At 67.9% G+C, this 56,724-nt stretch carries 53 protein-coding genes and 1 riboswitch (1 of these 54 only partly in view); of the genes, 31 read left to right on the top strand and 22 right to left on the bottom strand.

Annotation, left to right across the window (positions count from 1 at the left end; all coding sequences use genetic code 11):
• The 5 genes from ACWDTP_RS02405 to ACWDTP_RS02385 all read right to left on the bottom strand — a co-directional run.
• Positions 1 to 584 carry the 5' portion of a glycine betaine ABC transporter substrate-binding protein gene (locus ACWDTP_RS02405; RefSeq protein ID WP_450016196.1) on the bottom strand. The gene continues 370 nt to the left of window position 1, outside the view, so only the first 584 of its 954 coding nucleotides appear in the window; its start codon is at positions 582 to 584; its stop codon lies off the left edge, out of view.
• Positions 584 to 1,342 carry an ABC transporter permease gene (locus ACWDTP_RS02400; RefSeq protein ID WP_450016291.1) on the bottom strand — a complete coding sequence of 253 codons (759 nt, stop codon included), beginning with the start codon at positions 1,340 to 1,342 and terminating at the stop codon, positions 584 to 586. The genes ACWDTP_RS02405 and ACWDTP_RS02400 overlap by 1 nt, the downstream gene beginning before the upstream one ends.
• A gap of 14 nt (positions 1,343 to 1,356) precedes the next feature.
• Positions 1,357 to 2,532, bottom strand: a complete 1,176-nt coding sequence (locus ACWDTP_RS02395) for an ABC transporter ATP-binding protein (protein ID WP_450016289.1) — start codon at positions 2,530 to 2,532, stop codon at positions 1,357 to 1,359.
• Between the two features lie 7 nt (positions 2,533 to 2,539).
• Positions 2,540 to 3,187: an ABC transporter permease gene (locus ACWDTP_RS02390; RefSeq protein ID WP_450016194.1), complete on the bottom strand. Its 648-nt coding sequence runs from the start codon at positions 3,185 to 3,187 to the stop codon at positions 2,540 to 2,542.
• Positions 3,188 to 3,268: 81 nt separating this feature from the next.
• A complete protein-coding gene (locus ACWDTP_RS02385) occupies positions 3,269 to 5,752 on the bottom strand; it encodes a glycogen/starch/alpha-glucan phosphorylase (protein ID WP_450016192.1) in 2,484 nt (827 codons plus the stop codon).
• A gap of 108 nt (positions 5,753 to 5,860) precedes the next feature.
• On the opposite strand from ACWDTP_RS02385, the gene ACWDTP_RS02380 reads away from it, so the two are divergent.
• From ACWDTP_RS02380 to ACWDTP_RS02310, 15 genes are all read left to right on the top strand, one after another.
• Positions 5,861 to 6,481 carry a PaaI family thioesterase gene (locus ACWDTP_RS02380; protein ID WP_450016190.1) on the top strand — a complete coding sequence of 207 codons (621 nt, stop codon included), beginning with the start codon at positions 5,861 to 5,863 and terminating at the stop codon, positions 6,479 to 6,481.
• On the top strand, positions 6,478 to 6,897 hold the full coding sequence (locus ACWDTP_RS02375; protein ID WP_450016188.1) for a TIGR02611 family protein: 420 nt from the start codon (positions 6,478 to 6,480) through the stop codon (positions 6,895 to 6,897). The genes ACWDTP_RS02380 and ACWDTP_RS02375 overlap by 4 nt, the downstream gene beginning before the upstream one ends.
• Before the next feature lie 59 nt (positions 6,898 to 6,956).
• Positions 6,957 to 9,020, top strand: a complete 2,064-nt coding sequence (thrS, locus tag ACWDTP_RS02370; RefSeq protein WP_450016186.1) for a threonine--tRNA ligase — start codon at positions 6,957 to 6,959, stop codon at positions 9,018 to 9,020.
• Positions 9,017 to 9,598 carry an HIT family protein gene (locus ACWDTP_RS02365; protein WP_450016184.1) on the top strand — a complete coding sequence of 194 codons (582 nt, stop codon included), beginning with the start codon at positions 9,017 to 9,019 and terminating at the stop codon, positions 9,596 to 9,598. The genes thrS and ACWDTP_RS02365 overlap by 4 nt, the downstream gene beginning before the upstream one ends.
• Complete coding sequence (gene pgsA / locus ACWDTP_RS02360; RefSeq protein WP_450016182.1) at positions 9,595 to 10,269, top strand: phosphatidylinositol phosphate synthase; 675 nt, start codon at positions 9,595 to 9,597, stop codon at positions 10,267 to 10,269. Before ACWDTP_RS02365 ends, pgsA begins: the two co-directional genes overlap by 4 nt.
• On the top strand, positions 10,266 to 11,180 hold the full coding sequence (locus ACWDTP_RS02355) for a phosphatidylinositol mannoside acyltransferase (RefSeq protein WP_450016180.1): 915 nt from the start codon (positions 10,266 to 10,268) through the stop codon (positions 11,178 to 11,180). The genes pgsA and ACWDTP_RS02355 overlap by 4 nt, the downstream gene beginning before the upstream one ends.
• Position 11,181: 1 nt before the next feature.
• Complete coding sequence (locus ACWDTP_RS02350; RefSeq protein WP_450016178.1) at positions 11,182 to 12,306, top strand: glycosyltransferase family 4 protein; 1,125 nt, start codon at positions 11,182 to 11,184, stop codon at positions 12,304 to 12,306.
• The gene (locus tag ACWDTP_RS02345) at positions 12,303 to 13,331 is read left to right on the top strand and encodes an NUDIX hydrolase (protein WP_450016176.1); all 1,029 of its coding nucleotides are present in this window, start codon (positions 12,303 to 12,305) and stop codon (positions 13,329 to 13,331) included. Before ACWDTP_RS02350 ends, ACWDTP_RS02345 begins: the two co-directional genes overlap by 4 nt.
• A gap of 58 nt (positions 13,332 to 13,389) precedes the next feature.
• Positions 13,390 to 14,307 carry a pyridoxal 5'-phosphate synthase lyase subunit PdxS gene (pdxS, locus tag ACWDTP_RS02340; protein ID WP_450016174.1) on the top strand — a complete coding sequence of 306 codons (918 nt, stop codon included), beginning with the start codon at positions 13,390 to 13,392 and terminating at the stop codon, positions 14,305 to 14,307.
• Between the two features lie 9 nt (positions 14,308 to 14,316).
• Entirely contained in the window at positions 14,317 to 15,165 is an 849-nt protein-coding gene (tesB, locus tag ACWDTP_RS02335; RefSeq protein WP_450016172.1) for an acyl-CoA thioesterase II, read from the top strand.
• Positions 15,162 to 15,743: a pyridoxal 5'-phosphate synthase glutaminase subunit PdxT gene (pdxT, locus tag ACWDTP_RS02330; RefSeq protein ID WP_450016170.1), complete on the top strand. Its 582-nt coding sequence runs from the start codon at positions 15,162 to 15,164 to the stop codon at positions 15,741 to 15,743. The genes tesB and pdxT overlap by 4 nt, the downstream gene beginning before the upstream one ends.
• Positions 15,744 to 15,808: 65 nt before the next feature.
• Positions 15,809 to 17,587, top strand: coding sequence for a glycosyltransferase family 39 protein (locus ACWDTP_RS02325; RefSeq protein WP_450016169.1), 1,779 nt, complete (start codon positions 15,809 to 15,811; stop codon positions 17,585 to 17,587).
• A gap of 36 nt (positions 17,588 to 17,623) precedes the next feature.
• Entirely contained in the window at positions 17,624 to 18,379 is a 756-nt protein-coding gene (locus ACWDTP_RS02320; protein WP_450016167.1) for a YebC/PmpR family DNA-binding transcriptional regulator, read from the top strand.
• A 16-nt stretch (positions 18,380 to 18,395) separates the two neighbouring features.
• Positions 18,396 to 18,815 (top strand): MarR family winged helix-turn-helix transcriptional regulator, encoded by a 420-nt coding sequence (locus tag ACWDTP_RS02315; protein WP_450016165.1) that lies wholly within the window; start codon positions 18,396 to 18,398, stop codon positions 18,813 to 18,815.
• A gap of 21 nt (positions 18,816 to 18,836) precedes the next feature.
• Positions 18,837 to 19,166, top strand: a complete 330-nt coding sequence (locus ACWDTP_RS02310; protein ID WP_450016163.1) for a rhodanese-like domain-containing protein — start codon at positions 18,837 to 18,839, stop codon at positions 19,164 to 19,166.
• On the opposite strand, the gene ACWDTP_RS02305 is transcribed toward ACWDTP_RS02310, so the two are convergent.
• Both ACWDTP_RS02305 and ACWDTP_RS02300 read right to left on the bottom strand, forming a co-directional pair.
• On the bottom strand, positions 19,156 to 19,812 hold the full coding sequence (locus ACWDTP_RS02305; protein ID WP_450016161.1) for an SDR family oxidoreductase: 657 nt from the start codon (positions 19,810 to 19,812) through the stop codon (positions 19,156 to 19,158). The genes ACWDTP_RS02310 and ACWDTP_RS02305 overlap by 11 nt on opposite strands.
• A gap of 10 nt (positions 19,813 to 19,822) precedes the next feature.
• Entirely contained in the window at positions 19,823 to 20,659 is an 837-nt protein-coding gene (locus tag ACWDTP_RS02300; RefSeq protein ID WP_450016159.1) for an alpha/beta fold hydrolase, read from the bottom strand.
• A 68-nt stretch (positions 20,660 to 20,727) separates the two neighbouring features.
• Between ACWDTP_RS02300 and ACWDTP_RS02295 the strand changes: the two genes are divergently transcribed.
• From ACWDTP_RS02295 to ACWDTP_RS02275, 5 genes are read left to right on the top strand one after another with little or no spacing between them, the layout of a single operon-like run.
• Complete coding sequence (locus ACWDTP_RS02295) at positions 20,728 to 21,324, top strand: TetR/AcrR family transcriptional regulator (protein WP_450016158.1); 597 nt, start codon at positions 20,728 to 20,730, stop codon at positions 21,322 to 21,324.
• A gap of 34 nt (positions 21,325 to 21,358) precedes the next feature.
• Positions 21,359 to 21,916, top strand: coding sequence for a crossover junction endodeoxyribonuclease RuvC (gene ruvC, locus ACWDTP_RS02290; RefSeq protein ID WP_450016156.1), 558 nt, complete (start codon positions 21,359 to 21,361; stop codon positions 21,914 to 21,916).
• Positions 21,913 to 22,500 (top strand): Holliday junction branch migration protein RuvA, encoded by a 588-nt coding sequence (ruvA, locus tag ACWDTP_RS02285; protein WP_450016154.1) that lies wholly within the window; start codon positions 21,913 to 21,915, stop codon positions 22,498 to 22,500. Before ruvC ends, ruvA begins: the two co-directional genes overlap by 4 nt.
• A gap of 2 nt (positions 22,501 to 22,502) precedes the next feature.
• Positions 22,503 to 23,567, top strand: coding sequence for a Holliday junction branch migration DNA helicase RuvB (ruvB, locus tag ACWDTP_RS02280; RefSeq protein ID WP_450016152.1), 1,065 nt, complete (start codon positions 22,503 to 22,505; stop codon positions 23,565 to 23,567).
• Between the two features lie 4 nt (positions 23,568 to 23,571).
• Positions 23,572 to 23,958: a DUF1304 domain-containing protein gene (locus tag ACWDTP_RS02275; protein WP_450016150.1), complete on the top strand. Its 387-nt coding sequence runs from the start codon at positions 23,572 to 23,574 to the stop codon at positions 23,956 to 23,958.
• Here ACWDTP_RS02275 and ACWDTP_RS02270 read toward each other — a convergent pair.
• From ACWDTP_RS02270 to ACWDTP_RS02250, 5 genes are all read right to left on the bottom strand, one after another.
• Positions 23,955 to 25,229 (bottom strand): DUF222 domain-containing protein, encoded by a 1,275-nt coding sequence (locus tag ACWDTP_RS02270; RefSeq protein ID WP_450016148.1) that lies wholly within the window; start codon positions 25,227 to 25,229, stop codon positions 23,955 to 23,957. The genes ACWDTP_RS02275 and ACWDTP_RS02270 overlap by 4 nt on opposite strands.
• 8 nt (positions 25,230 to 25,237) lie before the next feature.
• Positions 25,238 to 26,005, bottom strand: a complete 768-nt coding sequence (locus ACWDTP_RS02265; protein ID WP_450016287.1) for a bifunctional 5,10-methylenetetrahydrofolate dehydrogenase/5,10-methenyltetrahydrofolate cyclohydrolase — start codon at positions 26,003 to 26,005, stop codon at positions 25,238 to 25,240.
• Positions 26,006 to 26,129: 124 nt separating this feature from the next.
• Positions 26,130 to 26,207: riboswitch (ZMP/ZTP riboswitch) on the bottom strand.
• A 73-nt stretch (positions 26,208 to 26,280) separates the two neighbouring features.
• Positions 26,281 to 29,763, bottom strand: a complete 3,483-nt coding sequence (car, locus tag ACWDTP_RS02260; RefSeq protein WP_450016146.1) for a carboxylic acid reductase — start codon at positions 29,761 to 29,763, stop codon at positions 26,281 to 26,283.
• Positions 29,764 to 29,919: 156 nt separating this feature from the next.
• A complete protein-coding gene (gene car / locus ACWDTP_RS02255; RefSeq protein ID WP_450016144.1) occupies positions 29,920 to 33,408 on the bottom strand; it encodes a carboxylic acid reductase in 3,489 nt (1,162 codons plus the stop codon).
• 195 nt (positions 33,409 to 33,603) lie between these two features.
• Complete coding sequence (locus tag ACWDTP_RS02250; protein WP_450016143.1) at positions 33,604 to 33,879, bottom strand: hypothetical protein; 276 nt, start codon at positions 33,877 to 33,879, stop codon at positions 33,604 to 33,606.
• Positions 33,880 to 33,998: 119 nt separating this feature from the next.
• Here ACWDTP_RS02250 and ACWDTP_RS02245 point away from each other — a divergent pair, with 119 nt between their 5' ends.
• Entirely contained in the window at positions 33,999 to 34,616 is a 618-nt protein-coding gene (locus ACWDTP_RS02245; RefSeq protein ID WP_450016141.1) for a hypothetical protein, read from the top strand.
• Here the strand turns inward: ACWDTP_RS02245 and gabT are convergent.
• Positions 34,613 to 35,953, bottom strand: coding sequence for a 4-aminobutyrate--2-oxoglutarate transaminase (gabT, locus tag ACWDTP_RS02240; RefSeq protein ID WP_450016139.1), 1,341 nt, complete (start codon positions 35,951 to 35,953; stop codon positions 34,613 to 34,615). The two genes, ACWDTP_RS02245 and gabT, sit on opposite strands and share 4 nt — an antisense overlap.
• Before the next feature lie 215 nt (positions 35,954 to 36,168).
• On the opposite strand from gabT, the gene yajC reads away from it, so the two are divergent.
• The 6 genes from yajC to ACWDTP_RS02210 all read left to right on the top strand — a co-directional run bounded on the left by yajC (position 36,169) and on the right by ACWDTP_RS02210 (position 44,221).
• A complete protein-coding gene (gene yajC, locus ACWDTP_RS02235; RefSeq protein WP_450016137.1) occupies positions 36,169 to 36,546 on the top strand; it encodes a preprotein translocase subunit YajC in 378 nt (125 codons plus the stop codon).
• Positions 36,547 to 36,618: 72 nt separating this feature from the next.
• Positions 36,619 to 38,358, top strand: coding sequence for a protein translocase subunit SecD (gene secD, locus ACWDTP_RS02230; RefSeq protein WP_450016135.1), 1,740 nt, complete (start codon positions 36,619 to 36,621; stop codon positions 38,356 to 38,358).
• A gap of 4 nt (positions 38,359 to 38,362) precedes the next feature.
• Positions 38,363 to 39,637: a protein translocase subunit SecF gene (gene secF / locus ACWDTP_RS02225; RefSeq protein WP_450016133.1), complete on the top strand. Its 1,275-nt coding sequence runs from the start codon at positions 38,363 to 38,365 to the stop codon at positions 39,635 to 39,637.
• A gap of 5 nt (positions 39,638 to 39,642) precedes the next feature.
• The gene (locus tag ACWDTP_RS02220; protein ID WP_450016131.1) at positions 39,643 to 41,310 is read left to right on the top strand and encodes an ABC transporter substrate-binding protein; all 1,668 of its coding nucleotides are present in this window, start codon (positions 39,643 to 39,645) and stop codon (positions 41,308 to 41,310) included.
• A complete protein-coding gene (locus tag ACWDTP_RS02215; protein ID WP_450016129.1) occupies positions 41,307 to 41,834 on the top strand; it encodes an adenine phosphoribosyltransferase in 528 nt (175 codons plus the stop codon). The genes ACWDTP_RS02220 and ACWDTP_RS02215 overlap by 4 nt, the downstream gene beginning before the upstream one ends.
• Positions 41,835 to 41,878: 44 nt before the next feature.
• Positions 41,879 to 44,221: a RelA/SpoT family protein gene (locus tag ACWDTP_RS02210; RefSeq protein ID WP_450016286.1), complete on the top strand. Its 2,343-nt coding sequence runs from the start codon at positions 41,879 to 41,881 to the stop codon at positions 44,219 to 44,221.
• Here ACWDTP_RS02210 and ACWDTP_RS02205 read toward each other — a convergent pair.
• Positions 44,188 to 45,546, bottom strand: a complete 1,359-nt coding sequence (locus ACWDTP_RS02205; protein ID WP_450016127.1) for an MFS transporter — start codon at positions 45,544 to 45,546, stop codon at positions 44,188 to 44,190. The two genes, ACWDTP_RS02210 and ACWDTP_RS02205, sit on opposite strands and share 34 nt — an antisense overlap.
• Entirely contained in the window at positions 45,546 to 46,151 is a 606-nt protein-coding gene (locus tag ACWDTP_RS02200; protein ID WP_450016125.1) for a flavin reductase family protein, read from the bottom strand. Before ACWDTP_RS02200 ends, ACWDTP_RS02205 begins: the two co-directional genes overlap by 1 nt.
• Before the next feature lie 120 nt (positions 46,152 to 46,271).
• Between ACWDTP_RS02200 and ACWDTP_RS02195 the strand changes: the two genes are divergently transcribed.
• Both ACWDTP_RS02195 and ACWDTP_RS02190 read left to right on the top strand, forming a co-directional pair.
• Positions 46,272 to 46,883 (top strand): DUF1989 domain-containing protein, encoded by a 612-nt coding sequence (locus tag ACWDTP_RS02195; RefSeq protein ID WP_450016124.1) that lies wholly within the window; start codon positions 46,272 to 46,274, stop codon positions 46,881 to 46,883.
• The gene (locus ACWDTP_RS02190) at positions 46,880 to 47,992 is read left to right on the top strand and encodes an oxidoreductase (RefSeq protein WP_450016122.1); all 1,113 of its coding nucleotides are present in this window, start codon (positions 46,880 to 46,882) and stop codon (positions 47,990 to 47,992) included. Before ACWDTP_RS02195 ends, ACWDTP_RS02190 begins: the two co-directional genes overlap by 4 nt.
• A gap of 5 nt (positions 47,993 to 47,997) precedes the next feature.
• Here the strand turns inward: ACWDTP_RS02190 and ACWDTP_RS02185 are convergent, their stop codons facing one another.
• The 7 genes from ACWDTP_RS02185 to ACWDTP_RS02155 form a co-directional block, all read right to left on the bottom strand.
• A complete protein-coding gene (locus tag ACWDTP_RS02185; RefSeq protein ID WP_450016120.1) occupies positions 47,998 to 49,551 on the bottom strand; it encodes a PucR family transcriptional regulator in 1,554 nt (517 codons plus the stop codon).
• Between the two features lie 20 nt (positions 49,552 to 49,571).
• Positions 49,572 to 50,336, bottom strand: coding sequence for an ectoine/hydroxyectoine ABC transporter ATP-binding protein EhuA (gene ehuA, locus ACWDTP_RS02180; RefSeq protein WP_450016118.1), 765 nt, complete (start codon positions 50,334 to 50,336; stop codon positions 49,572 to 49,574).
• A 1-nt stretch (position 50,337) separates the two neighbouring features.
• Positions 50,338 to 50,997, bottom strand: coding sequence for an ectoine/hydroxyectoine ABC transporter permease subunit EhuD (ehuD, locus tag ACWDTP_RS02175; RefSeq protein ID WP_450016116.1), 660 nt, complete (start codon positions 50,995 to 50,997; stop codon positions 50,338 to 50,340).
• Positions 50,994 to 51,686 carry an ectoine/hydroxyectoine ABC transporter permease subunit EhuC gene (gene ehuC, locus ACWDTP_RS02170; protein ID WP_450016114.1) on the bottom strand — a complete coding sequence of 231 codons (693 nt, stop codon included), beginning with the start codon at positions 51,684 to 51,686 and terminating at the stop codon, positions 50,994 to 50,996. Before ehuC ends, ehuD begins: the two co-directional genes overlap by 4 nt.
• A 10-nt stretch (positions 51,687 to 51,696) precedes the next feature.
• Complete coding sequence (gene ehuB, locus ACWDTP_RS02165) at positions 51,697 to 52,590, bottom strand: ectoine/hydroxyectoine ABC transporter substrate-binding protein EhuB (protein ID WP_450016112.1); 894 nt, start codon at positions 52,588 to 52,590, stop codon at positions 51,697 to 51,699.
• A gap of 91 nt (positions 52,591 to 52,681) precedes the next feature.
• Positions 52,682 to 53,629 (bottom strand): peptidylprolyl isomerase, encoded by a 948-nt coding sequence (locus tag ACWDTP_RS02160; RefSeq protein WP_450016110.1) that lies wholly within the window; start codon positions 53,627 to 53,629, stop codon positions 52,682 to 52,684.
• Between the two features lie 9 nt (positions 53,630 to 53,638).
• Positions 53,639 to 54,508, bottom strand: a complete 870-nt coding sequence (locus ACWDTP_RS02155) for a peptidylprolyl isomerase (protein ID WP_450016108.1) — start codon at positions 54,506 to 54,508, stop codon at positions 53,639 to 53,641.
• A gap of 124 nt (positions 54,509 to 54,632) precedes the next feature.
• On the opposite strand from ACWDTP_RS02155, the gene ACWDTP_RS02150 reads away from it, so the two are divergent.
• Positions 54,633 to 55,286: an MBL fold metallo-hydrolase gene (locus ACWDTP_RS02150; protein WP_450016106.1), complete on the top strand. Its 654-nt coding sequence runs from the start codon at positions 54,633 to 54,635 to the stop codon at positions 55,284 to 55,286.
• A complete protein-coding gene (gene hisS, locus ACWDTP_RS02145) occupies positions 55,283 to 56,545 on the top strand; it encodes a histidine--tRNA ligase (RefSeq protein WP_450016104.1) in 1,263 nt (420 codons plus the stop codon). The genes ACWDTP_RS02150 and hisS overlap by 4 nt, the downstream gene beginning before the upstream one ends.
• Positions 56,546 to 56,724 lie beyond the last annotated feature (179 nt).

Raw genomic sequence — 56,724 nt, 5'->3', positions numbered from 1 at the left:
AGCATCGGCACGAATCCGTCGTTGCGGTTGGCGAATTCACTTTCCACGCAGAACGTCAGATCCGCCTGCGACAACCGGGACAGGTCGGACAGTTTGGTCACCCCGAGCTGCTCGGCCTCGGATTCGCGGATGGCGAACGCATAGGTGTTGTTCAGCGGAGCGGGCGGCAGCCAGGTCAGGTTGTTCACCTTGTCGGCGTCGTTGACGGCCTGCCACTGCGCGACCGGATCCTTGATGGGTTGTTCGTTACCCATGTAGTTGATCCACCCGGTGCCGGTGTACTCCGGTGAGATGTTGGCGCGGCCGTCCAGCATGGCCTGGCGTACGCCGAAACTGCCCGGCGTATTGGTCATATTGGTGACATCGGCGCCTGCCGCGTTGAGGATGATCGAGAGCATATTGCCCAGGATCAGCTGCTCGGTGAAGTCTTTGGCGGTCACCGTGACCGGCACACCCTTCAGCGAGTCGAAGTGCGCGATGGCGCCCGGCCTCGCCTCGAGCACCGCGCCGCTGGCCGACCGCAGGCCGCACCCGGCCGCCGCTGTGGCGATCAGCAGGACGGCGAGCAGTCGCAGGCAACGCATCAGAGTCCCTTTGGTGCGGCGATGATTTCGACGATGCGGGCCAGCCAGTCGATGAACAACGCCAGGGCGGCCACCAGGATGGCGCCGACCACCAGCGTCACCGGCTGCTGAAGTTTGATCCCCGTGGTGATGAGCTGTCCGAGACCGCCGCCGCCGGTGAACGACGCCAGGGCGGCGGTGCCCACGATGAGTACCAGTGCGGTGCGCACCCCCGCGACGATCACCCGCAACGCGAGCGGCAACTCCACCTTCATCAGGGTCGAGAAGGCCGACATGCCCATACCGCGGGCGGCCTCCACCAGGCGTCGGTCGACGCCGTCGAGGCCGATCACGGTGTTGGCGACGATCGGCAGCGCCCCGTACACGGTCAACGCGACGACCGCGCCGACACTGCCGATCCCGAACAGCACCGCGCCCAACGCGATCAACCCGATCGCCGGCGCGGCCTGCCCGAACCCGGCGACCGTGATGATCGGCTTCGAGTATCGCCGCATCGACCCACGGGTCAGGGCGATCCCCAGCGGGATGGCCACCACGCAGGTCAGTACCGTCGCGGCCACGCTGATCACCATGTGCTGACGCAGCAGTGTCAGCAGCTGCCCCACCCCGAGGGAGCGCTGCTCGGACTCCGAGACCTGCGCGACGTTGACGTACACCAACGAACCCACCACGGCCACAACGCAGGCCAGCGGCTGCAGAAGCCAGCGCCCGAGCCCCAACCGGGCCGACGGCTCGGCCGGTAAGGCCGTGGCGTCGATCTCGGGCGCGGCGGTCACGAGGCGGGCTCCGCCGAATGCGCCGCGCTGCGCAGGTCGGACATGGCGTCCATGATCGTTTCCACCCGGATCACACCCTGATAGGCGTTGCGCCGCCCGGTCACCACCACCACACCGTGCGAGGACGTCAACATGTCGTCCAGGGCATCGTTGAGTGTCGAAGCGAGGCTGACCTTTTCGAGTTCCTCGTCGCGGGTCACCCGCTGCAGGGAATTCGGGTCGGCCAGTTTCTCCAGCGACAGCCACCGCAGCGGACGGTCCTGGCCGTCGAGCACGATGACGTGTTCGCGTTCGATGGCCCGCGCCGCGGCCACCGCCGCGGCGGGATCGCCGCCGACGTGCGCGACGGCGGCCTCGTGCAGCTCGACGTCGCGCACCCGGGTCAGGGTGAGCTGTTTCAGTGCGGCACCGTGCCCAACGAAACCGCGGACGAAATCGTCGGCCGGGTTGGCCAGAATCTCCTCGGGCTTGTCGTACTGGACGATCCTCGAGCCCTCGGTCAGGATCGCGATCCGGTCGCCGAGTTTGACCGCCTCGTCGAAATCGTGGGTGACGAAGACGATCGTCTTGCGCAGCTCGTCCTGCAGGCGCAGTAGTTCGTCCTGCAACCGCTGACGGGTGATCGGATCCACCGCGCCGAACGGCTCGTCCATCAACAGGACCGGTGGGTCGGCGGCTAGTGCCCGCGCCACGCCGACCCGCTGCTGCTGACCGCCGGAGAGTTCGCGCGGGTAACGGTCGCGGTACTCGGCCGGATCGAGATTGACCAGATCGAGCAGCTCGTCGACGCGCGCGGCGATCCGCTCCTTGTCCCATTTCAGCAGCCGCGGGACGATCGCGATGTTGTCGCCAACGGTGAAATGCGGGAACAGGCCGGCACCCTGGATCACATAGCCGATGTGGCGCCGCAGTTGGTCGGCGTCGTGATGCGTGACGTCGTCGTCGCCGATCAGGATCCGACCCGTGGTCGGCTCGATCAGACGGTTGATCATCTTCATGGTCGTGGTCTTGCCGCACCCCGAAGGGCCGACCAGCATCACGATCTCACCGGCCGGGAACTCCATGGTGATGTTGTCCACGGCGGGAGTGGATTTCGCGTCGTATCGCTTGGTCACGCCGTCGAGCAGGATCCGGACACCGGCGTTCTCGGCGGTGGGATCGGCGGAGTCGATGGTCGTCTCAGACACGGATCCCCCTTGGAGTGGTCAGGCGCGTGATGAAATTGAGCACGGTGTCCAAAAGTATTGCCAGAATGAGGATGCCGACCGTTCCGGCCACGATGGAATTGGTCGCATTGGCGCCTCCGGTGCGCGAGATTCCCGAGAAGATGTAACCGCCAAGCCCGGGCCCGAGAGCGTATGCGGCGATGGCGGCGATGCCCATCAGCATCTGTGCCGACACCCGCACCCCGGTCATGATGACCGGCCAGGCCATCGGCAACTCGAGGCGGATCAAGGTGTCGACCCGGTTCATCCCCATGCCGCGGGCGGACTCGATGAGCGTGCGGTCCACCCCGGCCAGGCCGACGAGCACGTTGCGCAGGATCGGCAGGAAGCCGAAAAACACCAGCATGATGACCGACGGCAGCACGCCGATCCCGACGATGCCGACGAGCACGCCCAGCAGGGCGTACGACGGGATGGTCAGGCCCACCGACGTCAGGGTGTTACCGAGCTCGACACCCCACGGCGAGCGGTAGAGCAGGACGCCGACCAGCAGCGCTGCCACGGTGGCGAGCAGCAGGGTCTGCACCACCAGACTCATGTGCTGATAGGCGAGGAAAGACAAGACCGACCAGCGGTCCTGCACAAACTCGACAAAGCCCATGAACCGCCGGCGCCTCCATTCAGTTACCCGTGGACGGCGGTGTTCCGTCGTCGGGTAACTGGGAGCCTAGCGTGTCCAGCCCTACACGCTGACCGGAACCACACCCCAGATGTCGTCGCTGTACTCGGTGATGGCCCGGTCCGAGGAGAACTTTCCGCTGCGTGCGGCGTTGCGGATCGACATCCGGGTCCAGGCCGCGACGTCCCGCCACGCCGTGCTCACCTGGTCCTGGCAGGCGATGTAGGACGCGTAGTCGGCCAGGACCAGGAACGGGTCGTCGTGGCGAAGATTGTCGACCAGTGGCCGGAACTCCTCGGTGTCGCCGTGCGAGAAGGTTCCGTTCGCGATCAGGTCGAGTACCGCGGCCAGCTCATGGGTGTTCTCGATGTAGTCCGACGGCCGGTAGCCGTCCCGCTTGACCGCCTCGACCTCGTCGACGGTCAGACCGAACAGGAAGAAGTTCTCCGCGCCTGCCTCCGCGCGGATCTCGACGTTCGCGCCGTCCAGGGTGCCGATGGTCAGCGCGCCGTTCATCATGAATTTCATGTTCCCGGTCCCCGACGCCTCTTTACCGGCGGTCGAGATCTGCTCGGACAGGTCGGCGGCCGGGTAGATCAGGTGGGCGTTCTGCACGTTGAAGTTCGGCACGAACGCCACCTTGAGGAACCGGCTGACCTCCGGGTCGTTGTTGACGGTCTCGCCGACGGCGTTGATCAACTTGATGATCCGTTTGGCCATGAAGTAGCCGGGCGGCGCCTTGCCACCGAAAATGAAAGCCCTCGAAGGGATCTCAAGGCCGGGCTGCTGCTTGATCCGGTGGTAGAGGGTGGCGATGTGCAGCACGTTGAGATGCTGACGCTTGTACTCGTGGATGCGCTTGACCTGGATGTCGAACATCCAATCGGGGTCGAGGTCCACGCCTGCCTCGGCGCGGATGTATTCGGCAAGACGGGTCTTGTTGGCCCGCTTCACGGCGCGCCAGCGCTGATGGAACGCGGGGTTCTCCACGAAGGATTCCAGACCGCGCAACCGGGTCGGGTCGGTCAACCAGCCCTCGCCGATCGTCTCGTCGAGCAGCCCGCGCAGGCCCGGGTTGGACAGCGCCAGGAACCGGCGCGGCGTCACACCGTTGGTCTTGTTGGAGAACCGCTCCGGCCACATCTCGTAGAAATCTTTGAGCACACTGGATTTCAGCAGGTCCGAGTGCAGCGCCGCGACTCCGTTGACGGCGTGGCTGCCGACGGTGGCCAGGTGGGCCATCCGCACGCTCTTACCGCCGTCCTCGCCGATCAGGGACATCCGCCGCAACCGGTCCTGGTCGCCGGGGAACTTCTCGGCGACCTCGTCGAGCAGGCGCCGGTTGATCTCGTAGATGATCTCGAGATGGCGGGGCAGGGACTCGCCGAACATCGCCAGCGGCCAGGTCTCCAACGCCTCGGGCAACAACGTGTGGTTGGTGTAGCCGAACGAGGCCACCGTGATGGCCCAGGCCTCGTCCCAGTCCAGCCCGCGCTCGTCGACCAGCAGCCGCATCAGCTCGGCCACCCCGATCGACGGGTGAGTGTCGTTGAGCTGCAGGGCGAACCGATCGGGAAGCTCGCGGACCGAGGCGTCGGCCAGATCGTCGAGAATGTGCAGGACGTGCTGCAGCGAGCAGGACACGAAGAAGTATTGCTGCAGCAGGCGCAGATGCTTTCCGGCCTCGACCTCGTCGTTGGGGTAGAGCACCTTGGTCACCGTCTCGGAGTTCACCTCGTCCTCGACGGCCCGGTAGTAGTCGCCGGTGTTGAAGGCGTCCAAGGCGAAGGATTCGACGGCGCGGGCGCTCCACAACGTCAGGACGTTGCAGGTCTTCACTCCGTACCCCTGGATCGGCGTGTCGTAGGCGACGCCCTTGAGCACCCGGCCCGGAACCCACCGGACCCGGTGATGGCCGGCGTCGTCGACGTAGTGTTCGCTGTACCCGCCCCACCAGACGTGATAGCTCACATCCGGTTTGGCGATTTCCCAAGGGTTTCCGTTGCCCAGCCAGTTGTCGGTCTTCTCGACCTGCCAACCGTCGTGGATCTCCTGGTCGAAGATGCCGAACTCGTAGCGGATGCCGTAACCGATCGCCGGGCGTTCCAGGGTGGCCAGCGAGTCCAGGTAGCACGCGGCGAGCCGGCCCAGCCCACCGTTGCCCAGTCCCGGCTCTTCCTCGCAGGCCAGCACCTCGTCGAGATCCTGGCCCAGTTCGGCCAGGGCGGCCCGCGCCGCCGCTTCGATCTGCAGGTTGAGCAGATTGCTGCCGAGTTGCGGGCCCATCAGGAACTCCGCCGACAGGTAGCAGGTCAGCTTGCGGCCGAGGTCCAGCGACGTCTGAGTCGAGAGCACCCGGTTGTCCTGCATGCGGTCGCGCACGGCCAGGGACAGGGCCCGGTAGTAGTGCTCGGGCCGCAGCGCGGCGGCCGGGCGGCCGATCGAATACCGCAGGTGGTCGACGATGCCCCGGCGCAGCGCATCGGGGGACAGGCCGGTGCGGCTGTGCTCGTGGGTGGGCGGTGCGGCGGGAGCGGCGTCGGTCATAGCCGTGAAGCCTTGCAGGTGACGGTGCACGCCGGGAGGGCGCCCGGCATCAGGCAGGTGAACGGCGGGCATTCGCGCGCCGGCGACCACAGGCAATACGGTGGCCGGGTGGCCCCTGACAGCATCCATCCCGGCGGCGGGTTCAATCCGCCGGTGCCCACCGAGCGTGGCGGACCCGATTACGGCCGTTTCATCGATGCCGTGCGCACCCTGCAGGACCATGCCAGGGCCGCCGACGCACCCGACGCGGTGATCGGCGAGGCCGCCGATCTGATCGACAAGGTGTCGGCGCTGCTGGCGCCGTACGAGGCCGACGAGTGGAACTCCCCGTCCGGCCGGCGGCTGGACCTGCCCAACCGGGGCAATGTCAGCGCGGTGCCGACCGATTTGCACGTCACCGACGACCACCGGGTCGTCGGGACCGCCCGGTTCCGGCGGTTCCATCTCGGCCGCAATGGCGCGGTGCACGGCGGGGCGCTGGCGCTGCTGTTCGATTCGGTGCTGGGTTTCACGGCCGCTCGACTCACCGGCGGCCCGTACCAGCGCACCGGCTATCTGCACGTCGACTACCGCAAGATCGCACCGATCGAGAAGGAACTGCAGGTGGATGCGGGTATTGACCGGGTCGAGGGACGCAAGATCGTGGTGACCGGCCGACTGTCCGACGGTGCCGAGGTGCTCACCGAGGCCGAGGCGCTGTTCGTGCGGCTGAAGCCGGGGCAACCATGAATCCGTCCGAGCTCAAGGAGCGCTGGGCCGGCCGGCGCGACCGGCTGCGGAACCGTCCGATGGCCGACTTCGTCTACCGCGTCGTGGTCGGGGTGGTCGGGTTCGCGGTGCTGGCCGTCGGGATCGTGGCCATCCCGTATCCGGGCCCGGGCTGGGCCATCGTGTTCCTCGGGCTGGCGATCCTGGCTACCGAATTCGGGTTCGCCCGCCGGGTGCTGGGCTATGTCCGGGTCCGGTACGACAAGGTGATGGCCTGGTTCGGCCGCCAGCACATCGCGGTCAAGGCGCTCAGCGCGGCGTTCACCGGACTGGTCGTGGTGGCGACCTTGTGGCTGCTGGGGGCGGTCGGCTGGGGTGCGGGCCTGGTCGGCCTGGAGCAGTCCTGGTTGAAGAGCCCCATCGGGCTCGGCTCCTGACCACGCCCCCCGATAACATGGTCGCGATCACCACCCTCGTTACCGTAGGAGATTCCCCGATGACCGCCGTCGCCAGTTCCGCCCCCGCAGCCCCGATCCGGGTGGCTGCCGGGACCACCGCGGGCGCAGCGGTCCGGGAAGCCGACCTGCCGGGCCGCGGTGCCGCCGACGCCATTGTGGTGGTCCGCGACGCCGAGGGCCGGCTGCGCGACCTGTCCTGGAAGCCCGACGCCGACGTCGAGGTGACGCCGGTGGCCGCCGACACCGAGGATGGCCGCAGCGTCATCCGGCACTCCTGCGCGCATGTGCTCGCCCAGGCCGTGCAGGATCTGTTCCCCCAGGCCAAGCTGGGCATCGGCCCGCCGATCACCGACGGCTTCTACTACGACTTCGACGTCGCCGAGCCGTTCACCCCCGAGGATCTTGCCGCGCTGGAGAAGCGGATGCGCCAGATCGTCAAAGACGGGCAGCTCTTCGACCGTCGGGTTTACGAGTCCAAAGACCAAGCGCGCGAAGAACTTGCCGACGAGCCCTACAAGCTCGAGCTGGTGTCCGGAGATCTCACCAAATCCGACGATCCGGAGGTCATGGAGGTCGGTGGCGACGAGCTGACCGCCTACGACAACCTCAATCCCCGCACCAAGGAACGGGTTTGGGGAGATCTGTGCCGCGGCCCGCACATCCCCACGACCAGGTTCATTCCGGCGTTCAAGCTGACCCGCAGCAGCGCCGCGTACTGGCGCGGCAACCAGGACAATGCCAGCCTGCAACGCATCTACGGCACCGCATGGGAGTCGCAGGAGGCCCTCGACCGGCACCTGGAACTTCTCGAGGAGGCCCAGCGCCGCGATCACCGCAAGCTCGGCGCCGAACTCGACCTGTTCAGCTTCCCCGATGAGCTCGGGTCCGGGTTACCGGTCTTTCATCCCAAGGGCGGTGTGGTGCGCCGCGAACTGGAGGACTACTCGCGGCGTAAGCATCTGGAGGCGGGGTACGAGTTCGTCAACACCCCGCACATCACCAAGGAACATCTCTACATCACGTCGGGGCACCTGGAGTGGTACGCCGACGGGATGTTCCCGCCGATGCACATCGACGCCGAACTCGATGAGAACGGCGAGGTGCGCAAACCGGGGCAGGACTACTACCTCAAACCGATGAACTGCCCGATGCACCATCTGATCTACCGGGCACGGGGCCGGTCCTACCGCGAACTGCCGTTGCGGCTCTTCGAGTTCGGGTCGGTGTACCGGTACGAGAAGTCCGGCGTGGTGCACGGCCTCACCAGGGTCCGCGGGATGACCCAGGACGATGCGCACATCTATGCCACCCGGGAGCAGATGCGCGACGAGCTGACCTCGCTGCTGCGTTTCGTTCTGGATCTGCTCGGCGACTACGGCCTCGACGAGTACTACCTCGAGTTGTCCACCAAGGACCCGGAGAAGTACGTCGGCTCCGACGAGATCTGGGACGAGGCCACCGAGACGTTGCGTGAGGTGGCCGAGGCGTCGGGCCTGGATCTGGTGCCCGATCCGGGCGGCGCGGCGTTCTACGGTCCCAAGATCTCGGTCCAGGTCAAGGACGCGCTGGGGCGCAGCTGGCAGATGTCGACCATCCAGCTGGACTTCAACATGCCCGACCGGTTCGAGCTGGAGTACACCGCCCAGGACGGATCGCGTCGACGGCCCGTTCTGATCCACCGCGCGCTGTTCGGCTCGATCGAACGGTTCTTCGGGGTGCTCACCGAGCATTACGCCGGGGCGTTCCCGGCGTGGCTGGCCCCCGTGCAGGTGGTGGGCATCCCGGTCGCCGACACCCACGTCCCGTACCTGGAAGAGGTTGCCGCGCAGCTGAGGTCGCGCGGGGTGCGCGTCGAGGTCGACACCTCCGACGACCGGATGGCCAAGAAGATCGTCAACCACACGAATCAGAAGGTGCCGTTCATGCTGCTGGCCGGCGACCGTGACGTGGAAGGTGGGGCGGTCTCCTTCCGCTTCGGGGACCGGACGCAGATCAACGGGGTGGCCCGCGACGACGCGCTCGATGCGATCGTCAAGTGGATCGCCGACCGGGAGAACAGCGCGCCGACCGCCGAGTTGGTACAGGTAGGCGCCGGGAAGTGACCGATCCTGACGGCGAGCGGACCATCGTCGACCACGGAGTAGGCGAACCCGATCATCTGCAGCGGCTGTGGACACCGCACCGGATGAGCTACATCGCCGACGCCCCGAACCTGAAGGGCGGGTCCGCGGGTTCTTCCGAGCCGTTCACCGATATTCCGGAGATGTCCGACGAGGACGGGTTGATGGTGGCGCGCGGCGGGCAGGTCTATGCCGTGCTCAACCTCTACCCGTACAACCCCGGTCACCTCATGGTGGTGCCCTATCGCCGGGTGTCGGAGCTGGAGGATCTCACCGCGGCGGAGAGCGCCGAGCTGATGGCGTTCACCCAGAAGGCGATTCGCGTCATCAAGGCCGTCTCCCAGCCGCACGGTTTCAATGTCGGCCTCAACCTCGGTACCTCGGCGGGCGGCTCGCTGGCCGAGCATCTGCACATGCATGTCGTGCCGCGCTGGGGCGGCGACGCCAACTTCATCACCATCATCGGCGGGTCCAAGGTGATCCCGCAGCTGCTGCGGGAGACCCGGCAGCTGCTCGCCACCGAGTGGGCCCGGCAGAGTGGGCCCGACGAGGCGCGATGAGCAACCTCTTCCTCATGAGCCGCGCGGCCTACGCGAAACTGTCGCGGCCGATCGCCAAGGCGGCACTGCGCGCCGGGCTCACCCCCGACATCGTGACCATCGTGGGCACTGCGGGCACCGTGGTGTCCGCCCTCACGCTGTTCCCGGTCGGGCAGCTGTGGTGGGGTGCGTTCGCCGTGTTCGTCTTCGTGCTCGCCGACATGCTCGACGGTGCGATGGCCCGCGAACGGGGCGGTGGCACCCGGTTCGGTGCGGTGCTCGACGCCGCATGCGACCGGATCGCCGACGGCGCGGTGTTCGCGGGGCTGATGTGGTGGGCCGCCTTCGGCCTGGACAGCCCGTCGCTGGTGGTGGCCACGTTGATCTGTCTGGTCACCTCGCAGGTGATCTCCTACATCAAGGCGCGTGCCGAGGCCAGCGGGCTGCGCGGCGACGGCGGCCTCATCGAGCGCCCCGAGCGCCTGGTCATCGTGCTCGTCGGGGCCGGGCTGTCCGGCGTGCCGTTCCTGCACATGCCCTGGCTGGTGCACGTCGCCATGTGGCTGCTCGCGGTGGCCAGCGTCGTGACGGTGGCCCAGCGGTTGCATGCGGTGCGGGTGTCGCCGGGGGCGATGGACCGGCTTTCGCCCGCACCACCCGACGGCGAGGAAACGGAGTCGAGCGAGCCGTGACCATACTCGATCGCATCCCGTCCAGCGCATCGGACATGGGCTACGCGACCGGTTGGCGGTTGGTGCGTGCCATGCCGGAGTCGCTGGCCCGCAACGTATTCGAGGCCGGTGCCCGGTACGCGTCCAGGAACGGGGGACCCGATCAACTGCGCAGGAACCTGGCCAGGGTGACCGGCGTGGCCCCCGCGCAGGTCCCCGACGACCTGATGCGGGCCGCGCTGTCCTCCTACGCCCGGTACTGGCGCGAGGCGTTCCGGCTACCGTCGATGGACCTGCGGTCCGTCGCACAACGCCTCGACGAGGTGTTCATCGGCGCCGACAAGCTGCGGGCGGCCCACGACGCCGGCCGGGGTGGTGTGCTGGCGCTGCCGCACAGCGGAAACTGGGATATGGCCGGTGTGTGGCTCGCGCAGCACTACGGAACGTTCGCCACCGTCGCCGAACGCCTCAAACCCGAATCGCTGTACCGCCGGTTCATCGACTACCGGGAAAGCCTCGGCTTCGAGGTGTTCCCGCTCTCCGGCGGTGAACGGCCGCCGTTCGAACTGCTCGCCGAGCGACTGCGCGCCAACATGTTCGTGTGCCTGATGGCCGAACGCGACCTGACCCGCAGCGGGGTCCAGGTCGACTTCTTCGGTGAGCCCACCCGGATGCCCGCCGGGTCGGCCAAACTGGCCATCGAGACCGGCGCGCCGCTGCATCCGGCGCATGTCCACTACGACGGCGACGATTGTGTGGTCGAGGTGTTCGATGCGCTCGACACCTCCTCGGGTGACGTCGGGGTCGTCACGCAGGCACTGGCCGACCGGTTCGCCGAGAACATCGCCGCCCACCCGGAGGACTGGCACATGCTGCAGCCCCAGTGGATCGCCGACCTGTCCGACGAGCGCCGCGCCCGACTGGCGACCTGATATGCGTATCGGGATGGTCTGCCCCTACTCGTTCGACGTGCCCGGCGGCGTGCAGGCCCACGTGCTGCAGCTGGCCGAAGTGATGCGGTCCGGCGGGCATGACGTCAGCGTGTTGGCGCCGTCCTCCCCGCACGTCACCCTGCCCGACTATGTGGTGTCCGGCGGCAAGGCCGTCCCGATTCCCTACAACGGATCGGTGGCTAGGCTGCGGTTCGGGCCGGCGACTCACCGCATGGTCAAACGCTGGCTCATCGACGGTGACTTCGACGTGCTGCACCTGCATGAGCCCAACGCGCCGAGCCTGTCCATGCTGGCGCTGCAGGCCGCCGAGGGCCCGATCGTGGCGACGTTTCACACCTCGACGACGAAATCGTTGACGCTCAGTGTGTTTCAAGGAATTCTGCGGCCCTACCATGAGAAGATCGTCGGCCGGATCGCCGTCTCCGATCTGGCCCGGCGGTGGCAGATGGAGGCGCTCGGCTCGGACGCGGTGGAGATTCCCAACGGCGTCGACGTCGGGCAGTTCGCCCAGGCACCGCTGCTGGACGGCTACCCGAGGCCGGGCCGCTCGGTGCTGTTCCTCGGCCGCTTCGACGAACCCCGCAAGGGGATGTCGGTGCTGCTCGGGGCGCTGCCGAAGCTGGTGGAGCGGTTCGCCGACATCGAGATCATGATCGTGGGCCGCGGCGACGAGGACGAGCTGAGGGAGCGGGCGGGCAGGCTCGCCGGACATCTGCGGTTTCTGGGCCAGGCCGACGACGCCACCAAGGCCTCGGCCATGCGCAGCGCCGACGTCTACTGCGCCCCCAACCTCGGTGGCGAAAGCTTCGGCATCGTGCTGGTGGAGGCGATGGCGGCGGGCACCCCGGTGGTGGCCGGCGATCTGGACGCGTTCCGGCGCGTGCTGGACGACGGCACGGCGGGACGGCTGGTCCCGGTGGGGGATTCCGCGGCGCTGGCCGATGGCCTGATCGAGGTGCTCGCCGACGACGCGCTGCGCCGGCGCTACATCGCGGTCGCCGACGAGGCGGTGTGGCGTTACGACTGGTCGGTGGTTGCCGGCCAGATCATGCGGGTCTACGAGACCGTGACCGGCGCCGGAACCAAGGTGCGGGTGGCGTCATGACGATCTGGATCGTGGTCATCGGCCTCACCGTGCTGCTACTGGTGCTGTTGGGGGTCGGGGCGTGGGCCTACCAGACCGCACACCGCCTGGACCGTCTGCACGTCCGCTACGACCTGTCCTGGCAGGCCCTCGACGCGGCGCTGGCCCGGCGTGCGGTCGTGGCGCGGGCCGTTGCCGTCGACGTCTACGCCGGTGGCCCCCAGGGCAGACGCCTGGCCCGGCTGGCCGACATCGCGGAACGGGCCCCCCGGTCGGCACGCGAAGGCGCCGAGAACGACCTGTCGGCGGCGTTGGCCGCGGTCGACCCGTCGGCGCTGCCGCCCGCCCTGGTGGCCGAACTGGCCGACGCCGAAGCCAGGGTGTTGCTGGCCCGCCGGTTCCACAACGACGCCGTCCGCGACACCCTGGCGTTGCGGGAACGGCCCACGGTTCGCGCCCTGCGGCTCGGCGGAACCGCCGCACTGCCAACCTATTTCGAGATCGCCGAGCGGGCGGAATCGCCCGCCGAGCGGGCTCCGGCGCGCCGCCGCACCTCGGCTCGGGTGGTGCTGCTCGACGAGACCGGCGCGGTGCTGCTGCTGCGGGGCAGCGACCCGGCGATCGGGGACGACGCCCCGCACTGGTGGTTCACCGTGGGGGGCGCGGTCCAGGAGGATGAGAGCCTGCCGGGTGCCGCGGCCCGGGAGCTGGCCGAGGAGACCGGCCTGACCGTGGAGCCGTCGGCGCTCATCGGCCCGGTCTGGCGGCGCGACGCCGTGATCGACTTCAACTCGTCGGTGATCCGCAGCGACGAATTCTTCTTCCTGCACCGGACCCGACGGTTCGAACCGTCGGCGGCGGGGCACACCGCACTGGAGCGGCACTACATTCACGGTCACCGCTGGTGCGATGCGACAATGATCGCCGAGTTGGTCGCCGGCGGGGAGACCGTGTATCCGCTGCAGTTGGGCGAACTGCTGGCGGCGGCCACGGCCCTGGCGAGCGCGCCCGAACCGGTGCACCGCGAGCCGCAAGCCATCCGCTGACTGCGGATCCAATGGATTTGTCGGCACCATTAGACTGAATCAGTAGGAATTGGAGGAGATGGCAGTGGGAATCGGCGGTCAAAACGGTTCGAGCAACCAAACCGGCACGGCGCGGGTCAAGCGCGGGATGGCCGAGATGCTCAAGGGCGGCGTGATCATGGACGTCGTCACCCCCGAGCAGGCGAAGATCGCCGAGGGTGCGGGTGCGGTGGCGGTGATGGCGTTGGAGCGGGTCCCTGCCGACATCCGGGCCCAGGGTGGGGTGTCGCGGATGAGCGATCCGGACATGATCGAGGGCATCGTCTCGGCGGTGACCATCCCGGTGATGGCCAAGGCGCGGATCGGGCATTTCGTGGAGGCCCAGATCCTGCAGTCGTTGGGGGTGGATTACGTCGACGAGTCCGAGGTGTTGACCCCGGCCGATTACGCCAATCACATCGACAAGTGGCGTTTCACGGTGCCGTTCGTGTGCGGGGCGACCAACCTGGGCGAGGCGCTGCGCCGGATCACCGAGGGGGCGGCGATGATCCGTTCCAAGGGTGAGGCCGGCACCGGAGATGTGTCGAATGCGACCACCCACATGCGCAAGATCGGCGGCGAGATCCGTCGGTTGACCTCGATGAGCGAAGACGAGCTCTACGTCGCGGCCAAGGAACTGCAGGCGCCGTTCGAGTTGGTGGCCGAGGTGGCCCGGGCCGGCAAGCTGCCGGTGACGATGTTCACCGCGGGTGGGATCGCCACCCCGGCCGATGCGGCGATGATGATGCAGCTGGGTGCCGAGGGCGTGTTTGTCGGGTCGGGGATCTTCAAGTCCGGCAACCCCGCGCAGCGGGCCGCGGCGATCGTGAAGGCCACCACCTTCCACGACGACCCCGATGTGTTGGCCAAGGTGTCGCGCGGGCTGGGTGAGGCCATGGTCGGCATCAACGTCGAGGAGATCGCCCAGCCGCACCGGCTCGCCGAACGCGGCTGGTAAATACCTCCTATGGCGATCGAAGAGATCCTCGACCTGGAGCAGCTCGAGGTCAATATCTATCGCGGTGGCGTGTTCAGCCCGGAGAGCGGCTTTCTGCAGCGCACCTTCGGCGGGCACGTGGCGGGCCAGTCGCTGGTCTCGGCGGTCCGCACGGTGGAGCCGGCCTTCCAGGTGCACTCGCTGCACGGCTATTTCCTGCGGCCGGGGGACGCCCGGTCGCCCTCGGTCTACATCGTGGAGCGCATCCGCGACGGCGGCTCGTTCTGCACCAGAAGAGTGAGCGCGGTTCAGCACGGCGAGACCATCTTCACGATGTCGGCCTCATTCCAGACCGACCAGACCGGCATCGACCATCAGGACGTCATGCCCGAGGCGCCGGCCCCCGACGACCTGCCCGGGTTCCGGTCGGGGGGAGCGTTCGACGACGCCGGCTTCGCCCAGTTCGCCGAATGGGACGTCCGGATAGTGCCGCGTGACCTGGTGGCGCGGCTGCCGGGCAAGGCGTCGCAGCAGCAGGTGTGGTTCCGGCACCGCGACCCGCTGCCCGACGACCACGTGCTGCACATCTGCGCACTGGCCTATATGAGCGATCTCACCCTGCTGGGCTCGGCCCAGGTCAACCACCTCGATGTGCGTAAACAGCTGATGGTCGCATCACTGGACCACGCCATGTGGTTCATGCGGCCGTTCCGGGCCGACGAGTGGCTGCTCTACGACCAGTCGTCGCCGTCGGCGTGCGGGGGCCGATCGCTGACCCAGGGCAAGATCTTCACCCGGACCGGCGAGCTGGTCGCGGCCGTGATGCAGGAGGGGCTGACCCGCTTCAAACGCGACTTCCCGTCCGCGGCGACGAAGTGAGCGTCCACGTCGGGGTGCTCGCCCTGCAGGGCGACACCCGCGAACACCTGGCCGCGTTGCGTGAGGCGGGGGCCGAGGCGTCCACCGTGCGCAGGCTGACCGAACTCGATGCGGTCGACGCGCTGGTGATCCCCGGCGGGGAGTCGACCGCGATGAGCCATCTGCTGCGTGAATTCGACCTGCTGGAGCCGTTGCGCGCCCGGATCGCCGACGGGCTGCCCTGTTACGGGTCGTGTGCCGGGATGATTCTGCTGGCCACCGAGATCGCCGACGCCGGCGTGACCGGACGCGAGGCACTGCCCCTCGGCGGAATCGATATGACGGTGCGGCGCAACGCCTTCGGCCGTCAGGTGGATTCGTTCGAGGGCGATATCGACTTCGAGGGGCTCGACGCACCGGTACATGCGGTGTTCATCCGGGCGCCGTGGGTGGAGCGGGTCGGCCCCGGCGTGCAGGTGCTGGCCCGTGCGGCCGACCACATCGTCGCGGTGCGCCACGGCACCATGCTCGCGACGTCGTTTCACCCGGAGATGACTGGCGACCGCCGCGTGCACAAGCTGTTCGTCGACTCGCTGTAGGGCATCACAGTAAAGCCACGGCAGCCGCATAGCTCGGACAAAGCCATGCCGTCCTTAATGGTGCTGTGACGACGACGCGCCTGAGGTTGCCAATTCTGCTGATCGTCACCGCGGTCGCCTATCTGTGGAACATCACCGTCAATGGGATGGGCAACCAGTTCTATGCCGCCGCGGCGCAGGCGGGTTCGACGAACTGGAAGGCCCTGCTGTTCGGCTCGTTGGACCCGGACAACTTCATCACGGTCGACAAACCGCCGGTGTCGCAGTGGGTGATGGGGCTGTCCGGTCACCTCTTCGGTTTCAGCAGCGCCAGCATGTTGATCCCCGAGGCATTGATGGCCGTCGCAGCCGTCGGCCTGCTCTACGCCGCGGTGGACCGGATCGCCGGGACCGGTGCCGCACTGCTGGCGGGCATGGTGCTGGCACTGACTCCGGTGGCGGCGTTGATGTTCCGGTTCAACAATCCCGATGCCGCGATGGTGCTGTCGATGACGGCCGCGGCGTACTGCGCGGTGCGCGCACTGCAGCGGGCCGGCGCCGTCTGGCTTGCCCTCGCCGGTGCCGCACTGGGTTTCGCCTTCCTGGCCAAGATGCTCGAAGGGCTGATGGCCGTGCCCGCGATCGGGCTGGTGTACCTGCTGGCGGCGGCAGGCCCGGTGCGGCGGCGGCTGGTGCACCTGCTGGGTGCGGTCGCGGCTTTCCTGGTGTCGGCGGGCTGGTTCGTGGTACTCACCCTGGTGTGGCCGACCTCGTCGCGGCCGTATCTCGCGGGGTCGACCGACAACAACTTCATGAATCTCGTGCTGGGCTACAACGGGTTCGGCCGGGTCCTCGGTCACAACCACACCGGGTTCGGTGACCCCGGCGGTCTGTCCCGATTGTTCGGCGGCGAGTTCGGCTTCGAGATCGGGTGGCTGCTGCCCGCGGCGTTGCTGGCGGTGCTGCTGGTGCTGGCGTCGCGGGGGCGGGCCCCGCGCACCGATCTGGTCCGGGCCGGCGCCATCCTGTTCGGGACCTGGCTCGTCGTCGATGCCCTGGTGCTGAGCTTCATGAAGTCGATGGTCCACCCGTACTACTGCCTGTCGCTGGCTCCGGCGGTCGCGGCGATATTCGGCATCGGGATCGCCGAGATGTGGCACCACCGGGGGCGGCGTCCTCATCGGATCGGTTTGGCGGCAATGCTTCTCGTCGCCGGCGGATGGGGGTGGTGGATGCTGGGACGCAACGCGTCGTGGCTGCCGGCGCTGCGGTGGGCGATCCTGATGGTGGTCATGGCGGCAACGGCGGTGCTGCTGTGGGCGCTCGGTTCGCCGGCGCGCCGACGGTTGGCAACGGCGGCCATGGCGGTAGCCCTGACTGCGGGACTGGCCGGATCGGCCGCCTACACCGTCGCCACCCTCGGCCAGGCCCACACCGGTGGCGGGCCAAGGGTCGGCCCGCCGTCGGCGGAACACCGGCACGGCTGGCCCGGGCAGGACGACGACAGCGCCCAGCTCGACGCGATGCTGAGGGCCACCCACACCGAATGGTCGGCGGCGATCAACCGGTCCTCGGCCGCGGCGGGCCTGGAACTGGCCTCGCACACTCCGGTCATGGCGATCGGCGGTTTCACGGGTAGCGATCCGGTGCCGACGCTGAGCCAGTTCGAGGCCGCGGTGGCCGGCCATGCGGTCACCTACTACATCGACCCGATCAGCAAGGGGCCACATTCACCGATGTTCGGCCGTAACACCCACACCGACATCACGGATTGGGTGCGCACCCGCTTCGCGGTGACCCGGGTTGGCTCGGACCGCGTCTACGACCTGCGTGTGCCTGCCCGGCTGACCAGCCACGTAGACTGAATAGCCGGAATTTCACCAGAAAGAGGGCGTACCTGCATGAGCGGCCATTCCAAGTGGGCCACCACCAAACATCAGAAGGCCGTCAAAGACGCGCGCCGCGGTAAAGAATTCGCGCGGTTGATCAAGAACATCGAGGTCGCGGCCCGGACGGGCGGCGGTGACCCCGCGGGCAACCCGACGCTGTACGACGCCATCCAGAAGGCCAAGAAGACCTCGGTGCCCAATGACAACATCGAGCGGGCCCGCAAGCGCGGCGCCGGCGAGGAGGCGGGCGGCGCCGACTGGCAGCCCATCACCTACGAGGGCTACGGACCCAACGGCATCGCCGTGCTGATCGAGTGCCTCACCGACAACAAGAACCGCGCCGCGGGCGAGGTCCGGGTGGCGATGACCCGCAACGGCGGCAATATGGCCGACCCGGGCTCGGTGTCCTACCTGTTCTCCCGCAAGGGCGTGGTGACGCTGGAGAAGAACGACCTCACCGAGGACGATGTCCTGCTGGCCGTGCTCGAGGCCGGAGCCGAGGAGGTCAACGACCTCGGGGACAGCTTCGAGATCATCTCCGAGCCCACCGACCTCGTCGCGGTGCGAACCGCACTGCAGGATGCGGGCATCGACTACGAATCCGCCGAGGCCAGCTTCCAGCCGTCGGTGACCGTCCCGGTCGACGTGGACGGGGCGCGCAAGCTGCTCAAGCTGGTCGACGCGCTCGAGGACAGCGACGACGTGCAGGACGTCTGGACCAACATCGACATTCCCGACGACGTCGCGGCCCAGCTCGACGAGGAGTAACCGCTAGCCTGCATCCATGCCAGATCCACCGCCGTTCAGCCCGACCGTCGGGCTCCTGACGGTGAGCCGGGTATGGGAGGCGGCCTTCGCCGCCGCGCTCAAACCGCTGGGGCTGACCCCCCGAAAGTACGGGCTGCTCGGGCATATCCGGGGCAATCCGGACCTCTCGTTCAGTGAGCTCGCCCGACGATCCCGCATCACGGTGCAGAGTGCGCACACCGCCGTCGCGGCGTTCGTCGAGGCCGGGCTGGTCGACGATGCCACCGCACACGCCGGCGCCGCGTCGGCCCTGCGGGTCACGGCGGCGGGGGAGTCGCTGCTGGCCCGGGCGGCCGGGGTGGTGGCCGGCCTCGACGAGCAGTTCGTCGCCCAGCAACCCGAGCTGACTGCGGCATTGCGCGCGTATATGGCGAGGTGGTTGTCCGAGACTCGCTAACCTTCAGTTATCCTGAAGGTTATGAGCCTGCGTCACTACTTGCGCCGACCGCCGGCCGTGACCGCCGCCGAGGCGGTCCGCCTGATCGGGGACGGTGCGGTCATCGTCGACGTCCGTCGCACGTTCGAATGGAACCGGGTGCATATTCCGGGTGCGGTGCACATGCCGCTCGAAGCGCTGCCGGGTCACTGCCTGGAGCTCCCCGAGGACCGTTTGCTGATCACCTTCTGCACCGGCGGCCTGCGATCGGCCGGAGCGGCGAATTTGTTGGTGGAGAACGGTTTCGAGGCGGTCAATATGAGCGGTGGCCTCATTCACTGGCGTGCCGCCGGCGGCCCGCTCACCCCTTGAGCAGCGCCTCGGCGATCGGGGTGTCGCCGGAGATCAGCTCGAAGGTGCGGCCCGCGGCATCGGGTGCGTCCAGCACCGCGAGCAGCACGCCCGCGACGTCGGCCCGGGAAACGCTGCCACGTCCGGTGGACTCCGCGACGGTGACCTTCCCGGTGCCGGCCTCATCGGTGAGGCGTCCCGGGCGCACGATCGTGGTGCGCAGCCCGCTGCGGGCCCGCACATCGGCGTCGGCATCGGATTTGGCCCGGATGTAGGCGCGGAACACGTCGTCGTAGCCGTCGTCGAGGGAGCGGTCGTCGGCGGAGATCGCCGACACCATCACATAGCGGTCCACGCCCGCGGCCTCGGCCGCGTCGGCGAGCAGAATCGCGGCGTCGCGGTCCACCGTGGCTTTACGCGCGATGCCGCTACCCGGCCCGGCGCCGGCGGCGAACACCACGGCGTCGGCACCACGCACGGCCTCGGCCACCTGTGTCACCGATGCCTGCTCCAGATCGAGCACGACGGCCTCGGCTCCGGCCGCCCGCAGGTCGGCCACCTGGGCCGGATTGCGGATCAGGCCGATCGCCGAATCGCCCCGATCGGCCAGCAGCTTCTCCAGGATGAGGGCGATCTTTCCGTGTCCACCGGCGATGACGATGCGCATTGACCCGACGTTACCCGCTTGTCAGGAACGTGCCGATCGCCCCGGCCGTCTGCTCGGGTTGGTCGAGCATGGTCAGCACGTAGGCGTCGTCGACGAATCGCAATTCGGCGTTGGGCATCAGATCGGCCAGCCTGCGGCCGTGCTCGGCGGGCATCACCGGGTTATCGCTCCACAACACCAGTGCCGGCCCGGTGAACTCGCGGAGTGCCTCGGTGGACCGGATCAGCTCGGCATCGTCGAATGTGGTCCTGCTGTAGGCGATCAGATTGCGACGGATGCGCTTGTCGGCCAGGGCGGAATCCGTCCAGTACTCGATGATCTGTTGGGGGACAGGATGTTTGGCCATCTGGCCGAACAGTAGCCACTGGCGGCGCAACCAGCCGATCCGCAGCTGTCGCAGGGCGAACGAAACGGTTCCGGTGCTGCGGGTGGCCAGCCAGGTGACCTTGCCGGGGAACCCGGGTGGAAAGTTCTCGAAGGCCTCCGACGGGCAGAGCACGAGGCGGGTGACCCGTTTGTCGCGTCCGGCGGCGGTGAGAAACAGCGGCCCGCCCCAGTCGGTGACCACGAGGGTGACGTCGACCAGATCCAGCGCGTCGAGAAAGTCGGCGACGACGCCCACCATGCCGAAGAGCGTCAGATCGGCGTCCTCACGCACGGGCAGGTGATGCCCCCCGATCGGCAGCACCGGCAGCAGGTAGCGGAATCCGTCGGGCAGCAAGGGCAGCGTCAGGTCCCACTGGGTGTCGTTCATCAGCACCCCGTGCAGGAGCACCACCGGCGGTCCGGCCGGATCGCCCTCCTCCCGGTATTCGATCGTTCCTGCGGCGACGTCGACGCGTTTCATCAAAGGCCTCCCGGGATTAGAACCATAATTCTAGAACTTATGCTCTAGTCTGGCCGTGGGAGGTTCGGATGGCAAGGTCCACGCGTGAGGCGATCCTGACCGCGGCGGCGGAACTGATGCGCCACAAGGGCTATGCGGCGGTCGGCATGAAGGACATCGTGGCCGCCTCCGGTGCGCCGATCGGTTCGCTCTATCACCACTTCCGCGGCGGTAAGCGTCAGATCGCCATGGAGGCGCTGGTCAGCGCGGGCGCCGCCTACGGTCTGCTGATCCCGACCATCATCGACGGCTACGACGACCTCGGGCAGGCGATCGAGGGCGCGTTCAGCCAGGCCGCCGACCATATGGCGGGCATGGGATTCGCCAACATGTGCCCGGTCGGCAGCGTGGCCGCCGAGACCGCCGACGTCGAGGAGGACCTGCGCCGGACCGCGGCGGGGGTCTTCACCGCCTGGTTCGACGGCGGCGTGGCCTACTTCGAATCGCGGGGTCTGGACCCCGACCTGGCCCGTGAGGTCACGGTCGCCCTGATCGGCGCCCTGGAGGGCGCGTTCACCCTGGCCCGTACCCTGCGCGATGTCGAACCGCTGCTGGTGGGCGGCCGGGCCCTGGGCAGGCAGTACCGGGGTGTGTCCTTGCGTCAACCCGTCGCCGCCGCACGCTAGGCTCTCGAACAGATGTTCTGACGAAGGGGTTCGCGTGCGGGTGATGGGAGTCGATCCCGGGTTGACGCGTTGCGGCCTGTCGGTGATCGAGAGCGGAAAGGGCCGACAGGTCACCGCGCTCGACGTGGACGTGGTCCGCACCGCCGCCGACCTGCCGCTGCAGAAACGCCTCCTGGTGATCAGCGACGCCGCTGAGTACTGGATGGACACCCACCGTCCCGATGTGATCGCGATCGAGCGGGTGTTCTCCAACCAGAACGCCAACACCGCGATGGGCACCGGGCAGGCCGGTGGCGTGATCGCGCTGGCCGCCGCCCGCCGCGACATCGACGTGTACTTCCACACCCCGAGTGAGGTCAAGGCCGCCGTCACCGGCAACGGTCGCGCCGACAAGGCTCAGGTCACCACGATGGTCACGAGAATCCTTGAGCTGCAGCAGAAGCCGACACCCGCCGACGCCGCGGACGCGCTGGCGCTTGCGATCTGTCACTGCTGGCGGGCGCCGATGATAGCCAGGATGGCCGCGGCCGAGGCGATGGCGGCCCAGCAGCGCCGTAAGTATCAGGCCCGGTTGAAGGCGGTGCGCGGATGATCGCGTCGGTTCGTGGTGAGGTCATCGACATCGCGCTCGACCATGCGGTCATCGAGGCCGCCGGGGTCGGCTACAAGGTGATGGCGACGCCCGCCACGCTGGCCACGCTGCGCCGCGGCGCCGAATCCAGGCTCATCACCGCGATGATCGTGCGCGAGGATTCGATGACCCTGTACGGGTTCCCCGACGGAGAGGCCCGGGATCTGTTCCTGACCCTGCTCGGGGTGTCCGGCGTGGGCCCCAAGATCGCGCTGGCGACGCTCGCCGTCCACGATGCCCAGGCGCTGCGTCAGGCACTGGCCGACGGCGACGTGACCGCACTGACCCGAGTGCCCGGCATCGGCAAGCGGGGCGCCGAACGGATGGTGCTGGAGCTTCGCGACAAGATCGGGCCGGTCACGCCCACCGCGGCCGGTGGATTCACCGGCCACTCGGTGCGCGCACCGGTGGTGGAAGCCCTTGTCGGCCTTGGTTTTGCGGCCAAACAGGCCGAGGAGGCCACCGACAAGGTGCTGGCCAACGATCCGGAGGCCACCACCTCGGCGGCGTTGCGGGCGGCGTTGTCGATGCTTGGTAAGAAGTAGGCATGGGCCGATTCGACGACGACGCCGCCGCCGATGAACCCGACGACCGGGAGGTGTCACCGGCGCTCACCGTCGGGGAAGGCGATATCGACGCCAGCCTGCGGCCCCGCTCGCTCGGCGAGTTCATCGGTCAGCCCCGGGTCCGCGAGCAGCTGCAACTGGTTCTCGAAGGTGCCAAGAACCGCGGCGGCACACCGGATCACATCCTGCTGTCCGGTCCGCCGGGGCTGGGTAAGACGTCGCTGGCGATGATCATCGCCGCCGAGCTGGGTACCTCGCTGCGGGTCACGTCCGGGCCCGCGCTGGAACGTGCCGGCGACCTGGCCGCGATGCTGTCCAACCTGGTCGAACACGATGTGCTGTTCATCGACGAGATCCACCGCATCGCCCGGCCCGCGGAGGAGATGCTCTACCTGGCGATGGAGGATTTCCGCGTCGACGTCGTCGTCGGGAAGGGGCCGGGCGCCACCTCGATCCCGCTGGAAGTCGCGCCGTTCACCCTCGTCGGCGCCACCACCCGGTCGGGTGCGCTCACCGGACCGCTGCGGGACCGGTTCGGTTTCACCGCCCATATGGATTTCTACGAGCCGACCGAGTTGGAGCGGGTGCTGTCCCGGTCGGCGGGCATCCTCGGTATCGAACTGGGCGCCGAGGCCGGCGCGGAGATCGCCCGGCGGTCCCGCGGCACACCGCGGATCGCCAACCGGCTGCTGCGCCGCGTGCGCGACTATGCCGAGGTGCGCGCCGACGGCGTCATCACCCGCGATATCGCCAAGGCCGCCCTTGAGGTGTACGACGTCGACGAGCTCGGCCTCGACCGGCTGGACCGCGCGGTGCTGTCCGCGCTGACCCGCAGCTTCGGCGGCGGGCCGGTCGGGGTGTCCACGCTTGCGGTCGCGGTGGGAGAGGAGGCGACCACGGTCGAGGAGGTCTGCGAGCCGTTCCTGGTCCGCGCCGGCATGGTCGCCCGCACGCCGAGGGGGCGGGTGGCCACTCCGCAGGCCTGGACTCATCTGGGCCTGCGACCGCCGGTTACCGGCCTCGGCCAGGCCGGGCTGTTTGAATAGCGGCATGCTCACCGCCGGTTTGGTCTTCGCTGCGCTGGCCGCAGCCCTGCACGTCTACATCTTCGTGATGGAATCGCTGACCTGGACGTCGCCGCGCACCCGCGCGACCTTCGGTACGACGGCCGAGGAGGCCGAGGCGACCAAGGAGCTGGCCTTCAACCAGGGTTTCTACAATCTGTTCCTTGCGATCGTCACGGCTATCGGCATCATCGCAGTAGCGTTGGGGCACAATGGCGTTGGTGCGGCACTGATCCTGGCTGGGGTCGGATCGATGCTTGCGGCCGCGGTGGTGCTGCTGGCCTCATCGCCCGATAAGGCGCGCGCGGCTGTCACCCAGGGCGCATTGCCGTTGGTCGCAGTGGTTTTGGTGGTGGCGGCGCTGCTCGGTTAAGCGGCCGGCTTGTTGACCACGATGTGAACCTCTCGGGTGAGAGTCCGTATCCCGCCCGGTAGCGGCGGCGCCGTGGAGCGGTAGGTGGCTCCGGTGGGGGTGATGTATTCGGTGGTGTGACGGCCGTTCTCGTCGACACCGGCCACCACCGTCCAGCCGGGGCTTTCCTTCACGTAATTGCAGCGTTCGCAGAGGCCCTGACCGTTGGCGGCGCTGGTGGGCCCGCCACGGTGGTGCGGCGTGATGTGGTCGAAGTGACGGATGGGGGCGTTGCAATAGGGGGTGCGGCAGGTCTGGTCCCTCGTGGCGATCAGCCGGGCGAGGCCTTTGGGGAAGCGCCGGGCCCGGGATTCCATCGCGACCAGTGCTCCGGTGTCGGGGCGAGCGTAGAGCCGCCGCAGAGAGGCCCAGGAGTCGTCATTCACGACGGCGCGCTCGATCATCCGACGTGCCATGGTGGCCGGGATGGGCCCGTAGCCCGACAGATGCGCCGGTTGCGCACTACCGCCCAGCAGCGTCTCGTCGGAAAGCACGAGGCTGACCGTGACGGGAATCGGGGTGGCGGTGTCGCGGCCGGTGACGCGGGCGACGAACGTGTCGGCCATGGCCTGACCGCGGTTGCGGCCGTCGGAGCACTCATCGGCCGCCTGACTCAGCGTGGCCTGCACTGTGGCGGCATCGGCCGCGGGCAGCACCGCGGTCACGATCGCCATGGCGTCCGGGGCGGGGCGGAACCTGACGTCGCGGTCTTCGGGTGCCCTGGTGGCGCGGTCGATCACGGCCTGCGGGTCCAGCCGGCAGACAATCTCCTTCGCGGACGCCCTCACCCGCGTATCGCCGAGACCGAGCAGTGCGGTGGTGTCGGCGCAGAGTTCGTCGTCGAGGCGGCGCCGGTCATCGGGTGACAGGCAGGCCGCTTCCCGCACGATCAGCTGTGCGCGCCATTCGGTAAGCGTCCCGGACCGCAACGCGGCCAGGGTGTGGGGCAGGTCATGGACCAGGATTCGGGCGTCGTTCAGATGCTGCGTGCCGCGGGTCGGCGAGTCCTGGCGGGCGAGACCGATTTCGGCGCCGAGGCCGCGTCCGCGGCGCCTGAGCGGGATCCCGGCGGCGGATTCGGCGGCGTGGCGCGCCGTGTCAAGAGCCACGGTGACAACGGCCTGCTCGGCCGCCGCGGCCGATTTGAGGCGCTCCAAGTCGGCGAGGCGATGACGCAGCGTGGCCTGATCGGCACCCGAGGTGAACTGCGTCAACCCGTCGTCATCGAACATGGATCGGACTATGCCACGGGGGTCTGACAACTTTGCTGCCCCGCGCGCCGGTTCCTGGCTGCGGTGACCGTTTGATGCAGCAGGACGGCGATGGTGGTTGGGCCGACTCCGCCGGGCACCGGCGTGATGAGCCCGGCCTTTTCGGAAGCGGCGGCATACTCGACGTCTCCGACGTTGCCGGGGTTGTAGCCGGCGTCGATCACCACCGCTGCCGGTTTGATCCAGTCGCCCTTGATGAGTTCGGGTTGGCCGACCGCGGCCACGACAATGTCCGCGTCCGCGACGATCCGGGGCAGGTTCGTGGTGCGGGAGTGACAGTAGGTCACGGTGGCGTCCCTCGCGAGCAGCAGCATCCCGACGGGCTTGCCCAGGATCGGGCTGCGGCCGACCACGACCGCATGCAGGCCGGTGGGAGCGACATCGTAGGCGTCGAGCAGGCGGATGATCCCGGCCGGCGTGCACGAATGGAACCCGGCTCCACCGAGAGCCATCGCCGCGAACGACGCTTTCGTCACGCCGTCGACGTCCTTGCTCGGCGCGATGGCTTCGAAGACCGCGCGCTCGTCGATCGATGCGGGCATCGGATGTTGGACCAGAATGCCGTCGACGTTCTGGTCATCAGAGAGAGCCGCTACCAGGGCGATGACATCGTCGGTGGTCGCCGTCGCGTCCAGGTGGTATCTGCGTGAATCCAGTCCGGTGCTGCGGCAGCGGTTGACCTTCATCCGGACATAGGTGTGCGAGGACGGGTCATCGCCGATCAGAACTGTTGCCAGACAGGCCTTTCAGCCGGCCTCCTGCTCGAACTCGGCCGCCCGCTCTTGGGTTTCGGCCAGAATGGTGCCGGCGACATGTACTCCGTCGATGATTGTTGCGGCCATAGAGCTGCTCCTCACGAGTGAGGAGCACCCAGGCGGTCGATGCGTCCAGATTCTGCTTCCCGGTGGTGTTCCACCTGCGCCAGTCGCCAAACTGCATTCTACGTCCGATTGGCCGCGGTCCGGATGGGACCGCGGCCGCTCAGGGGGATCTTCCCTTGTGGGGAAGTTGGTTACAGCAGGCCGAGCTGCTGCAGGTTGGTGATGTACTGGACGATGACCGGCGCCGTGACGTGTGGAATGTCCTTGTCGGGCCCGATCTTTGCTTCCTGTACCGCGTTTCGGAAGACGTCGGTGGGTGCCATCGCGCCGTTGAGGGCAACGCCGGGCTGCTGGTAGTTGTGCAGCAACGGCAGCAGCGAAGCCTGGCGCTGCTTGTCGGGCAGGGCCCGCAGCGTGGTCTCGAACCGTTGCAGCCAGGTGGCGTAATCGTCGATCCGGTGCACCGGGTAACCGGCCTCGATCAGCCAGTCGACGAACTCGTCGAGACCGATACCGTCGTCGTAGGGGTTCATCACGTGATAGGTCTCGAACCCCTGGCTCGAATCCTGAGTCACGCGCACGCCCAGCGTCGAGATGGCCTCGGCGATGAATTCCACGGGCAGGCCGTCGTAGTGGGCGCGTTGGCGGTTGCCGTCGGCGTCGAGTTGGTAGAACGAGCCGGGGGCGATGCCGGTCGCGACCAGGCTGAACATCATCCTGGTGAACATGTCGGGCAGGTTGAGCTGGCCGGTGTAGGTGGTGTCGGCCAGGATCATGTCGCAGCGGAACACCGCGACGGGCAGGCCGCACAGATCGTTGGCTTCGCGCAGCAGGACCTCGCCGGCCCATTTGCTGTTGCCGTAGCCGTTGGCGTAGGAGTCGTCGACCCGCCGGGTCGGGCTGATCACCCGGATGTCGGCATCTTCGACGAACTCGCCGGGCTCGATGCCCGCGCCCACACCGATCGTCGACACGTAGACGAACGGTTTGATGGTGGTGGTCAGCGCGATCCTGACGAGTTCGGCGGTGCCCAATGCGTTCGGTCCGAACAGCTGGCTGTAGGGCAGCACGTGGTTGACCAGTGCGGCCGGGTCGACGATCAGGTCGACGTCATCGGCTAGCCGCTGCCAGGTGGCGCGGTCCAGACCGAGATCGGCCTCGCCCTTGTCGCCGGCGAGCACCTCGAGGTGCTCGGCCGCCAGTTCCCGGTAGTGGGTAAGCAGTTTCGGGTCGCCGGTGTCGAAGGTCTTGTCCAGTCGGGCGCGGGCCTCCTGGTCGGACTTCGCCCGGACCAGGCAGATGACCTTGCCGTCGACCAGATCCATCCGCTCCAGCCATTCCAGGGCCAGGTAGCGGCCCAGGAAGCCGGTCGCGCCGGTCAGCAGCACGGTGCGGACCTCGGCGGGTGCCTTGGGCAGCGATGGTGCGGCGGCCAGGGTGTCGGCGTCGATGAACTTGTCCAGGGACAGATCGCTTGCGTGCACCTCGGTGGCGTCCCGGCCGTGCACCAACGCGTAGGTCGGCCGCTTGGAACCGTGCCGCTCGCCGTCGATGTAGGCGGCGATGGCGGCCAGGTCGGTGGCCGGGCTGACGATCACGCCGACCGGCACGTCGACATCGAAGATCTCGTGGAGCAGATTCGAGAAAGTCAAGGCCGACAGCGAATCGCCACCCAGATCGGTGAAGTGCGCGTCGGGCCGCAGGTCGCCCGCGGAGGCGCCGAGCAGGGCGCCGGCGGCGCGGCCAACGGTGTCGAGCACCGGTCCGGTTGCGCCGCTGCGGCGCAGCTCGCGCAGCTCGTTGGCCTGGACGTCGGCCAGCTCGGTGTAGAGCTGCTCCAGACGATCGCCGTAGTGCGCCTTCAGTTTCGGCCGAGCCAGCTTGCGGATACCGGTCAGCAGGCCGTTCTCCAAAGTGAAAGGCGTTGTCTCGACCAGAAAGTCGCGTGGGATCTCGTAGGACTGCAGACCGGCGGCGCGCGCCGCGTCCTGCAGGGAGTCGCCGATCGCCGCCTTCGATGCGGCCGGATCGGTCGGCACCACGACGGCGAGCAGGTAGGAGCGGGCACTGTTGCCGTAGATGTAGATCTGGCGCACCAGCGGGCTGTCGCCGAACACCGCCTCGAGCTTGGACACGGTGACGAACTCGCCCTGCGAAAGCTTGAGCACATTGTTGCGGCGGTCCAGGTATTCGACCTGATCCGGTCCGAGCTCGGCGACGATGTCACCGGTGCGGTAATACCCGTCCTCGTCGAACATCTCGGCGGTGATCTCGGGACGCTTGTAGTAGCCGGGGAACATCTGCTCGGATTTGATCAGCAGCTCACCGCGCGGATGGGGCTGATCGGTGCGGAAGTAGCCCAGGTCGGGCACGTCGACCAGCTTGTAGTCGATCACCGGCGGACGCTGGATGTGTCCGTCGACGAAGACCGAACCCGCCTCGGTCGAGCCGTAGCCCTCCAGTAGGTGCATGTCGATCAGACTCTCCACCCAGGTCTTCATCTCGGTGGAGATCGGCGCCGAACCGGTCAGCGCCGATACGAACCGTCCGCCCAGGACGTTGTCCCGCACGTCGGCGAGGACGGCGCCTTCGGATCCGGGGCCGCGCTGATCCAGCCGGCTCTGGTACTCCTGGAAAAGCATGTCCCAGATGCGCGGTACGAAGCTGAGCTGAGTCGGTCGGACCAGGGCCAGATCCTGCAGGAAGGTGGACAGGTCGCTGCGGGCGGCGAAGTAGGCCGTGCCGCCGGAACTGATGGTGCCGTAGAGGATTCCGCGACCCATGACGTGGCTCATCGGCATGAAGTTGAGGGTGATGGCCGGCAACACGCTCTGGTTCTCGTCCCAGCTGGCCTTCGAGGCGATGTTCCACATGTTGGCCACCTTGCGTTCCGGGTACATCGCGCCCTTCGGCGTCCCGGTGCTACCCGATGTGTAGACCAACAGGGTCAACGGATCGTCGTACCCGGACACGTACAGCGGCGCATCGGCCAGGGTCCGGCCACGGTCGAGCACGTCGGTCATGGATTCGACGACCACGCCGGTGCCGGAGAGGGCGGCCTTGGCGGCCTCGAACGCCTCGTGCTGGTCGTCGACCTCCGGCCGGTAGTCGAAGACGACGAGCCGTGCCGGCGTGGCCCCGGTGACGATGAGTTCGACTGCGTCGTCGAGGAAGTCGACGCTCGAGGCGATCAGCTTGGGTTGGGTCTCGGCGACGATCGGCTGCAGCTGCGCGACCGGAGCGCTGGTCTGCAGCGGTACCGACACCGCGCCGAGTTCGATCAGGGCGATATCGATCGTGGTGTAGTCCACGCTGGTGAATCCGAGGATGGCGACCCGGTCGCCGGGCTTCACCGGATGGTTGTGCCAGGCGTTGGTGACGGCCTGGACCCGGCCGCCGAGCTGACGGTAGGTGATGGTCTCGAAGCGCGGCAGCAGTTCGGCCGTCGTGCGGCCGTCCGCTCCGGTGACCAGTTCGACGGCGCGCTGTCCGAGCGCGGGCCGTTCGGCATAGCCGGTCATGACTTCTCTGACCACCGCGGGAAGGCGAAGGTCCGGATTGTCGGCTGCCGAGCTGACGGCATCGCTGGGACGGGCGTCGGCAAACTGCTGGTCGGTGGCGTACAAATGTGCGAGCCGACGTTGGAGCCGGTCCTCGCGGGTTTCGTTCGACAAAATTATCCCCTGAGCAAATCAAATCGTTAGTAGGCGGTTGCGACGCCTACCAATAACTACGTTAGTAAAACTAACTATATTCCGATATGCCAGCTCAGGGAGTGCGATATGCATCACCCCCGGACCGGTGCGGCCCGGGGGTGATGCGAGGCGGACTCAGAGCAGGCCGAGCTGCTGCAGATCGGTGATGTATTTGACGATGACCTCCCTGGTGACGTGCGGAATGTCCTTGTCGGGCCCGATCTTGGCTTCCTGTACCGCGTTTCGGAACACGTCGGTGGGTGCCATCGCGCCGTTGAGTGGAACGCCGGGCTGCTGGTAGTTGTGCAGCAACGGCAGCAGCGAGGCTTGGCGCTGCTTGTCCGGCAGGGCCCGCAGCGTGCTCTCGAAGCGCGCCACCCACTCGTGGTAGTCGGCGATGCGCTGGATCGGGTAGCCGGCCTCGACCAGCCAGTCGACGAACTCGTCCATGCCGATGCCGTCGTCGTACGGGTTCATCACGTGGTAGGTCTCGAAGCTCTCGACCGATTGCGCGCCCAGCGTCGAGATCGCCTCGGCGATGAACTCCACCGGCAGGCCGTCGTAGTGGGCCCGCTGCCGCTTCCCGTCGGCACCCAGCTCGTGGAAGGAACCCGGTGCGATACCGCTCGCCACGAGGCTGAACATCATGCGGGTGAACATGTCTGGCAGGTTGAGCTGACCGGTGTAGGTGGTGTCGGCCAGGATCATGTCGCAGCGGAACACCGCGACGGGCAGTCCGCACAGGTCGTTGGCCTCGCGTAGCAGCACCTCGCCGGCCCATTTGCTGTTGCCGTATCCGTTGGCGTACGAGTCGTCGATGCGGCGAACCGGGCTGATGGCTCGAATATCCCCGGACTCGACGAACGTTCCCGGCGAAACCTGGTCGCCCACACCGATCGTCGAGACATAGGTGAACGGCTTGATCTTGGTGGTCAACGCGATCCGGATCAGCTCGGCCGTGCCGAGCGCGTTGGGCCCGAACAGCTCGCTGTAGGGCAGCACGTGGTTGACCAGGGCCGCCGGGTCAACGATCAGATCGACCGTGTCGGCCAGGCGTTGCCAGGTGTCGCGGTCGAGGCCCAGATCGGCCTCGCCCTTGTCGCCGGCGAGCACTTCGAGATGGTCGGCTGCCAATTCCTGGTAGTGCGCAAGCAGTTTCGCGTCACCGCTGTCGAACGTGGCGTCGAGCCGGGCCCGCGCGTCGGCATCGGACTTGGCGCGCACCAGGGCGATCACCTTGCCGTCGACGAGATCCATCCGCTCCAGCCACTCCAGGGCCAGGTAGCGGCCCAGGAATCCGGTGGAGCCGGTCAGCAGCACGGTGCGGACCTCGCTGGGAGCCTTGGGCAGCGACGGCGCCGCGTCCAAGGTTGCCGCATCGATGAACTTGTCGAGCGTCAGGTCGGCCGCACTCACCTCGGCGGCGTGCCGCCCGTGTACCGACGCAAATGTCGTTCGCTGCGAACCTGTGCGTGCGGACTCGATGTGCGCGGCGATCGCGGCCAGATCGTTGGCCGGGCTCACGATGACGCCGACGGGCACCTCGACGTCGAAGATCTCCTGCAACAGATTGCCGAAGGTCAACGCCGACAACGAATCGCCACCCAGGTCGGTGAAGTGCGCGTCGGGCGAGACGTCGGCGACGGATGCGCCGAGCAGGGCGCCCGCGGCCCGGCTCACGGTGTCCAGCGCGGGCGCGTCGGCGCCACTCTGGCGCAGCTCGCGCAGCTCGTTGGCCTGGACGTCGGCCAGCTCGGTGTAGAGCTGCTCCAGCCGATCGCCGTAGTGCGCCTTCAGTTTTGGCCAGGCCAGCTTGCGGATACCGGTCAGCAGACCGTTCTCCAGCGTGAAAGGCGTTGTCTCGACCAGAAAGTCGCGAGGAACCTCATAGGACTGCAGGTCGGCCGTCTTGGCCACCTCCTGCAGCGACTCGGCGATGGCCTGTTTGGAGACGGTCGGATCGGTCGGCACCACGACGGCCAGCAGGTAGGGCCTGGCGCTGTTGCCGTAGATGTAGATCTGGCGCACCAGCGGGCTGTTGCCGAACACGGCTTCCAGCTTGGCCACGGTGACGAACTCGCCCTGCGCGAGTTTGAGCACGTTGTTGCGCCGGTCGACGTATTTCAGCCGATCGGGCGCGATCTCGGCGACGACGTCACCGGTCTTGTAGAAGCCGTCCGCGTCGAACACACCCGCAGTGGTCTCCGGGCGCTTGTAGTAGCCGGGGAACAGGTTCTCGGTCTTCACCAGCAGCTCTCCGCGGGGGTGGGGCTGATCGGTGGCGAAGTAGCCCAGGTCGGGCACGTCGACCAGCTTGTAGTCGATCACCGGTGGGCGTTGCACCTCGTCGTCGAAGAGCACCATGCCGGCCTCGGTGGAGCCGTAGCCCTCCATCAGGTGGATCTGCAGGAACTCCTCGAGCCAGGCCTTGAGCTCGGCCGAGATGGGCGCGGAACCGGTCAGCGCCGAGATGAACCGGCCGCCGAGCAGGTTGGTCCGCAGATCGTCGGCCACCTCGGCTTCGACGGCGGTGCGGTCGGCGCCCTCGGTCAGGCGGTGGTCGACCCGGCTCTGGAACTCGCCGTGGATCATCTCCCACACCCGGGGCACGAAGTTCAGTTCGGTGGGCCGCGACAGGGCCAGATCCTCCAGCAGGGTGGACAGGTCGCTGCGGGCCGCGAAGTAGGCGGTGCCGCCCGCCGCCAGCGAGGCGTACAGGATGCCGCGGCCCATCACGTGGCTCATCGGCATGAAGCCGAGGTTGATCGCCGCGACGGACTCGCCGAACCATGCCTTGCTGTTGCGGCGCCAGAACTTGGCGACCGCGCTCTGCAGGTACATCGCCCCCTTGGGCGCCCCGGTGCTGCCGGAGGTGTAGATCAGCAGCGCGAGCGGGTCGGGCTCGTCGAGCCGAGGGGCAGGCGCCTGCGGCAGGTCGCGGCCGCGCTCCAGCAGGTCGGCCAGGGTGTCGAGGGAGGCCGGGCTGCCGGCCTGCGCGAGCTGCGCGCGGGCCGCGGCCAGGGCGTCGCGGTGCTCGTCGACCTGTGGGTGGTAGTCGAAGACGACCAGGTGGGCCGGGGCGTAAGCGGTCAGGGCCAGCTCAACGGCGTCGGCGAGATGGTCGGTGCTCGCGGCGATGACCCGCGGTTCGGTTTCCACCACGATCGGGGCCAGCGCCGAGGCCGACGAACTGGTCTGCAGCGGTACGGAGACCGCGCCGAGCTGCCCGAGGGCGGTGTCGATCGCGGTGTAGTCGGGGCTGGTGAAGCCCAGGATGGCGACCCGGTCACCGGCGGACAGACCGGACTCGTGCCATGCGGCCGCGACGGCGCGCACGCGCTCCCACAGTTCGGCATAGGTGATGGTGTCGAAGCGGGGGAGCAGCTGGGCGGAGGTCCGGCCGGTCTCGGGATCGGTGACGAACTCGAGGGCACGCTCGGCCAGCGCGGGCCGGTCGGCGTAGCCCTGCAACACGGTCTGGACGATCTGGGGAAGGGTGAGTCCGGGTTCGTCGACGGCGGCGGTGATCGCATCGCTGGGTTTGGCGGCAGCGAACTGCGGATCGGTGGCGGTCAGTTCGGCGATGCGGCGCGCTAGCCGCTCTTCACGCGTTTCAGTCGACATAGAGTTCCTCTTTGGAGATAGCCGGATAATCGGCGGCGCGACACTGCGCCCAACGCTTTACTACGTTAGTAAAACTAAACTTATTTCCGGATTCACCGTCAGCGCGCTGTCAATGTCCTGTGAATCGGGCGGATCCGCCGTCTCTGTCGAGAAACGCCTGTAGCGCAATGTGATTCACATCGCATTTGGCCCGGCTCAGTGAATCGCCGGGATCGCCGGGTGCGGAGCTCTCCGACCGGCCAGCACCTCGACGGCGGTTTGCGGATCGGGTATCGCGATGAGCAGATCCCTGGTCGCGGCCAGCGCGTCCGGGGACGGCTGGACACCGCCGACGGCGTCGGCCAGATCGAGCAGATGCACCGTCGCCTCCATCAGCGCCACCTCGGCGACCACGGCCAGCGTCGTGGTGCCGACGACCGGATAGCGAATGACCTGCCGATCGCCATCGGCCACATCGGCCACATCGGTCATGTCGCGTCATGTCGCGGATCCGGATCGTGATCACACCGCATTCACCCAGCTTAAGAGCCGCCGGCGCGGTTACCCGCGGTAGCGAATGGGTACCCAGCGAACCGACCAGAGGAGGCATCATGTCCGAATTCGATACCCGTGGTGGCCGCATGCGGATGCCGCGCAGTCGCGGCGCGGCCAGCGGATTTCTGCTGGTGCTGCTGGGGATCTGGGGTGCGTTGATCCCGTTTGTCGGGCCCTACTTCGACTTCGCGTTCACCCCCGACCAGGCCTGGGCCTGGACGACCGCCCGCGGCTGGCTGGAGGTACTTCCCGGCGCGATGAGCGTGCTCGGCGGGCTGCTCCTCCTCGGCTCGCGCAACCGGGCCACCGCGTCACTCGGCGGCTGGCTCGCCGTGATCGCCGGCGCGTGGTTCGTGGTGGGGCGGCTGCTGGCCGGACCGCTGGGCCTCGGTGAGGCCGGTACGCCCGCCGCCGTCACCGACGCCAAGCGGGTGGCGCTCGAGCTGGCCTACTTCTCGGGCCTCGGCGCGGTGATCGTGTTCCTCGGCGCGTTGGCGCTGGGCCGGCTGTCGATCCGCAGCGTGCGTGACCTTGAGCATGCTCAGCGGCCGATCGAGGTTGCCCAGCCCCGCGAAGCCGTGGCGGTGGCGGAGGCACCCACCACCGAGATCCCGGCCGAGAAGCGTCGGGGTGCGGGTGGATGGTTCGGACGCCGTCACACCCACGCGCACTAGAGATCGCGCAGGATCAGCTCGAGTACGTCGAGGCCTTCGACGAGCAGTTCATCGCTGATGGTCAGCGGGGGCAGGAAGCGCAGCACGTTTCCGTAGGTGCCGCAGGACAACACGATGACTCCGGCGGCGTGGGCGCCCGCGCACAAGGCCTTGGTCAGGTCGGCATCGGGTTCGGTGGTGCCGGCCTTGACCAGTTCCATCGCGATCATCGCGCCGCGGCCACGCACGTCGCCGATGCGGTCGTCCTCGGCCTGCAGCCGGCCCAGCCGATCCTTCATCAGCTGTTCGATCTGGCGGGCCCGGTCCACGAGCCGGTCGGATTCGATGGTCGTGATGGTGGCGAGCGCCGCGGCGCAGGCGATCGGATTGCCACCGTAGGTGCCGCCCAGCCCCGACGCGTGCGGTGAGTCCATGATCTCGGCCCGCCCGGTCACCGCCGACAGCGGCAGGCCGCCGGCGATGCCCTTGGCGGTGACGATGAGGTCCGGATCGATGCCCTCATGCTCGCAGGCGAACATCGAGCCAGTGCGGGCGAACCCGGTCTGCACCTCATCGGCGATGAAAACCACACCGTTTCGCCGGCACCAGTCCAGCAGGGCGGGCAGGAAACCGTCGGCGGGAACGATGAAGCCGCCCTCACCCTGGATCGGCTCGATCACGACCGCGGCCAGATTGTCGGCACCGATCTGCTTATCCATCACGTCGATCGCGCGCTTGGCCGCGAGCTCGCCGTCGGTGGCCAGTTCCTTGCCGAATTCGGCGTCGCGGAACGGATAGGACAGCGGCGCGCGGTAGATCTCGGGGGCGAACGGGCCGAACCCGTGCTTATAGGGCATCACCTTGGCCGTCAGCGCCATCGTGAGATTGGTGCGGCCGTGGTACGCGTGGTCGAACGCGACGACCGCGGGCTTGTGGGTATACGCGCGGGCGATCTTGACGGCGTTCTCGACGGCTTCCGAGCCCGAGTTGAACAGCGCCGAACGCTTCTCGCCGCGCACCGGCGTGAGCCGGTTCAGTTGCTCACAGACCGCGACGTAGCCCTCGTAGGGCGTGACCATGAAGCAGGTGTGGGTGAAGGCGCCTACCTGGGCCGTCACGGCCTCGACCACCCGGGGGGAGGAGTTGCCGATCGTGGTGACCGCAATCCCGGAACCAAGGTCGATCAGCCGGTTGCCGTCGGCGTCCTCGACGATGCCGCCACCGGCCCTGATGGCATAGACCGGCATGGTGTTGGCGACACCGCGGGCGACCGCGGCGGATTTACGATCGATGAGGGCCCGCGATGCGGGGCCCGGTATCGCGGTGGCCAGATGACGGCTCTGTTCGGGATGGCTCAACACGGACTCCTGCGAACGGACGGCGGCGCGGGAACGAGTACGGTCGAGCCTAGTCGGGTCGGGTGGCGGGCGACCCGTTTTACCGCCGAAGGTGCAGGGGAGCCCCGGGGGCTGGGTGCTGGGCTGCGACAATGGCAGACTGGACGACTACGAGGCGCCGTGACCGGCCAGGTCCGCGTGCCGTGAATACGACTCGAACGAAAGACAGTGCTGCCATGGATCTGGTTATCTTCCTGCCCCTACTGATCATCATGGGCGCATTCATGTTCTTCGCGTCGCGGCGTCAGAAGAAGGCGATGCAGGCCACGATCGATCTGCACAACTCACTGCAGGTCGGTGACCGGATTCACACCACATCGGGCCTGCAAGGCACGATCACCGGTATCGCCGACGACACCATCGACCTGGAGATCGCGCCCGGCGTCGTGACCACCTGGATGAAGCTCGCGGTCCGGGACCGGATCGAGGCCGAAACCGACGACATCCACGTCGAGGACGACGAGGACGAGGTGGACAACGAGGCCGAGACCAAGGCCACCGAGCTCACCGAGAGCGCCGGCGTGACCGATACGGACGGTCTGAAGAAAGACTGACAGCAGAGCACCCAGGACAAGCACGTACGCTTTGCGGTGCTGACGAACTGATCTCAAGGAGACCCAAGCAACGTGGCATCGCCTTCGGCTCCGGTGCACCCTGCCCGCTATCTGACGCTTTTTCTGGTGCTGCTGGTTGGCGTCTACTTACTGGTGTTCCTCACCGGTGACAAGCAGTCCGAGCCCAAACTGGGCATCGACCTGCAGGGCGGCACCCGGGTGACACTGACCGCACGCACCCCCGACGGCTCGGCCCCCACCCGCGACGCCCTCAACCAGGCCCAGCAGATCATCAGTGCCCGGGTGGACGGGCTCGGTGTGTCGGGCTCTGAAGTCGTCGTCGACGGCGACAACCTGGTGATCACCGTGCCCGGCAACGACGGCAACGAGGCACGCAACCTGGGCCAGACCGCCCGGCTGTACGTGCGCCCGGTGGTTCACGCGATGCCGGCCAAGCCGGCCGGGCAGGAGGGCGCCGCGCCTGGGGCTCCGGGTGCGCCGGCACCGGGGGCTCCCGCCGCGCCGGGCGCACCGGGGCTCATTCCCGGAATGCCAGGGGCTCCGGGCGGAGCCCCGGCACCACAGCCACGCCCCTATCCGCTGGATCCGGCGCCCACGCCGGGCGAACCGACCCCTGCGCCCGCGCCGGGGACACCCCCGGCCGCGCCGCAGCCCGCGAAGCCCGGCGACCCCAAGGCCGACCTCGCCCAGCGCATCGCCGACGAGAAACAACTCCGGCAGAGCACCGATCAGTCGATCCAGATCCTGGCGCTGCAGTTCCAGGCGACCCGGTGCGGTGAGGACGATGTGCTGGCCGGCAACGACGACCCGAACCTGCCGTTGATCACCTGCTCCACCGACGGACAGACGGTGTACCTGCTCGACAAGTCGATCATGAGTGGCGAGGAGATCCAGAACGCCACCTCCGGTCTGGACCAGCAGCAGGGTCAGTACATCGTCGACGTCGAGTTCAAGAGCGGCGGGGCCAAGACCTGGGCCGACTTCACCGCGGCCAATGTGGGCACCCAGACCGCGTTCACACTGGACTCGCGGGTGGTCAGCGCCCCCGAGATCCGTGAGGCCATCCCCGGTGGCAACACCCAGATCACCGGACAGTTCAACGCCGACACGGCGAAAGAGTTGGCCAACGTGCTCAAGTACGGCTCGCTCCCGCTGTCGTTCGAGTCCTCGGAAGCCGAAACCGTCTCCGCCACACTGGGATTGTCCTCGCTTCGGGCCGGTCTGATCGCCGGCGCCATCGGCCTGGCCGCGGTGCTGCTGTACTCGCTGCTGTACTACCGGGTGCTCGGCGTTCTGGTCGCACTGTCCCTGATCGCCTCCGGCGCCATGGTTTTCGCGATCCTGGTGCTGCTGGGCAGATATATCGGCTACACACTCGACCTGGCCGGTATCGCGGGTCTGATCATCGGTATAGGTACGACCGCGGACTCGTTCGTGGTGTTCTTCGAACGCATCAAAGACGAGATCCGCGAAGGGCGTTCGTTCCGGTCAGCGGTGCCCCGCGGTTGGGCCAGGGCCCGCAAGACCATCGTTTCGGGTAACGCGGTCACCTTCCTGGCCGCCGCGGTGCTGTACTTCCTGGCGATAGGCCAGGTGAAGGGTTTCGCGTTCACCCTGGGGCTGACCACCGTCCTCGACCTCGTCGTGGTGTTCCTGGTGACCTGGCCGCTGGTGTACCTGGCCTCCAAGTCGCCGACGATGGCCAAGCCGTCGCTGAACGGTCTCGGCGTGGTGCAGCAGATCGCGCGGGAACGCCGGGCAGCTTCGCATGCGACCGCGGGACGGGGATAGACAGATGGCCGCCAAGAACAGCAACGACACCACCGCGGAAGTACTGCCCAAGCATGGGTTCTTCGTCCGCCTCTACAGCGGCACCGGCGCCTTCGAGGTGGTCGGCCGTCGCAAACTCTGGTATCTGGTCAGCGGGCTGATGGTGGCGGTCTGCCTGCTCAGCATGGTGCTGCGGGGCTTCAGCTTCGGCATCGACTTCGAAGGCGGCACCAAGGTGTCGATGCCGGTGGCCGGGGCCCACGGCATCATCAGCTCCCAGCAGGTCGAGGACGTCTTCAACGACACGCTGGGCCGGGCACCGGAATCGGTGGTGACCGTCGGCAGCGGCGGCTCCGCGACCGTCCAGATCCGCTCCGAGACCCTGTCCAACGACGAGGCCGAGCAGTTGCGCACCGCGTTGTTCGACGCCTTTCAGCCGAAGGGCGGCGACGGTCAACCGAGTAAGCAGGTGATCAGCGACTCGGCGGTATCCGAGACCTGGGGTGGGCAGATCACCCAGAAGGCGCTGATCGCGCTGGTGGTGTTCCTGGTCCTGGCGGCCATCTACATCACCTGGCGCTATGAGCGCTATATGGCGATCGCCTCGCTGCTGACCCTGGTCTTCGACCTGGTGGTCACGGCCGGGGTGTACTCGCTGGTCGGATTCGAGGTCACGCCGGCGACCGTCATCGGACTGCTGACGATCCTCGGGTTCTCGCTGTACGACACGGTGATCGTGTTCGACAAGGTGGAGGAGAACACCAACGGCTTCGAGCACACCACCCGCCGAACCTTCGCCGAACAGGCCAACCTGGCGGTCAACCAGACGTTCATGCGTTCGATCAACACCAGCCTGATCTCGGTGCTGCCGATCATCGCGCTGATGGTGGTCGCGGTATGGCTGCTGGGCGTCGGCACGCTGATGGACCTCGCGTTGGTCCAGCTGGTCGGCGTGATCGTCGGCACCTACTCGTCGATCTATTTCGCCACGCCGCTGCTGGTATCGCTGCGCGAACGCACCGAGCTGGTGCGCAAGCACACCCAGCGCGTGATCAACCGCCGCGGCAAGGCCGGCGCCAAGGCCGAGCAGGCCGAGGACAAGGACGCGACCGCCGACGGCGTCGCCGACGAGGCCACCACCGAGGACACCGGCGACACCACCACCGAGGACACCGAGGACAAGGTCTCGGCCGCCGTCACTCCACCCGCACCCGCGAAGCCGGCCCCCGGGGCCCGGCCGTCACGTCCCTCGGCGTCCAAGACGGGCCGCCCGTCCGGTAAACGGAACACCCGGCGGTAATCCGGATGGCTCAGCGGAGGGCCATCGCCCGGGCGCGGAGCGCAGCGGCGGCGATGGCGCTGTCATTGGCGGCGGGCATCGGACTGTCGGCGTGCGCCGGAGGGTCGGCCGATGTGATCGACTACGCGGTCGACGGCACGCTCACCACCTACAACACCAACACGGTCGCGGGCGCGGCATCCAGCGGGCCGCAGGCCTTCGCCCGGGCCCTGACCGGGTTCAGCTATCACGGTCCCGACGGTCAGGTCGTCGCCGACCACGACTTCGGCTCGGTCTCGGTGGTCGGCCGGGCACCGCTGGTGCTCGACTATGTGATCGGCGATCAGGCGGTCTACTCCGACGGAAAACCGGTCACCTGCGATGACCTGGTGCTGGCGTGGGCCGCGCAGTCGGGGCGGTTCCCCGGGTTCGATTCGGCCTCAAGGGCCGGATATCGCGATATCGGGACGGTGGACTGCGCCCCCGGCCAGAAGCGGGCCAGGGTGTCGTTCGCGCAGGACCGCGGATTCCTCGACTACGGCCAGTTGTTCTCGGCCACCTCGCTGATGCCCTCGCACGTCATCGCCGACGAACTGGGGCTGGGCGAGGGCGGCGTCACCACCGCGCTGCAGACCGGCGACCTCGGTGCCATCGACCGCATCGCGCAGGCCTGGAACACCACCTGGGATCTCAAACCCGACGTGGACCTCAAACGGTTCCCGTCCTCGGGGCCGTACCGTCTGGACTCGGTGTCCGAGGACGGCGCCGTCGTGCTGGTGGCCAACGACAAATGGTGGGGCACGCCGCCCGTGACCGACAAGATCACGGTCTGGCCGCGCGGCGCCGACATCCAGGAACGGGTCAACGAAGGGTCGTTCGACGTCGTCGACATCGCCACCGGCTCGTCGGGTCTGCTCAACCTCCCGGACGACTACGTCAGCACCGACACGCCGTCGGCCGGGATCGAGCAGCTCATCTTCGCCCCCGGCGGCCCCCTGGCCGCGACACCGGCCCGCCGCGCGCTGGCGCTGTGCACGCCGCGCGATGTGATCGCGCGCAATGCCGAGACGCCGATCTCCAATTCCCGGCTCAGCCCGGCCAGCGACGACGCGTTCAGCGCCGCCGAATCGGTGCCCGACGCGGGCCAGTTCGTCGCGGCCAACCCCGATGCCGCCAGGGCGGCGCTCAACAACCGCCCGCTGACCGTGCGCATCGGGTACCAGACCCCGAACGCGCGGCGGGCCGCGACCGTCGGGGCGATCGCGAAATCCTGCGCCCCGGCCGGGATCATCGTGCAGGACGCCGGATCGGAGACCGCGGGTCCGGTGGCGCTGCGCAACAACGAGTTCGACGTCCTGCTCGCGAGCACCGGCGGCGCCGCGGGCAGCGGATCCTCCGGATCGTCGGCGGTCGACGCCTATACGCTGCACTTCGGCAACGGCAACAACCTGCCCGCCTACAACAACGAGCGGATCGACGGCATCATCGACGCGCAGGCGGTGACCGCCGATCCCAAGGAACTGGCCCGCCTCCTGGGTGAGGGCGCCCCGATCCTGTGGGCCGACATGCCGACGCTGCCGTTGTACCGCCAGCAGCGCAGCGTCCTGGCATCGACGAAGATGTACGCCGTGAGCGGCAATCCGACCCGGTGGGGGGCAGGCTGGAACATGGACCGCTGGAAGTTGTCGCGGTGAGCGCACCCGTGTCCCGGTTGATCGGCTCGCTGACCCGTGAGGTCGCCGACTTCCCCGAACCGGGCGTCGCGTTCAAGGATCTGACCCCGCTGCTGGCCGATGCGCACGGGCTGGGCGCGGTGACCGACGCACTGGCGGCTACCGCGTCCGGTGCCGATCTGGTGGCCGGCCTGGACGCCAGGGGGTTCCTGCTGGGCGCCGCGGTGGCGATCCGGCTCGGTGTCGGGGTGCTGGCGGTGCGCAAGGGCGGCAAACTTCCGCCACCCGTGCACAGCGTCGCCTATCAGCTGGAATACGGCACCGCCACCTTGGAGATCCCGGCCGACGGGATCGAAATCGCCGGTCGCAGCGTTGTCATCATCGACGATGTGCTGGCCACCGGCGGAACGCTCGGTGCCGCGGCGCGGCTGCTGTCCAACGGCGGCGCCCGGGTGCTCGGCGCCGCCGTGGTGCTCGAGCTGACCGCGCTGGGCGGGCGCGACGCCGTGGCACCGCTGACCGTGAGCAGCCTGCACACGGTGTGAGGGATATCCTCGAACTCACCGACGACCAGCTGGAGGTGACGACAATGGCCGACGATCCCGGCAGGGGCCAGGTCGTGCAGTCGCCACCCGCGCCGCCGCAGGCCGGGGCCGCGCCCGACGCCGCGAAGACCAGCGCGTCGCGGCGGGTCCGCGCCCGCCTGGCCCGCCGGATGACCGCACAGCGCAGCGGGGTCAACCCGGTGCTCGAGCCCCTGGTCGCGGTCCACCGCGAGCTCTATCCGAAGGCCGACGTGCAGCTGCTGCAGCGCGCCTACGACGTCGCCGCGCAGCGCCACTCCGATCAGCTGCGCAAATCGGGTGACCCCTACATCACCCATCCGCTGGCGGTGGCCAACATCCTGGCCGAGCTCGGCATGGACACCACGACCCTGGTCGCGGCCCTGCTGCACGACACGGTCGAGGACACCGGGTACACGCTGGATGCGCTGACCGCCGAGTTCGGCAGCGAGGTCGGCCATCTGGTCGACGGGGTCACCAAGCTGGACAAGGTGGTGCTGGGCTCGGCGGCCGAGGGCGAGACCATCCGCAAGATGATCATCGCGATGGCCCGGGATCCGAGGGTGCTGGTGATCAAGGTCGCCGACCGGCTGCACAATATGCGCACCATGCGGTTCCTGCCGCCCGAGAAGCAGGCACGCAAGGCCCGCGAGACGCTGGAAGTGATTGCGCCGCTTGCCCACCGGCTGGGCATGGCCACCGTCAAATGGGAGCTGGAGGATCTGGCGTTCGCGATCCTGCACCCCAAGAAGTACGAGGAGATCGTGCGGCTGGTCGCCGACCGGGCACCGTCGCGCGACACCTACCTGGCCAAGGTGCGGGCCGAGATCGGGGTGGCCTTGTCGGCCATGAAGATCAACGCCGTCGTCGAGGGCAGGCCCAAGCATTACTGGTCGATCTACCAGAAGATGATCGTCAAGGGTCGCGACTTCGACGATATCCACGACCTGGTGGGCGTGCGGATCCTGTGCGAGGACATCCGCGACTGTTACGCCGCGGTCGGTGTGGTGCACTCGCTGTGGCAGCCGATGGCGGGCCGGTTCAAGGATTACATCGCCCAGCCGCGCTACGGCGTGTATCAGTCTCTGCACACCACCGTCGTCGGGCCCGAGGGCAAGCCGCTGGAGGTCCAGATCCGCACCCGCGATATGCACCGCACCGCCGAGTACGGCATCGCCGCGCACTGGCGGTACAAGGAGGCCAAGGGCCGCAACGGGGTTCCGCATCTGCATGCGTCCGCCGAGATCGACGATATGGCCTGGATGCGCCAACTGCTCGACTGGCAGCGGGAGGCCGCCGACCCGGGGGAGTTCCTGGAGTCGTTGCGCTACGACCTCGCCGTGCAGGAGATCTTCGTCTTCACTCCGAAGGGCGATGTGATCAACCTGCCGACGGGATCCACTCCCGTCGATTTCGCCTACGCGGTGCACACCGAGGTCGGCCACCGCTGCATCGGCGCCCGGGTCAACGGCCGGTTGGTCGCCCTGGAACGCAAACTCGAAAACGGCGAGGTGGTCGAGGTTTTCACCTCGAAGGCACAGAACGCCGGGCCGTCCCGGGATTGGCAGACCTTCGTGGTGTCACCACGGGCCAAGGCCAAGATCCGCCAGTGGTTCGCCAAGGAACGCCGCGAGGAGGCGCTGGAGACCGGTAAGGACGCCATCGCCCGTGAGGTGCGCCGTGGCGGACTTCCGTTGCAGCGCTTGATGAACGCCGAATCCATGGGTGCGCTCGCCCGCGAGCTCCGCTTCACCGACGTATCGGCGCTCTACACCGCGGTCGGTGAGGGCCACGTGTCGGCGCGCCATGTGGTGCAGCGGCTGCTGGCTCAGTTCGGTGGCGACGACGCCGCCGAGGACGAACTCGCCGAACGCTCCACCCCGGCCACTATGCCGATCCGGCAGCGCAGCACCGACGACACCGGTGTCTCGGTGCCCGGCGCCCCTGGTGTGCTGACCAAGCTGGCCAAATGCTGTACCCCGGTGCCCGGCGACACCATCATGGGGTTCGTCACCCGCGGCGGGGGAGTCAGCGTGCACCGCACCGACTGCACCAATGCCGAATCGCTGCAACAGCAGTCCGAGCGGATCATCGAGGTGCAGTGGGCGCCGTCGCCGTCGTCGGTGTTCCTGGTCGCGATCCAGGTCGAGGCGCTGGACCGGCACCGGCTGCTGTCCGACGTCACCCGGGTCCTGGCCGACGAGAAGGTCAACATCCTGTCGGCCTCGGTGACGACCTCCAACGACCGGGTGGCGATCAGCCGGTTCACCTTCGAGATGGGCGATCCCAAGCATCTCGGTCATCTGCTGAGCGTGGTGCGCAACGTCGAGGGTGTCTACGACGTGTACCGCGTCACCAGCGCCGCCTGATCCCGGGCCGCCGTCGACCGGGGTGCGGCGGTGTCCGACAGTGAGCGGCCACGGGTCTCCTCACCGAGCAGCACGGTGATCAGCAGGCCGGCCACGTTGACGCCGGCCAGCAGCCACATGACGCCGCCGAGTCCGGTGCCGGTGAGTACGAGGGGTAACACGAAGGTGCTGATGGCCGACCCGACCCGGCTGATCGCCACGACGGTGCCGGTGGCACTGGCCCGCACCGCGGTGGGGAAAAGCTCGTTGGGATAGATGATCTCGATGAAATTGCAGGCCCCTGAGGTGATCGCGTAGAGCGCCAGGAAGGCGAACAGCACGGCTGCGGGAGCCTGCGGGCTGACCGCCATCACGACGAATGCGATGCTCATGATGGCAAATGTCCACAGCAGCAACGGTTTGCGCCCGATCCTGTCGACCAGGAGGAGTCCGGGGACACCGCCCACCAGAAAGAGCAGGCTGATCACCAACTCGGCGACGTACACGTTGTGTGCGCCGACACCCATCTCGGCGAGGATGTCCGGCCCGAAGGTGTACACCGCGAACAGGGGAATCACGTGGGCGGTGAAGAACACCCCGACGAAGACCACCCTGCGCAGATAGATGCCGCGGAACAGCGCGGAATACGATGTGGCGGGTGGTTCGGCCGGAATCATGGACGTGTCGGCGTGTGGGCCCCAGACCCGTCGACAGACCTGTTGGGCCTCGGCGTCGCGTCCCCTGCTCAGTAGCCACCGCGGCGACTCCGGCGTCCCGGCCCGCATCAGCAGGGTGATGATGCCGAACACCGCGGGGCTGGCCAGCATGAACCGCCAGGCGTCGGGACCCAGCCCCGACAACACCCAGCCCACCGCCGCGGCCGCCGCCGCACCGGCGGCCCACACCACGAACAGCGAACCGAGGAGCCGGCCCCGGTAGCGGCTCGGCACGAACTCGGCCAGCAGTGAGCTGGCGATCGGATAGTCGGCGCCGATGGCCACGCCGAGCAGGAAACGCAACACCACCAGCTGCCATGTATCGGTCACGAACGCGGACGCTACGGACACCACGACCAGCATGGACAGATCGGCGATGTACATGACCTTGCGGCCGACCCGGTCGGTGACGTAGCCGAAAACCAGGCCACCGACGAAGATCCCGATCAACGCCGCCGCGCCGATCAGCCCCATGGCGACGGAGTCGAGTTCGAGCCGGCTCTTCATGGAGACGAATGCGATGCCGATGATGGTCAGCGCGAACCCGTCCAGGAATGGTCCACCCGCCGAAAACACGGTGAGCCGTTTGTGGAACGCGGTCAGCGGGCCGTCGTCGATCGATTGGGACATCACATCTCCTGCCGGGCGAGTGGTTGTAGACGAGCGAAATGCGCCGCGGTGCGGGCAAGGGGATCGAGCCGGTCGATGTCGACCCGGCCGTCGGCGTCCAGCACGGCATGGTCGAGGTGGAAGGCGAGGACCTCGCCGATCACCAGCCGGTCGCTGCCGGGCTGGACGGTGGTGTGCAGCCGGCATTCGAGGCTGATCGGCGATTCGGCGATTCTCGGCGGCCGGACGTGCCGGCACGGCATCGCGGTCACCCCCGCCAACTCGAATTCGTCGACCGACGCATCGACCTGTGTGCTGGTCAGTTCGACTGCCTGCGCCATCTCGGCCGGTGCGATGTTGACCACGAATTCGCCGGTGGCTTCGATATTGGCGGCGCTGTCCTTGAGGCGGCCGGTGCACAGGTATTCCAGGCTCAGCAGGATCAGCGGTGGTTGCGACGACACCACCGTGAAGAAACTGAACGGCGCCAGGTTGGGCACACCGTCGCCGCTGATGGTCGAGGTCCAGGCGATCGGCCGCGGCACCACCGCGGCCTTCAACAGCCCGAATGCTTTGCGTGCCGTCAGGTCTGCGGCGTCGATGACCGTGATGTCCGAACATTGCATGGCCGGCAACGCTAGGCCGGGCACCGCCGGTGGTGGAATGGAGAATCATCCACCGGCTACTGGATCATGGTGGAGAAATAACCATTGGTGCGTGCCGAAATACTCGTTTGAATGCGAGGTATGGAGTTGACGAACACGACCGGACGGACCGAGGTCCCTGCCGGTACCGGGCGGGCCGAGACACTGCGGCGGGGCGACCGGATCCGGATCATCGATGTCGAAGGCGGCCAGGTCGGCGACGTATTCGCCTTCGCGGCAGCAGATCTCACCGAGCATCTGAGCGCTTCACACACCCGCACCGCCACCGGCCGACTGTTTCCCGAGGTGGGTGAACACTTCCTGACCACCCGGCGCAGGCCGATCCTGACGCTGGTCGCCGACACCTCACCGGGCGTCCACGACATGCTGATCGCGGCCTGCGACGCCGAACGCTACCGGGCGCTCGGGGTTTCCGAGCACCGGTCCTGTGCCCAGAATCTGCGCACCGCGCTCGACGAGGCGGGCCTGCGCGTGGACGGCGTACCGCAACCGGTGAACGTGTTCATGAACATCCCAGTCGCCGAAGCCGGCGGGCTGTCGTGGCTGCCCGCGGTGACCCGACCGGGTGACGCCGTCGAGTTCGAGGCGGCCATGGACTGCGTGCTGGTGGTATCGGCCTGCCCCATGGACCTCAACGGCATCAACGGACAACGCCCCACCCCGCTTGCCGTCGAGTTGGAGCGGGTCGCATGACCGCGTCGCATCCCGCGCTGGCCGCGGCACGGATCGGACAGCTCAGCCTGGCGAATCGGCTTGCCGTGGCGCCGATGACCCGCGTGTCTGCCGCACCGGACGGCACGCCGACCGAAGAGATGGCCGACTATTACGCCGAATTCGCGCGCGGTGGTTTCGGGTTGGTGATCACCGAAGGCACGTATACCGACACCACACACAGTCAGGGTTATCTCAACCAACCCGGCCTCGCGACCGATGGCCAGATGGCGGGTTGGCGGCGGGTCACCGATGCGGTCCACGCCGCGGATGTGCCGATCCTGGTGCAGCTCATGCATGCCGGGGCGTTGTCGCAGGGTAATTCCCACGGCGTGGGCACCATCGCACCATCGGCGGTACGCCCCCGCGGGCAGATGCTCGAGGAGTACGGCGGCTCGGGTCGTTGGCCCGCGCCGCGGGAGATGACACCAGAGGACATCGCGACGGTGGTCGGCGGATTCGTCGAATCCGCCGAACGCGCCCGCGCCACCGGATTCGACGGTGTCGAGATCCACGCCGCCAACGGCTATCTGCTCGATCAGTTTCTCACCACCTATACCAACACCCGCGACGACGGGTACGGTGGCCCGGTGGCCGACCGGATTCGGCTCACCGCACAGGTGGTGGAGGCCATCCGCGCGCGCCTCGGCGGGGAGTTCCCGATCGGCGTGCGGCTGTCGCAGACCAAGGTCAACGACTTCGGCTACCGCTGGCCCGGCGGCGCCGAGGACGCCGAGGTGATCTTCGCCGCGCTGGCCGACGCCGGGGTCGATTATCTGCACATCGCCAGCGAGGGCCGCGACTTCATCGACACCGCGCGATTCGCCGACGGCCGCACCATCACGGCGGTGGCACGTGAGGTCACGGGGCTGCCGGTGATGGCCAACGGTGGGATGCACGACCACGGACAGGCCGCCGACGTCCTCGACGGCGGCCACGCCGACCTGTTGTCGCTCGGCCGTGGGGCGCTGGCGAATCCTGATCTGCCGCAGCGCCTCTCGGCAGGCGAAAAGCTGACATCGTTCGACCACGGTATGCTGTCGCCGAGGGCGACCATCGCCAACGCCCAGCTCTGGCGGTCGGCCGGGTAGCCGCGTCAGCTGAGTGTGTCGGCCTCCAGCGCCAGGAACAGGTCGACGCGGTCCTCGAGTCGGGTGACGTCGCGGCCGGTCAGTTCGTTGATCCGGCCGACGCGGTTACGCAGCGTGTTGACGTGCACGTACAGCGCCGCGGCGGTCTTGGCCCAGTGCCCGTCGTTGCCGAGGAAGGTGCGCAGGGTGCGTTCGAGCTCGGTCGCGTTCTGCTGATCGTACGCCCGGAGCGGGCCGAGGATGTCGTCGGCGAAGCGGCGCAGCACCGACCGGTTGTGCAGACCCAGCAGCATGCGGTGGGTGCCGACATCGGCGTAGGTGCCGACCCGGGACTCGGTCGAGCGCCGCCACATCACCTGACAGATCTCCCTGGCCCGGATCAACGGTTCCCGAAGGGCGGTGGCGTCCGCGGCGAGGTCTCCGATCCCCACCACGGTGCGGTCGATGGGGAACCGGACCGCCACGGCTCGGATCAACTGGTCTCCCAACGTGACCAGCCCGGCCGCGTCGTGGTGCCAGCCGAACACCACGACGGTGTCCTGGCTACCGGGCACCACCACCGCGGGGATGCCGCGCTGGCTGAAGAATGCCTCGATCTCGTCGGTGGAGCCGGGCGGCCGCAGCTCATCGTTACCGACCACGACGGTGTACACGGCCAGCGGTGCCGACGGATCGATCCCGAAGGCGCGCAGCCGTTGCGAGACCTCGCGCTCCCGGGCCGGGCCGGACAGCACCATCTCCAGCAATTCGCTGGAGAAACGGGATTCGATCGCCTGCAGTGCCTGTTGGCGGGTCACTTCGAGACTCAGGTAACGGGTGGCCTGATCGAGCGCGTCCCGTTCGGCCTGCCGCAGCTCGGCGAGCGGACGCAGACAGAACAGTCCGGCGTCGATGTCGCCCATGGCGCCCTCGACGAGATACACCGCGGCCGGGCCGGCTTCGGGGAGTTCCACCTCCAGTGGCGGCGGGTGGCGGTTCAGTACCTCGGCGGCGGCCTGGATCTGCGCCTCGCCGCCGGCGGTGCCCGCCAGCCGCCTGCCGAGCCGGTCCACCACCAGCAGCGGTAGGTCGTGATCGCGGCGCAACACGTCGAGGATGCCTTCCGCGCCGCCACCCCGCGAGATCGAACTCGCCAGGGCGTTGCCCCTGCGCACGAGCTTGGCCAGGGCGGACTGCCTGGCCCCGGACTGGACCCGGGCCGCGGCCTGGGTGATGGCGGTGAACGGCACCGCGATCGACACCGTTGCCAGCGGTAACTCGGCCGCGGCGCAGGCGTCGACCAGATCTGTTGGCACCGTGGGTGTCTGGTCGGTCAAACCGAAGATCAAACCGGAGGCCCTGGCCCGGCACAGTGCCTCGACGAAGGCGTCCGATGTGACCGTCGCGCGCCAGAGCCCGTTGGTCAGCACCAGCTCGGTGGCGCGGACATAAGGCGAGGGGTCGGGGAGTTCGGTGTTGTGCAGCCACAACACCTCGTGGTCAACCGCGCCCGGCTCGCCCTCGACCAGGAGCGTCAATTCCAGGGCAGCATCCTCGATCAGGGTCGCGAAGCTCAACATCGGCGTGCGGACACCCGCGCTCAGCCCCGCTCCAGGATCGCCCGCAGAAACGTCCGGGTGCGCTCGTGCCCCGGCTCGGCGAACAGCTTGCCGGGTGGTGCGTCCTCCACGATCCGGCCGCCGTCGAACATCATCACACGATCGGAAACGTCACGGGCGAAATCCATTTCGTGCGTCACACACAGGAAGGTGATGTCGGTGGTGGCGGCGATGTCCTTGAGCAACGCGAGGACGCCCGCGACCAGCTCTGGATCCAGCGCCGAGGTCACCTCGTCGAGAAGCAACACATCGGGTTGCATGGCCAGGGCGCGTGCGATCGCGACGCGCTGCTGTTGGCCGCCGGAGAGCTCCGAGGGGTGAGCTTCGGACTTCTCGGGCATGCCCACCAACTCCAGCAGGCGGTTCGCGCGGTCCTCGGCCTCCTCCCTGGGCAGGCCGAGGGAGTGCACGGGCGCCTCGGTGATGTTCTGGCGCACCGTCATGTTGGGGAACAGGTTGAACTGCTGGAAGACCATCCCGATCCGTTTGCGCAACCGCCGCTGGTGGCTGTCGTCGGCGGGTACCTCACGATCGCGGCGGACCATGTGGCTCAGGCATTCGCCCCCGACGTAGATGCGGCCATCGGTGACCTGCTCCAACGTCATCAGCAATCGCAGGATGGTGGTCTTGCCCGACCCGCTCGGCCCGATGAGGGTGACGAATTCGCCAGGCTGCACCGTGAAGTCGAGACCGTCCAGCACCACGTGGTCACCGAACCGCTTGACCACCTCGGTGAAGCGGATCATTTCAGCTGCTGTATCGGACACGCCTCTCCAACCATCGAACGAGTAGGGATGCCGAGTAGCTCAGCACCAGGAACAGGACACCGGCGATCGTCACCGGCTCGACGTATCGGAACGCCTGGGAGCCGGCCTGGTTGGCCACCCCCACCACGTCGAGCACACCGATGGTCAGCAGCAGTGGCGTCTCCTTGAGCATGGAAATCGTGTAGTTGCCGAGCGCGGGCAACACCCGGGGAATCGCCTGCGGCAGGATCACCGCGGTCCAGGTGCGCCGGGTCGGCAGGTTCAGTGCCGCCGCGGCTTCCCACTGGCCGGGCGGAACCGCTTCGATGCCGGCGCGGTACACCTCGGCCGTGTAGGTGGAGTAGTGCAGCCCGATCGCGATGATCCCGGTGGTCAGTGGGTCGAATTTGAGCCCGAAACTCGGCAGGACGAAAAAGAAGAAGAAGATCTGAACCAGTAACGGTGTGCTCCGGATGAATTCGATGAACGCCCACACCGACGTACTGACCGCACGGTTGGGCACCCGGCGGAGCAGGGCGAGCGCCAGGCCGAGCACATAGGCCAGCACCGAGCCGAACACCGTGGCGATCACAGTGATTCGCAAACCGTCTATGACGATCGTGGGTAGCACCTGCCACGCGTAGTCCCAATCCCAGATCATGAGCTCACCCGTTGTGTCGCGGCGGACCGGCGGCCCACCAGCCTGGCCGCCCGGCGTTCGATCACCCGCATGCCGAACGTGATCGCCACGGACAGCAGCAGATAGAACACGAGCACGATCGACCAGATGAGGGCGGCTTGGGAGATGAAACTGTTCACCAGCACTTCGCGTGCCTGGTAGGTCATCTCGTGCACGGTGATCATGGTGAGCAGCGCGCTGCTCTTGAGCAGCTGGATGAACAGGTTGTTGAACGGCGGCACCATCTCGACCAGGGCCTGTGGCAGAATGACCCGCCGCATCCGTTGGGCCGGCGTGAAATTGAGCGCGATGCAGCCCTCGTACTGCGCCCGCGGCACGGCCTGGACGGCGCCGCGCACGATCTCGGCTCCGTAGGCCCCGTGGTTGAGACCGAGGACGGCGATCCCTGCCGCCAGCGGCACGATCTGGTAACCGACGAGGACCGGCAGCACGAAGTAGATCCACAGCAGCTGCACCACTTCCGATGTGCCGCGCCATATCTCGACGTACATGCGGGCCAGCGCACGCACCACCCGCGATTTCGACAGCATGGCCAGCCCGGCGATGAACGACAGCACGACGGCGATCACGATGCCGCCGACAGTCGCCTCGACGGTCAGCAGCAGGCCCTGTGCGATGGTGCCGACGAAGACTCCGAGGTTATCGAACATCCGACCGGCCTCAGGCGGCCTCGCAGAGCTTCTCCGTGGTCACATCGTCGGGCACCTCGTTGTCCGCGGTGAAACCGAAAGGGGTAACGATGTCGAGCCAGGTTCCGTTGTCCTGCAGCTTCTTCAGTTCTGTGTTGAACTGCTCGACCAGGTCGGTGTCGCCCTTGCGGAAGACGAAGCCGCCGGCCTGGATCTGCTCCTGGCCGTTGACCACCGGAACGAACCCCTTGGTGACCTCAAGCTCGGTGCCCGGATTGTCGGCGAGCATCCGGCGCAGCGAGATGTCGGTCAGCGCGCCGCAATACGCCCGCTGGTCGCGCAACGCCTGGAACATCTCGGGCTGACCCCGGTAGGGCTGAATGTTGCCCGCCGGGATTCCGAGATCCCCGGCGACCGCCTCCTCCACCGTGCCCGACAGCACCGCCAGCGTTACGCCCTTGGCCTTGACGTCCTCGAAATTGTTGATCTGCTGCGGATTACCCTTGGGGACCAGCAACGCCGTCGGCGTCACGTAGTCCACCGCCGAGAACTGGGCGTTCTGGCACCGGTCGGGAAGGATCGCCATTCCGGCGGCCACCATGTCGTACTGGCTGGCGTTGAGTGCCGGGATGAGCTGGCCGAATTCGACCTGCGTGGCGTCGACGCGGTCGATGCCCATCGCCTTGAACACCGCCTTGGCTACCTCGGGAGCCTCGCCGGTGACCTTGCCGTTCTGGGTGTAACCGTAGGGGATCTCGCCGGCGATGCCGATCTTGATGCTTCCGGCGTCCTTGATGCGTTGTAACGTTCCGCCCTCGCCGGCCTGCGGCACCTTCGAACAACTCGTCAGTAGGGCGGGCGTGCCAAGGGCGGCCGCCCCGGCCGCGGCACCCACTCGGAAGAAATCGCGTCGTGTCCAGTTCATCATCAGTCCTGTCGTATCCACACGTTCACACTCTTATCGACCAAAGTTCGAATTGAAGGTATGCGGATCGACCGGGCAGGTCAAAGCCTGTTCAGTCCAGCAGGGCCGAGGTTATGATCACCGGTTGGGCCGGTTCACCGTCCTCGCCGCCGCCGGCGACACCGCCCGCGGCGATCTTGTCGAGGGTTGCCAGCCCGGTGTCGTCGATGGTCCCGAACACCGTGTACGTCGGCGGCAGCAACGAATCCGCGTACACCAGGAAGAACTGGCTGCCGTTGGTGCCGGGCCCGGCATTGGCGGTGGCCAGGGTGCCGCGGGGGTAGACCACCGGGCTGCGCAGCGCCGGGTCGGACAACCGGTACTGGTTGGTCGGGTATTCGTTGGCGAATCGGTAGCCGGGCCCGCCGGTGCCGCTGCCGGACGGGTCGCCGCACTGCAACACCGACAGCTCGCCCGCGGTGAGCCGGTGGCACGGGGTGTCATCGAAGAATCCCTGCTGGGCCAGGCTGGCGAAATTGTTGACGGTGCACGGCGACTGCCCGTTGGACAGGGTCAGGCCGATGTCTCCGCGGTTGGTGCTGACGCTGGCGCTGACGGTGGCCGGATCGGTGGGCACGGTACCGGTCCGCGGCGGCGTCGCCGGCTTGGCGGCCCGTTCGGTGGTGGCCGGGTACTGGCAGTTGGCTCCGAGGTCGGCCGGCGGGTCGAAAGCCGGCAGGGCGGTGCCCGACGCGACGGGACCGCCGCCGTGGCCGGATGGGCTCTCGACGAACTGGGCGACCGTCGCGGCGAACACCACGAGCAGCACCGCCATCAGCAGTCCCAGCGCCGTGAACACATAACCGATGATCAGCCCGGCGATCGCGATCCCGCGGCCCTGCTCACCGCTGCGGTTGATCTGACCCAGCGAGATATGGCCGAACACGATGCCCAGCGGGGCGAACAGCACCGAGGAGACCAGCGACGCGATCGCCATCCCGTTGGTGCGCGGTGGATAGCCGGCGGGGTAGCCCGGGGGATACGGGGGTGGGACGGTCACTGGGCCCGGTCAGTCGAGTGCGACGGACTTCAGCGAAACGTCGAGCGCCGGTTTGCCGTCCGGTCCACCACCGGCGACACCGGCCGCGGCGATCTTGTCCAGGGTGGCCAGGCCGTCGTCGTCGATCTTGCCGAACACCGTGTAACCGGGCGGCAGCTGCGAATCCTTGTACACCAGGAAGAACTGGCTGCCGTTGGTCCCTGGGCCGGCGTTGGCCATGGCCAGCGTCCCGCGCGGATAGAGCACCGGCTGCTGCAGCGCCGGATTGTCCGGCTGGTACTGGTTGGTCGGGTATTCGTTGGCGAACTGGTAGCCGGGCCCGCCGGTGCCGCTACCGGTCGGATCGCCGCACTGCAGCACCGACAACCCACCGGTGGTGAGCCGGTGGCACGGGGTGTCGTTGAAGTACTCCTGCTGGGCCAGGCTCGCGAAGCTGTTCACGGTGCACGGCGCCTTGGCGTTGTCGAGCTGCAGGCCGATGTTGCCCTGGGTGGTGACCATGCTGACGCTGACGGTGGCCGGATCGGTGGGCACCTTGCCGGTGCGCGGCGGATTGACCTTCTTGCTGGCGGCTTCGGCGGCCGGGTACTGGCAGTTCTCGCCGAGGCCGGCGGGGGCGACGAACGCCGGGAGCTTGCCGTCGGCGGCGGGCTGCGGCGCGTCCGAGGCGGGTGTGGTGGGGGACGCCGAGGCGGTGGTGTCTCCGGAATCCCGGTTGATCACGACCGTGGCCACGACGGCGCCGATCACGACGATCGTCGCCGCGGCGGAACCGGCGATGGTCCAGATGCGGCGTTGGCGCTCCTTCGCCGCGCGGCGTTCCAGCTGGCGTTCGAGCTTGCGCTTGGCCGTCGCGCGCCGTTGTTCGTTGGTCGGCACTGCGGCAGTCCTCTCCCTCGTGCCCACGTGGTGGGATGTTCCGGTCGGCAACGAGTGTGCCAGGCGATCCTGAAGAACACCCGCGCAGACCCGGGTGGGCGGCGCGCCGTGGGAAACTGGTGGGGTGTTCATCACCGGATTTCCGGCCGGGATGCTGGCGTGCAACTGCTATGTGCTGGCCGAGCGGCCCGGCGCGGACGCGATCGTCGTCGACCCCGGGCAGCGGGCCATGGGTCCGTTGCGCCGGATCCTGGACGAGAACCGTCTCACCCCGGCCGCGGTGTTGTTGACCCACGGCCACATCGACCACATCTGGTCGGCGCAGAAGGTGGCCGACACCTACGGGTGCCCGGCCTATATCCATCCCGAGGACCGGTTCATGCTGACCGACCCGATCAGGGGATTCGGCCCGCGGCTGGCCCAGCGGGCCTTCGGGGTGCTGTTCTCCGAGCCGAAACAGCTGGTCGAGCTGGACCGGGACGGGGCGGCCCTCGAATTCGGCGGCGTCTCGGTCACCGTCGACCACACCCCGGGGCATACCAGGGGATCGGTCGTCCTCAGGGTGGCCGGCAGTGTCTTCACGGGCGATACGCTGTTCCGGTCCTCGGTAGGGCGCACCGATCTGCCCGGCGGCAGCGGACGTGACCTGCTCGGATCGATCGTGACAAAACTGTTGGTGCTCGACGACGACACCGTGGTACTACCGGGGCACGGCCCGAAGTCCACAATCGGGCACGAGCGCCGCACCAACCCGTTCCTCGAAGGTTTGACTCTGTGACATCTGCATTCCAGGCACCCAAGGGCGTCCCCGACTACCTGCCGCCGGAGTCGGCGCAGTTCGTCGCGGTCCGCGACGGTCTGCTCAGCGCCGCGCGGCGCGCCGGATACGGCGACGTCGAGCTGCCGATATTCGAGGACACCGCCCTGTTCGCCCGCGGTGTGGGGGAGTCCACCGACGTCGTCTCCAAGGAGATGTACACGTTCGCCGACCGTGGCGAGCGGTCGGTCACCCTGCGCCCGGAGGGCACCGCCGGGGTGATCCGGGCGGTCATCCAGCACCGGCTGGACCGTGGTGCGCTGCCGGTCAAGCTCTGCTACTCGGGGCCGTTCTTCCGCTACGAGCGCCCGCAGGCCGGGCGCTACCGTCAGCTGCAGCAGGTCGGGGTGGAGGCCATCGGCGTCGACGATCCGGCGCTGGACGCCGAGGTGATCGCGGTGGCCGACGCCGGCTTCCGGTCCCTCGGCCTGGACGGGTTCCGGCTGGAGATCACCTCGCTGGGCGACGATACCTGCCGCCCGGCCTACCGGGAGCGGCTGCAGGAGTTCTTGTCGACGCTCGATCTGGACGAAGAGACACAGCGGCGGGCCCGGCTGAACCCGCTGCGGGTGCTCGACGACAAGCGGCCGGATGTCCGGGAGATGACCGCGGGCGCGCCGCTGATGCTCGATCACCTCTCCGACTCGGCCAAGCAGCACTTCGCCACCGTGCAGGCGCACCTGGACGCGCTCGGTGTGCCGTACGTGATCAATCCGCGGATGGTGCGCGGGCTGGACTACTACACCAAGACGACGTTCGAGTTCGTCCACGACGGGCTGGGCGCACAGTCCGGGATCGGTGGCGGCGGCCGCTATGACGGGCTGATGCGTCAGCTCGGCGGGCAGGACATGTCGGGCATCGGCTTCGGACTCGGCGTCGACCGCACCATGCTCGCGTTGCAGGCCGAGGGCAGGTCGGTGGCCGGTGCCGGCGGGGTCGAGGTCTTCGGGGTGCCGCTGGGCGATGCCGCCAAGCTGGAACTTGCCACGCTGGCGGCGCGGCTGCGGGCCGGCGGGGTGCGGGTGGATCTGGCCTACGGCGATCGCGGTCTCAAGGGCGCCATGAAGGCGGCCGACCGCTCCGGGGCGAAGTACGCCCTGGTCGCCGGGGACCGTGACATCGAGGCGGGCACCGTCGGGCTCAAGGACCTGTCGACCGGCGAGCAGGTCGACGTCGCCGCCGATGCCGTTGTCGCCGAGGTGCTTTCCCGCCTCGCCTGACCCTTTGCACCGCGAGCGTGCCCAGCACCGCGAGCGACCGTGTCTGTACGCCGACACGCCGTGAATGCTGTACATCTGCGGTCGCTCGCGCGGTCTGAATGCGCCTAGTACTACAGCCGCACTTATGGGGAGGCGCCTCTGGCTGCGTAGTGGCATCGGCGGGCGCGGGCTTGGTGGCG

Source organism: Mycobacterium sp. NPDC003449 (assembly GCF_053588415.1).
Note: the sequence above shows the minus strand (reverse complement) of the source record. Positions and strands in the feature narration are given on the sequence as shown.

Excerpts from the sequence above, each read along its gene's own strand:
- ACWDTP_RS02195 (WP_450016124.1), top strand. The coding sequence starts at position 46,272 with ATGGAGTTGACGAACACGACCGGACGGACCGAGGTCCCTGCCGGTACC.
- ehuC (WP_450016114.1), bottom strand. The coding sequence starts at position 51,686 with ATGTTCGATAACCTCGGAGTCTTCGTCGGCACCATCGCACAGGGCCTG.
- ACWDTP_RS02385 (WP_450016192.1), bottom strand. The coding sequence starts at position 5,752 with ATGACCGACGCCGCTCCCGCCGCACCGCCCACCCACGAGCACAGCCGC.
- ACWDTP_RS02205 (WP_450016127.1), bottom strand. The coding sequence starts at position 45,546 with ATGTCCCAATCGATCGACGACGGCCCGCTGACCGCGTTCCACAAACGG.
- ACWDTP_RS02375 (WP_450016188.1), top strand. The coding sequence starts at position 6,478 with ATGAATCCGTCCGAGCTCAAGGAGCGCTGGGCCGGCCGGCGCGACCGG.
- ACWDTP_RS02295 (WP_450016158.1), top strand. The coding sequence starts at position 20,728 with ATGGCAAGGTCCACGCGTGAGGCGATCCTGACCGCGGCGGCGGAACTG.
- pdxS (WP_450016174.1), top strand. The coding sequence starts at position 13,390 with ATGGCAGTGGGAATCGGCGGTCAAAACGGTTCGAGCAACCAAACCGGC.
- ACWDTP_RS02345 (WP_450016176.1), top strand. The coding sequence starts at position 12,303 with ATGACGATCTGGATCGTGGTCATCGGCCTCACCGTGCTGCTACTGGTG.
- ACWDTP_RS02245 (WP_450016141.1), top strand. The coding sequence starts at position 33,999 with ATGTCCGAATTCGATACCCGTGGTGGCCGCATGCGGATGCCGCGCAGT.
- car (WP_450016144.1), bottom strand. The coding sequence starts at position 33,408 with ATGTCGACTGAAACGCGTGAAGAGCGGCTAGCGCGCCGCATCGCCGAA.
- ACWDTP_RS02270 (WP_450016148.1), bottom strand. The coding sequence starts at position 25,229 with ATGTTCGATGACGACGGGTTGACGCAGTTCACCTCGGGTGCCGATCAG.
- yajC (WP_450016137.1), top strand. The coding sequence starts at position 36,169 with ATGGATCTGGTTATCTTCCTGCCCCTACTGATCATCATGGGCGCATTC.
- secF (WP_450016133.1), top strand. The coding sequence starts at position 38,363 with ATGGCCGCCAAGAACAGCAACGACACCACCGCGGAAGTACTGCCCAAG.
- ACWDTP_RS02250 (WP_450016143.1), bottom strand. The coding sequence starts at position 33,879 with ATGACCGATGTGGCCGATGTGGCCGATGGCGATCGGCAGGTCATTCGC.
- ACWDTP_RS02305 (WP_450016161.1), bottom strand. The coding sequence starts at position 19,812 with ATGCGCATCGTCATCGCCGGTGGACACGGAAAGATCGCCCTCATCCTG.
- ACWDTP_RS02190 (WP_450016122.1), top strand. The coding sequence starts at position 46,880 with ATGACCGCGTCGCATCCCGCGCTGGCCGCGGCACGGATCGGACAGCTC.
- pgsA (WP_450016182.1), top strand. The coding sequence starts at position 9,595 with ATGAGCAACCTCTTCCTCATGAGCCGCGCGGCCTACGCGAAACTGTCG.
- ACWDTP_RS02320 (WP_450016167.1), top strand. The coding sequence starts at position 17,624 with ATGAGCGGCCATTCCAAGTGGGCCACCACCAAACATCAGAAGGCCGTC.
- ACWDTP_RS02185 (WP_450016120.1), bottom strand. The coding sequence starts at position 49,551 with ATGTTGAGCTTCGCGACCCTGATCGAGGATGCTGCCCTGGAATTGACG.
- ehuA (WP_450016118.1), bottom strand. The coding sequence starts at position 50,336 with ATGATCCGCTTCACCGAGGTGGTCAAGCGGTTCGGTGACCACGTGGTG.
- ruvA (WP_450016154.1), top strand. The coding sequence starts at position 21,913 with ATGATCGCGTCGGTTCGTGGTGAGGTCATCGACATCGCGCTCGACCAT.
- ruvB (WP_450016152.1), top strand. The coding sequence starts at position 22,503 with ATGGGCCGATTCGACGACGACGCCGCCGCCGATGAACCCGACGACCGG.
- ACWDTP_RS02310 (WP_450016163.1), top strand. The coding sequence starts at position 18,837 with ATGAGCCTGCGTCACTACTTGCGCCGACCGCCGGCCGTGACCGCCGCC.
- ACWDTP_RS02350 (WP_450016178.1), top strand. The coding sequence starts at position 11,182 with ATGCGTATCGGGATGGTCTGCCCCTACTCGTTCGACGTGCCCGGCGGC.
- tesB (WP_450016172.1), top strand. The coding sequence starts at position 14,317 with ATGGCGATCGAAGAGATCCTCGACCTGGAGCAGCTCGAGGTCAATATC.
- ACWDTP_RS02200 (WP_450016125.1), bottom strand. The coding sequence starts at position 46,151 with ATGCAATGTTCGGACATCACGGTCATCGACGCCGCAGACCTGACGGCA.
- ehuB (WP_450016112.1), bottom strand. The coding sequence starts at position 52,590 with ATGAACTGGACACGACGCGATTTCTTCCGAGTGGGTGCCGCGGCCGGG.
- ACWDTP_RS02300 (WP_450016159.1), bottom strand. The coding sequence starts at position 20,659 with ATGAAACGCGTCGACGTCGCCGCAGGAACGATCGAATACCGGGAGGAG.
- ehuD (WP_450016116.1), bottom strand. The coding sequence starts at position 50,997 with ATGATCTGGGATTGGGACTACGCGTGGCAGGTGCTACCCACGATCGTC.
- ACWDTP_RS02275 (WP_450016150.1), top strand. The coding sequence starts at position 23,572 with ATGCTCACCGCCGGTTTGGTCTTCGCTGCGCTGGCCGCAGCCCTGCAC.
- ACWDTP_RS02220 (WP_450016131.1), top strand. The coding sequence starts at position 39,643 with ATGGCTCAGCGGAGGGCCATCGCCCGGGCGCGGAGCGCAGCGGCGGCG.
- ACWDTP_RS02315 (WP_450016165.1), top strand. The coding sequence starts at position 18,396 with ATGCCAGATCCACCGCCGTTCAGCCCGACCGTCGGGCTCCTGACGGTG.
- ACWDTP_RS02390 (WP_450016194.1), bottom strand. The coding sequence starts at position 3,187 with ATGGGCTTTGTCGAGTTTGTGCAGGACCGCTGGTCGGTCTTGTCTTTC.
- thrS (WP_450016186.1), top strand. The coding sequence starts at position 6,957 with ATGACCGCCGTCGCCAGTTCCGCCCCCGCAGCCCCGATCCGGGTGGCT.
- ACWDTP_RS02210 (WP_450016286.1), top strand. The coding sequence starts at position 41,879 with ATGGCCGACGATCCCGGCAGGGGCCAGGTCGTGCAGTCGCCACCCGCG.